The following is a 57,671-nucleotide window of genomic DNA, read 5'->3' on the forward strand; positions in this document are numbered from 1 at the left end:
TTTCCGCATGTAATAACAGGCGCGAGGCCATAGCACGCGCCTCCGGGTGAGCATAAAAGTTATCGCCCAAAATTGGGTGTCCCAGCGCCAACATATGCACGCGTAGCTGATGTGAGCGGCCGGTAATCGGTTTGAGTCGCACGCGTGCGCTGTTATTCGGAAAATAGTCCAGCACTTCATATTCAGTTTGCGCCGGTTTGCCGGTTTCGAAACACACTTTCTGTTTAGGCCGATTAGGCCAATCACAAATCAGCGGCAAATCGACCAGCCCGGTCTCTTTCTCTGGGTGCCCCCAAATCTGCGCGACATAAGTTTTCGACGGCTCACGCTCACGAAATTGCCGCTTAAGTTCGCGTTCTGCCGCTTTGGTTAACGCCACCACCATCACGCCGCTGGTGGCCATATCTAACCGATGGACGGATTCCGCCGCCGGAAAACCACGCTGGATACGCGCCATAATACTGTCGTGGTGCTCTGGCAAACGACCGGGGACGGACAGCAAACCGCTCGGTTTATTGACCACGATAATGTGCTGGTCCTGGTAAAGCGTATGCAGCCAGGGATCGCGCGGCGGGTGGTAAGGTTCCATAGGGTTTCCGGTTAGGCTTGGGTTAAGCAGGGCGGGAAAGGGCGGAAAACCGCCCCTCACCACCGGACACATTACTGATGAGTGACCACGATCAGACGCAGCGCATCCAAACGCCATCCCGCCTCGTTGAGGCTCACCATAATCTGCTGCCGATTGCTTTCCAGCGCGTCGATTTCGTCCTGACGAATATTCGGGTTCACCATTTTCAGCGCTTCCATCCGCTCCAGCTCCGCCCCCAGTTTTTCACTGGCTTCCTGACGCGCGCTGTCGATAATCTTACGCGCTTCCGCCGCCGCCGGTTCTTCCGACAGTTTAAGGATCGCATGCACATCTTGTTGCAGGGCGTTCACCAGCTTACTGCCATTATGGCGATTAACCGCGTTAAGTTGGCGATTGAAACTCTCAAACTCCACTTTGGTCGCGAGGTTAGTGCCCTGACGATCAATCAGCATACGGATTGGCGTCGGCGGCAGGAAACGCGTCAACTGCAAATGCTTCGGCGCCTGCGCTTCTACCACGTAAATCAGCTCAACTAACAGTGTTCCAACCGGCAACGCCTTATTCTTCAACAAAGAAATGGCGCTGGTGCCGGTATCGCCGGATAACACCAGATCCAAACCGTTACGAATGATCGGATGTTCCCAGGTCACGTACTGCGCATCTTCGCGCGCCAACGCCTGGTTACGATCAAACGTAATGGTGCAACCCTCTTCCGGTAAACCGGGGAAATCCGGTACCAGCATATGATCGGATGGCGTAAGCACAATGAGATTATCGCTGCGATCTTCCTGGTTAATGCCAACAATATCGAACAGATTAAGCGCGAAGTTCACCAGTTCGATATTGTTATCCTGCGCGGCGATTTCATCCGCCAGCGCCTGGGCTTTTTCACCGCCGTTGGAATTGATCTCCAGCAGACGATCGCGCCCCTGTTCGAGCTGGGTTTTCAATGCATCATGCTGCTTGCGGCAATCGGCAATAAACGCATCCAGCCCGACGCTGCTTTCCGGCGCGGCAAGAAACGCAATCAGCGGGTTATAGACGCTGTCGTAAATCGCACGCCCGGTCGGGCAGGTATGCTCAAAGGCATCCAACCCTTCGTGATACCAACGTACCAATACCGATTGCGCGGTTTTTTCCAGGTAAGGCACCAGGATTTGAATATCATGCGCCTGTCCGATGCGGTCAAGACGACCGATTCGCTGTTCCAGCAAATCCGGATTGAACGGCAGATCGAACATCACTAAACGGCTGGCGAACTGGAAGTTGCGCCCCTCGGAGCCAATTTCGGAGCACAACAGCACCTGTGCGCCTTCCTCTTCAGAAGCAAAGTAAGCGGCGGCGCGGTCGCGCTCAATAATTGACAAGCCTTCGTGGAACACCGCGGCGCGGATGCCTTCACGCTCACGTAACACCTGCTCCAGTTGCAGCGCGGTGGCAGCTTTGGCGCAAATCACCAACACTTTTTCATCGCGGTTACTGGTGAGGTAACCCATCAGCCATTCGACACGGGGATCGAAGTTCCACCAGGTGCCACTTTCGCCTTCAAACTCTTGGTAAATCTGCTCCGGATACAACATATCGCGCGCGCGCTCGTCGGGAGATTTGCGGCTCCCCATAATGCCAGAGACTTTGATTGCGGTTTGGTATTGCGTGGGCAGCGGCAGGCGAATTTGGTGCAGTTCGCGCTTTGGAAACCCCTTCACGCCGCCACGTGTGTTGCGGAACAGCACCCGGCTGGTGCCATGGCGATCCAGCAACATGGTGATCAATTGCTGGCGTGCGTCCAGCTTGCTCTCATGTTGGCTATTGGCGACTTGTAGCAGCGGCTCAATATCCTGTTCACCGACCAAATCGTTCAGCAGATTCATCTCTTCGCGACTAATTGGCTTATCGGCCAGCAGCATCGCGACGGCATTCGCAACCGGGCGGAAGTGCTGCTGCTCCTCAACAAAACGGGCGAAATCATGAAAGCGGTTGGGATCGAGCAGGCGCAGGCGCGCAAAATGGCTCTCCATGCCCAGTTGTTCCGGCGTGGCGGTTAACAGCAGAACGCCTGGGATCTGCTCGGCAAGCTGTTCAATCACCTGATATTCACGGCTCGGCTCACCTTCGCTCCAGCCCAGATGATGCGCTTCGTCAACCACCAATAGATCCCACTCGGCTTCGGCCATGCGTTCCAGGCGCTGCTTATTGCGGCGCACAAAATCCAGCGAACAGATAACCAGTTGTTCGGTATCGAAGGGGTTATCACTGTCGTGTTGCGCTTCTGCGTAACGCTCGTCATCAAACAGTGCGAAACGCAGGTTAAACCGGCGCAGCATTTCAACCAGCCACTGATGCTGTAAGGTTTCCGGCACCACGATCAGTACGCGATCGGCGCGCCCAGCCAGCAGTTGTTGATGGATAATCATCCCGGCTTCGATAGTTTTCCCGAGCCCGACTTCATCGGCCAGTAAAACGCGCGGCGCGTGACGGCGCCCAACATCGTGCGCGATATGCAACTGATGCGGGATCAGATTGGTGCGCATTCCGCGCAGGCCGCTTACCGACAGCCGGTATTGTTCGCTGTGATATTTACGCGCCCGGAAACGTAAGGCGAAGCGATCCATCCGATCAAGCTGACCGGCAAACAGGCGATCCTGCGGTTTACTGAACACCAGTTTACTGTCGAGCATCACTTCGCGCAGGCTAACGTCCTGTTGGTCATCATTGCGTGTGCCCAGATAGGTGATAAGACCGTTTTCATCGTGGGTTTCAGTGACGGTCATCTGCCAGCCTTCATGGCTGGTAATAGTGTCGCCCGGATTAAAGATGACGCGAGTAATAGGAGAATCATTTCTGGCGTAGAGGCGGTTTTCGCCGGTCGCGGGGAACAGCAGGGTCACCATTCGCGCATCCACCGCGACGACGGTTCCTAATCCCAGTTCGCTTTCCGTATCGCTGATCCAGCGTTGACCAAGTGTAAAAGGCATAGATGTTTGGCTCGATTCTCGTGATTAATGACTTCAGCCGCTCACGGGCAATAGCATTGCGGCCAGGCGCAGGCGTCTGGCAACGGTGAAGAGCGGTAAAATTCAGGAAGGGCGCTATGGTACTGGAAGGTAACGCATTCGTCACCTGTCAAAAAAGCCCCAACTGGCCTGTTATCAGTGTAGCAAAGTCATCCTCAAGGAAAGGGAGAATTCCCTCCGCCACCGGCTGCAACTGGCGCGTAAGATAATGATCGTAATCCAACGGCGTCTGGCGCGCTTCCAACGGTTCCGGTCCGGAGGTGGCCATAACGTAGCGAATCGCGCCGCCATTTTGATACAGCAACGGGCGGCCCAGCTTTTGGTGATACTCATCGGCAATGCGCGCGGCGCGGACATGCGGCGGCACGTTACGCTCATACTCTTTGAGTGGACGACGCAGCCGCTTCTTGTAGACCAACTGATCATCCAGTTCGCCATCCAGCAACTGCCGCACCGTTTCAATAATATAGTCCTGATAAGGTTCCTGGCGGAAAACTCGGCGATACAGCTCCTGCTGAAAAACTTGCGCCAGCGGCGTCCAGTCAGTACGCACCGTTTCCAGCCCTTTAAACACCATGCGCTCTTTTTCACCTTCGCGGATCAACCCGGCATAACGCTTTTTACTGCCTTGCTCCGCGCCGCGTATGGTCGGCATCAGAAAACGACAGAAATGGGTTTCGAACTCCAGTTCTAATGCGCTGGTGAGATTCAGGGTGCGTGATAAATGCTCTTGCCACCAGTGGTTGACCTTTTCGACCAAGCGTTTGCCGATTGCTTGCGCCTGGGTTTCTTCGTGGGCGCCTTTCAGCCAGACGAACGTTGAATCGGTATCGCCATAGATCACGTCATACCCTTCCGCCTCAATTAACTCTCGTGTCTGGCGCATAATGTCATGCCCACGGAGCGTGATCGAGGAGGCGAGGCGCGGATCGAAAAAGCGACAGGCGCTGGTGCCTAACACGCCATAAAAGGCGTTCATAATAATCTTTAGCGCCTGCGAGAGAGGTTGGTTACCTTGCGCTTTCGCCGCTTCACGCCCATGCCAGATTTGACTCACAATCGCCGGCAGGCAATGGCGCGAACGGGAAAAGCGCGCGCCGCGAAAACCGCTTACCGACTCTTCATCTGCGGGATGGGCGATTCCCTCGACCAGACCGACCGGGTCAATGAGGAAGGTACGGATAATTGAGGGATAAAGGCTTTTATAATCCAGCACCAGCACTGAGTCATACAGGCCGGGCCGCGAATCCATCACGTAACCGCCGGGGCTGGCTTCCGGCGCCACTTCACCAAGATTTGGCGCGACAAAACCGGCGCGGTGCATGCGCGGGAAATAGAGGTGGCTGAAAGCTGCGACTGAGCCACCGTGACGATCGACCGCCAGCCCATTGACCGTTGCGCGCTCCAGCAGGAACGGCATCAGCTCGGTTTTTTCAAAAATACGCGTAACCAGTTCGCAATCTTTCAGGTTATAACGCGCCAGCGCCGGTTTATCATTGGCAAAGCGTTGGTTGATCTCTTCCATGCGCTGCCACGGGTTATCAATCGCTTTACCTTCGCCGAGTAACTCACGCGAAACCGCTTCCAGGCTAAATGAGGAAAAACTCCAGAACGCCGATTTCAGCGCTTCAATTCCGTCAATAATTAAGCGCCCCGTCGCCTGAGCGAAATAGACGCCGGGCTTAAAACCGTGCTCCCGCCATTCCAGCGCCTCATTATTACGCCCCAGGCGTAACGGGATGCCGTAGCGCTCGGCATGTTTCTGCAACACACGTAGATCAAACTGCACCACATTCCAGCCGATAATGACATCAGGGTCGTGTTCGGCGAACCAGGCGTTCAGTTTTTCCATCAGCTTTGGGCGGCTATCGACATATTCCAGAGTAAAATCCAGCCCATCTGCCGCGCCGTTCTCCGGCCCCAGCATATACACCTGGCGTTGGCCGCAGCCTTCCAGCCCGATGCAATACAACTCGCCATGCTGGCTGGTTTCAATATCCAGCGAGACCCATTTCAGCGTTGGGCGGTAATCCGGATGCGGTTTTAATTTGGCGTTGATTACGCCGTTGCCAACCGGCTGGCCGCTAAACCACACCGGCGCGGTAATAAAACGCTCCATCAAAAAACGTTCAGGCGGACGGATATCCGCCTCATATACCGAAATGCCGTGTTCCCGTAACTGTTTCTCCAGCCGCTGAAGCTGGCGGTACTGGCGGCAATACAATCCGCAAACCGGGCGCTGACGAAAATCTTTCAGTTCCAGCGGCGTCAGCCGATAGTGGCGTTCATTGGCTAACAACTGCTCGGCTTTCTGCCGCGCCTCGGCAGGGATAAATGCCACTGACTCTTGAACCGGCAAGGTGACGCGCAACGGCCCGCTCCCGGTTGCTAACCAGAGCGTCACTTCGGTGCCGGTTGGCGTATCTCGCCAGTGACGAGTGAGCAGGAACCCTGCGCGCGGACTATTCACCTTGAACCCTTCGTGTACCTATTTTAGGCAATAATAGCATGTTTATTTATACAGTGTCCGTGTAAACCAATTTGTAGAATATGCAACCATGTGAGGCTGTTTAGGAATAGTCTTAAGTGTGAGCGGGGTGCTGGTATCACCCGGCTTGGTATGTTAGATGTATGAACGTTTGCTGCAAAATATTTCAACCTCGCTGCGCCATGAGATCGTTAAATAACAAGGACGATCAACGACATGGTGCAGCGGTAGCTATTTATCCGGTTTAAATACCCGCTGCCATCAGGGAGTTTTATTAATGGATCGTCTTATTGTTGCGCACGTCCCGGCCAGCCCGGAAGAACTGCTGTTTAAGTCGCTTTCCGGTGAGGAACACCTCTCCCGCGTGTACGCCTTTGAGGTGGAGCTGCTCTGCCCGGCCAATAATCTCGACCTGAAGGCGCTGCTGGGGCAGCCGCTGACGGTGGAAATCCGCAGCAACCCGCTGACGCCGCGCTACCTGAGCGGCTTTATCACCCGCATGACGCTGGCGGGGCGCGAGCCGCACGGCGACCGTTACTACATCTACCGCGCCACCATCAACCCCGCCCTGTGGTACCTGGAGCAGAACCGCGACTTCCGCATCTGGCAGGAGAAGACGGTTCCCGACATCGTCAGCACCCTGCTGAACGACTATCAGATCCCGTTTGAAAACCGGCTGACCGGCTCATACCGGCAGTGGGGCTACTGCGTGCAGTACAACGAGAGCGACCTGGATTTTATCAGCCGCCTGATGGAGCACGAGGGCATTTATTACTACTTCCGCCACGAACAGGGCGAACAGACGCTGGTGCTGGCCGACGCGCCGGACGCGCACAAGGCGCTGCCGGGGTATGAGGCTATTCCGTACAACCAGCCGGAAGGTGAGATGCGGGTGAAGGCGGAGGGGATTCAGGGCTGGAGCGTAACCGGGGCCATCACGCCGGGGCTGTACAGCCACGACGATTATGACTTCCGCAAGCCGCGCGCGCGGCTGTTCGAGGCGCGGCAGAACCCGGGGCCGCAGGCGGCGAAGCAGACCGAAGTGTACGACTGGCCGGGGCGCTTTACCGACCATCAGCACGGGCAGTTTTACGTGCGGGTGCGCCAGCAGGAGCTGGCGGCGCAGCACCAACAGATGGGCGGGAAGGCGACGTCAACCGGCCTGGCGCCGGGGTTCGTGTTTAACTTTATCCGCGCGCCGCGGCGTGAGGACGAGGGCGAGTACCTGACGGTGGGGGCGAGCTACCTGTTTACCGAAAACCACTATGCCAGCGGCGGCGACCAGCAGGGCGAGCACCGGACCACCTTTACGGTGGTGCCGGCGGAGCTGAACTGGCGGCCGGAGCGCGGGACGGCGTGGCCGCGCACCTACGGGCCGCAGACCGCCGAGGTGGTGGGGCCACAGGGGGAGCCTATCTGGACCGATAAGTACGGGCGGGTGAAGGTGAAGTTCCGCTGGGACCGCTACGCCAGCGGGGACGACACCAGTTCGTGCTGGGTGCGGGTGTCGAGCGCGTGGGCGGGCTGGAAGTACGGTGGCGTGCAGGTGCCGCGGGTTGGCGAAGAGGTGGTGGTGGACTTTATCAACGGCGACCCGGACCGGCCGATAATTACCGGGCGGGTGTACAACGAGGACAGCCTGCCGCCGTGGGACCTGCCGAACGACGCGACGAAGATGGGGTTTATGTCGCGCAGCAAGAACGGGACGAAGGACAACGCCAGCTTCCTGTTTTTCGAGGACCGTCTGGGCAGCGAGTCGTTTGACATGCACGCCGAGCGGGACATGAATATCTCGGTGGAGAATAACAAAAAGGTGACGGTGGACGGGACGCATACCGAAGTGGTTCAGAAGGCGACCAGCTACCATCATAAGGACACCCGTGAGACCACGGTGGATCAGCACGATACCCAGACGTTTAATAATGGCAGGACGCTGAGTGTAACGGCGGGCGGGCGTAAAGAGAGCATTACCGATGGCGAAGAAAAAAGCGTCACCGGTTGTTCAGATAACAGCTATACCGATAACGTCACTGTCGTCACCGACAAAACCATCAGCACCAAAGCGGCAGACCGTATTATGTTTGATGCCGCGAACCAGATTGTTTACGGGCAGACTATTGATGCAAAAGGCGTGGCGTCGGAAGTAAACCATGCACCATTCAATAAAGATGCTAAAGCTCAGCTTATAAGCGCGCCTGGGACACAACATGTCCCTAATGATTATATGAAGGCCGCTTCAGGGGCTTCTATCGCGGGCGCAACAAAAGTTGTTTATAAAAAAGGTGTAGTAACAGATATTAATGGGGTTGATCAACTGACTGTAGATGAAAATCAGATAGTTGATATTAAAGGTAATGTATCAAGGAATATTAACGGTACTTGGTTTGAGAATGTTGATGGCGATATTACTATTAATGCAAAAAGTATTACTTTTAATGCGAAAACATCTATAACAAGTAATGCTAAATCTGTAAATGATAATGGTGATATCGAATTAGTTAAATGGACTCCTTATTCAGGCGAAATAAAAGGATTTTCTGCAGGACTTACTATGCTTGAGTCAAATTATACGGCGATGAATTTTAACCGAGCTGAGTTTGAAATGGGAACGGCAAACGGAAGAGCAAAGTTTACCAATGCAGTAAATGTAGTTGTTGATGGTATTAAAAGTAATTTTGCAAAACTAACTACATTTTTTTAAAATGAGGAAAAAAATGTCATATACGACAATTATTGGGATTATTGCAGTTATTATCCTTTTTTCACTAGCAATAAAAAAGGGATTTAAAGAAAGAGCTTTACTTGATAATGGAGTATCAACTACAGCAGAAGTTTTATCTGTGAAACAGCTAGCTTCAGTTGGTAACGGGGGATACAAAATATCGATGAAGTTGAAGTATAAAACTCAAACTGGAGATGATTTTTTGATCGATTATAAAAATGGATATAGTGCGGTAACCCTACCCTATTTAAAAAAAGGGAGTTTTATACCTATTAAATATGACAGGAAAGATCCTGGAAAAATTGTTGTTGATTTGCCGTCGTTGATGGAAGGTAGTAATTAGTTTATTAAGAACCGATTTATCTTTATTAAGAATGCTGATGTAATGATGAGAAGGAAATATGTCAGTATCAAGTGTTGTAAATGTTATTTTGACCATAATAATATTTGCTATTGCTTTATATATAGCAAATAGAGTAATAAAAGGATCTCAACGCCGAGAGGAAATATTGACTGCAAGTGGTAGGCCTGCCAAAGCAACGATATTATCCATGAAGCAAAATGGATTATTTTTAAATAATAATCCTGTATTGGATCTTAAATTAAAAATTGAGTTATTAAACGAACCACATTCATGGTTGGTAGAAAAACATCAGGAAACGGCAATGCTGATCGCAGTAGCCTCCTATGAAGTTGGTGGGGTATATGAAGCACGTGTAGGAAAAAATGATAATGATATTCTGTTAGTCAAAGATGCTAGCGGAAAATCCATTCGGATAGAGTAAGTAATATCGTTAATTAATATGATTTAATTATCTAAACCTGAGTTGTCGGTAAAAACGGCAACTCAGAATGCGGAACCAAGATCAGCGTTATGGATATGCTGGCTGGGGCTAGTTTTTGTAAAAAACGTTGTCTATTTCCGTATTATTTTTAGAGGCTATATGGATATTGTGAAAAATATATTTTATTTTTTTCTTGCTGTTGTCGCTATAGTTGGTTTTTTTAAGGTCGTTATTACTATGGGGATTATTCCCATTAGGGAAGGAATAGTAGAAGCTAATATTCTAAAAAAAGGTATTGCGGTAAATGCAGATATTATATCAGTCAATCAAACTGAATATTGGGGGGGGAATAAACCAATATGTGCAGTGACTGTGCGTTACAAAACGAAAGAAGGGATTGAATATACCTCAACGGTCAAGAAAGCACTTGATGTGAACGAAGTAAAACATTTTGTTGCTGGGAACGGTACGACGATTAAATACCATCCTGAAAAACCTAAGAATATTGCGATTTATGATCGTCCTTTAATTTTAGACTGATACATAAGCAGATATAGGATACCCAGACATTTAATAACGGCAACAGCATTACTATCGAGCAGGATGATAAATTGACAATTGGAGTCGATGGCCGTCAAGAGTATATGGTATGAGTGGAAAAGTTTAGAGATGTGCTTTCATGGCTAGCGTACTTATGCAAGCACAATGAGGTTTACTATGTTTTTTATTAAGTTCCTTAAAGATAATGCGAGCGACCCATTTTTTTATATCGTTCTGATTGTTGTTGGGGTGTTTATATATGCTTTTATTAGTATTTATATAAATAATAGAAGAAAGAATAATATTAAAAGAAATAGCATTGAAACTATTGCCACTATAATTAGTATTCGAAGCATGCCGGGTGAAAACTCAGCTTATGTAAATGTTGAATTTAAAGTGGCTTACCAGGATAACGAGGGGAAAAGGCACCTTTCAATCGGTAATTCAGTCATTGATGTAACAGACCTTCAGAAATATCAGCCAGGTAATGAATTGCCAATAAAATATATTAAAGGTCAATTTGATAAATTTTATATTAACATAGTTAATCCAATGCAAAGTAGAACTTTAAAGATTAATAATTAATTTTTTGATCGCGATTGATAATTATAAACCCGGAATGAATATTTTTATCATATACGCTAAGGATAGTAATAAGGTGTTCCTTGATAAGCATAACCCATTAATGAAGCGATATAAGTACACTGAAACAAGGAAAAGTAAATAAAGATAATTTATTAATATTTCTGATGGTGAACTATATGTTTGTATAACAATATGAAATAAACATAGAGTAAATGATGTTATTTATTAACTTGAATTATTCATCTGTGATGTTTTAAAAGTTTTAGGACAGATCTTTTTTCGCTTTATATATTCTTTTAAAGGATGCTTGATTATGTCGATTTTTGGTGTGGTTAATGTAGTTGGCACATTATTAATTATTGCCGTATGCTTTTATATTGCCAATCGGATTGTAAAAAACTCACAAAAAAGAGAATGGGAATTGACGAATAATGGTGTGGTTGTTTCGGCTACTATCCTTTCGATGAAACAAACCGGGCTTTTTCTTAACAACAACCCAGTCCTGGAGCTTAATTTAAGAGTCAAGTCAGAAAAAGAGCAACGTACCTGGTTGGTAGAAAAGCATCAGGAAACGGCAATGCTGATCGCCGTAGCCTCCTATGAAGTTGGTGGAGTATATGAGGCTCGCGTAGGCAAAAATGATAATGATATTCTGTTAGTCAAAGATGCTAGCGGAAAGCCCATTCGGATAGAGTAAATAAAACTATTGGTATAAAGATATTTAATCCGCAGACATAATTACATCAAAGTTGGATATGAATCTGACAAGAATCGTAATTAATGAATCTCCTCATTCTTATAAATGAAAGTGAGTATGAAAATAGCAGATATTGCAATGTATACGGTTTTTGTTATAGCCGCAGTTTTGATTGTTTTTTGTTGTGTCGCCATTATAAATTCTATTCGTGACACGAAGAAAAATAATTTCATAAGAGAAAATGGAATTATTAGTGACGCTATAATTGTTAAAGTTCATCAGGAGGACGTACAAAATATCGAAGGATGGTTGCAATTAATAGTAACGGTAAAATATAAGGATATTCAAAATAAAGAAATACAAGCTATAAAAGATATTGGAGTGAAAAATATATTATCTAATCAATTTCAGGTTGGAAGCCATCTACAAATAAAATATGTTCCTGAACGCTCTGGTGATATTATCGTGCTTCACGAAGGAGCGAAGAATTAATTTATAATGAATTTTTTATAAGTTTTAAATGGAAAAAGAGTTGGATATTTTTATAAACTAAAGTAACCCAATAAAAAATGGATGATATTGGGTGAAAAGTTGAAGATGTTCAATTTATTATGAATGTATATAATGCGATTGTGTAGGTTTAGTTAACAGAAACAATAATACTTACGTAAGGAGATGGAATGGATTTTGATTTTATTGCACAACATTCATTGTGGCTAGGAATTATTATCTCTGTGGTGTTTTATTAGGTTTCCATTTTGCATTTAGAGACCAAAATAAACAGCTTTCCGATGTTAAAGTCTGGTTGAAAAAAGATAAATGGGCGGGAGATATACTATCAACGCAACTGGATTCATGGCAGCAAACTAATACGAGGTACGGTAACGATTTTTTCTATGATTTTTGTTTTTATGCTGATTTAGAAGGCGTTAACAAGCTTTACTCTGCAAAAGCTTTGGTCAGGCTGAGTGAGGTGCATTTATCAAGGCCTGGGTTAATAATCTATGTTAAACATGGAGCAAAAGGTAAGATGGCTGTTATAAGTATCAATTATAGCCCTTGAGTAAGCCAGTTAAGCTGGTACATTAACTACTCAACCAGAGTCAATAATATTTTTTTTGCTATTTTTAAGTTGTCAATAAAGAAAAGCTCTGGCAACTCATCGTGCTGAACGTAAAGTAACATCATGTATATGCCGGATGGGACTAATATTTATAAGCGATTTTTATGATTAATATTATCATTTGGTTTGTTGGGGCAAGTGTTTTAGCAATAGTTCTCGCTATATCATTTAGTCTTTGGACAGGAAGTGTTTACAATGATTTCAAAAAAAATGGGATAAAGACTGAAGCGGAAATTATTGATATAAAGCAAGTGGCTACATCGAGCGCAGGCTCGCCAGATTGTGTCTTCACGTTAGCGTTTTCTACTGAATCTCACGAAAGAATTCAGGTGAAGAAAAAACAAGTTGTGCTGACACTTAGCCTGGCAAAACTTGAAAGAGAAAGAAAAGTGGATATTTTTTATAAACCAGACGATCCCAATAAAATATGGATGATATTGGGCGGGGAAGAATCAGACAATTAAATAGACATAAAAGTAGAGATCAACTGGTAAGTGTGGCCCTACTATTTTATGACAGGGGAAACAGTGTTCCACAAAGCTATGGCTTTTTGTCGAGCGGCGGTTAATATAACCAAAGTCGAGGCTGCAAAATCGGATAGTAGTAATTTGAGGACAGATATTTTTTCGCATTATATGTTATTTTATGCTTGATTATGTCGATTTTTGGCGTGGTTAATGTAGTTGGTAGGTTATTAATTACTGCTATGGCAACATTTATTAATGGATCGTAAAAATGGCAAATATCGGATTAGCGTTTGCGATTATAGTTATTTCTTGCATGTTTGTTTTTTTCTTTATCGTCACAAAAAATACTATATCCATGAACAGAGATAATGAAAGGATAAAGAATGAAGGGTTTAAAACTGAAGCTGTGATAAAAAAAACGTATCCTGATAAAGTTCAAAATATTGAAGGACGAACTCATATCCATTTAGACGTGATGTTTAAAAGGAGTGATGGAACGCCTGTTGAAACAAAAAAAGACATATCGATATTAACTTTTAATAGCAATAGTTATCGGGTAGGAGAGAAAATAAATATTATTGTCTCTCCTGATGATAGTAATGCAATAATAGTCAATGAAGATAATGTGAAAAATTAGAATGTGGTTTTGTTATTTTCCGAAACACATAGGTGTCTAAAAGGAATAAAATGGATAGTACCAGGACGAAGATCATTTTAGGCATTGCTTTACTACTGGACATTTACGTCGTGGTGTATTGCCATAAAAACGCCGTTCCAATGGCGATTTAATAACCTAAGTCTACGTTGTCGATAAAGAAAAAACGCCGTTATCTCAGAGTGCTGAATGATGAACAACGATATGCGTAGGTTGGTCTGGACTATTTTTTGTAAGTGGTTTTTATGATTACTATTATTATTGGGTTCCTCGGGGTTAGTGTTGTCGCAGCAGGTATTGCTATTGCACTTTGTTTTTGGACCGGGAATGTTTATGATGAATTTAAAAAGAATGGTATAAAAACGTTAGCAAAGGTCATCGATATTCGAGAGCTATCTACGTCAGGAAGTATTAAGTGCGAATTTTTACTCGAGTTTCAAACAGTATCAGGTGAAATTAAAAGAATAAAGAAAACAAAATACGTGAGCATGTTAGTTTTAGCGCGTATTGATAGAGATAAGCAGGTCGAAATCTATTATAAACCTAATAACTTTAAAAAAATTTGGATCATAACCGGTAATGAAGAAAAGCAATCCAGTCGCTAATAGTACATGTATGTGATGAAATTTATCTGATAGCTGCTAACCGCTTAGGGAATTTACTATGCTCAGTGTGATATTATGTTTTTTGGGTGCCAGTGCTATGGCGATGGTCTTTCTTATTTTGTTTATATTTTTACGCGGTAGCTACTACGATAAATTTAAGCAGGAAGGTGTGCGTACTAAAGCAGAGATAATAAATATTCAGCAGGTTGCCAGTTCGGGGAGTGGTTCTCCCGTCTGTATTTTTACGCTCTCTTTTAGCACCACCTCTCACGAAAAAATTAATACAACCGTTAAGCAAACGGTATCTCTCTTGCCGCTAATGCAGATGGAGAGGGTAAAAAAAACGTATATTTATTATTTGCCAAATAGACCTGATAAAGTTTTAATTGACTCAACCACAGAAGAGTGAAGTCTATAGTTGATGCTAATAAAATATCGGTAATGGGTTAAGCTTTGTGGTCGGAGGGAGATATACAACCATGAAGAGATTTGTTCAGTTTATACTCATTATTCCTTTGCTGCCATTGTTAGGCATTTTTGGGCTACTCAGGTTTTTCTTTGTCGACTTTTTAGGATATATAAGAACTATCAACAGAAATTTTTCAACCCTCAAGCATGGCATTTCTGCGAGCGGAAGGATCATTTTTATTTCTCAAACCGGAGAGAAGGATGCTAATAATCTGGTTTATCGAGTTCAGATAAGCTATGAAACGGTTGAAGGTGAAACGGTTATTGCAGATGCAGTTAATGCAATTAATCCCATTGATATTTCCCATTTTCAACCGGGAAATACAGTGCCAATAAAATACAATCCTAAAGAAAAAGATCAAATTGCAATTAATTATCATTAGCCTGGTTTTTTTGCGTGACTAAAGAATAATAAACCTACTACTCGTAAGAAAGAGGTGATGGCGCTTTAAATTAGCGAGACGTGTTACAAATACACGCTTTTCAGCATAAATCGATTGCAATGACCTTGCTTAATAAATCACAATTAAACGCAGTAACTAAACCTACCCGGCAAGACTTCGTTCAGGGATTCAAAGAATGAAAATAATAAAACCGCTACGGCTTAGCGTATTAAATCGTCCCTTTCGCTGGCAGGGCAAAAATCATCTTGGCGTCTCGGTACTGGCATTGGCCGATATGGGGCCACAACCGCAGCTACGTCCGGAAGCGGAGTTATGGCAGTTAGCGGCGAACGAGCTGCAAACTAGCGGCGGCGTCATTGATTTAGCCATTCCTAAAGCCCGCGCGGAGTTCCTCGCCACCGGCAACGTCTATACCCATCACCAGCAGGATAAAACCGCCTGCGCGGCGCGTATCGAAATTGAACAACTGAGTAAAACGCTGGTCGCGTTCGGCGATCGGTACTGGATGAATGGTAAACCCTCCGCGCCGCAGCCGTTTGAACAAATGCGGCTGGATTGGAGCCGCGCTTATGGCGGGGTAGGCTATGAGGATAATCCGCATGGCATCGGGTTTAATCATGATGAAATCGACGGGCACAAATATACCCGTTTACCAAACATTGAACCGCTGAATAATCGTATGACCTCGGCACGGCAAAAACCGGAGCCTGCCAGCTTTGGGCCGCTGGATTTAATGTGGCCGCGCCGCTTTAGCCGGGTAGGCAAAAAATACGATGCGCAGTGGCTGCAAAATGAATTTCCCGGCTTTGCCCGCGATATTGACTGGCGGTTATTCAACGCCGCCAGCCGCGATCAATGGTGGGAACAGCGTGATACTTTGCCGCCAGAAGCCGAATGGCGCATCTGGAATATGCATGCGGAAAAACCGTTGCAGCAGGGCAAGCTTCCGCCGTGGCAGGCACGCTGCTTTATTAACCGCCTGCGCGGCGAGGAAACCTTATTTGAGGAGGTCCCGCTGCGAGCAACCACCGTGTGGTTCTTCCCACATCTGGAACAAATGCTGCTTATCTGGCAGGGCAATGCGCGCATTAATGAAGATGACGCCGCTGATGTGTTGCAACTGATCCCGGCGCTGGAAAAAAGCGGCGGTAGCCGGTCGGTGAATCACTACCGCAAGGTGATGCAGCAGCGGATGGATAAAGAGAAGGGCGCGTTGTTCGCTTTCCGCGAAAAAGATCTGATACCAGAGGAAGCGATCGGCCCCTGGCTGGATACCAACCTGCCGGAGATGGAAAGCCCAATGCGCGATAATCTGCGCACGCGGGAACGCCAGTTGCGTGAGCAGCACCGCTTACGGTTAGCGGAACAGGGCGAGGATATTAGCAACACGATTGCGCCCTTCGAAGAACCGGAAATGCCGAAGCTTGATGAGCTGCCTGAGTTTATTGAAAAGCTGGAGCAACAGGCTGAGCAAATGCGCGCCGATGCCGAGGCGCGGATGGCAGAGTTAAAAGCGCAGCAAACGGATGAGGATGACGCCAACAAGCCGCGCGGGCCAGAAACCCTGCACCGGATGCAGGAGATGCTGCATCAAAACGCTATCGGGATGAGTGAGAAAAAGCGGGCGCAAAGCGTCGATGCGCTGCACCAAATGTATCGGATGTCGGTGCAAACTCAGCCGCCGGCGGTGCGTCTAACCGGCGACCTGGCGCAGATCATTCGTAACCGGGTGATGAAAACACAGCAGCTTGGCGGTGATTTTCGCGGTATGGATCTGACTGGCGCGGATCTCTCCGGGCTCGATCTACGCGGCGCCAACTTTTCGCGCGCGCTACTGGAGTGCGCCGATTTCAGTCACAGCCAACTGGACGGTGCCTGTTTTCGTGAAGCGATGCTGGCGCGTGCCGAGCTGCATCATAGTTCGCTAACCGGCGCGGATTTTAGCGAAGCGACGCTGGCGCTGGCGCAGTGCCGCCACAGCGATTTTTCCCGCACGCATTTTGATAATACCCAGCTTCAGGATGCCTTTATTGAGCACTGCCGTTTTGATGGCGCAGTGCTAAACCAACTGCTGTTTTATAAGGTGTTTATCAGCGAATCGCGCTTTCATCAGGCCACGCTGGATGGCTGCGTATTTATGGAGTTGACGCTGCCAGGGCTGGATTTCACTGGTGCCGCGCTGAATAAAGTCAGCTTTCTGAAATCCACCCTCGAACAGGCGGTTTTCCGCCGGGCGCGGCTGGAGAACTGTTCACTGGTGGAAACCCGTGCCACAGGGGCTGATTTTACCGACGCGACGCTGATTACTTGTGCCCTGGTCGCCGACAGCGAACTGAACGGCGCCGCTTTCTCAGGCGCGACGTTGGTACAAAGTAATTTACGGCAGTTGCCCTTAAAAGGAGCGAACTTCAGGCTGGCGAAGCTGGAAAATAGTGACCTTAGTGAAGCGGATTGCCGCCAGGCCGATTTTAGCCAGGCGAATCTGATGGGCAGTTTGTGTGTACGGACCGATTTTCGTCATGCGTTGCTGACCAATAGCAATCTCATGGGGGCGTTGATGCAAAAGAGCCTGCTGGCGGGGGCCGATTTAAGCGGAGCAAACCTGTTCCGTACCGACCTTTCACAATCGGTTATTGATGAAGGAACACAGCTTAGCGAGGCTTACACGAAGCGTACTAAAACGCTACCGAAGCGTGATGGAGATTTAGTATGAATACGCTTAATGCCGAGACGTTACAGCAGAAGGTCAAACAAGGTGAGTTGATCGACGGCGGCGTGCTGCGTGGTTGCGATTTGCGCGGGTTGGATCTTTCCGGCGGGATCTTGCAAGAGGTGGATTTTACCGGCGCCGATCTGCGCGGCGCCAGGCTTCATGAAACGGTGTTTACGGAATGCCTGCTGACCGATGTCCGGTTAGATGGCGCGCAGCTTACGCAAACGGTGTTTAATCAGTGCGAAATGGTCAATATTTCGATTATTGATACCACCTTGACGGAGTCGATATTTAATACCTGTTCCCTGACCAACGCACGCTTTACGCGCAGCGTGCTGGATAAAACCCAACTGATGAAATGCCCGCTACAGGGTAGCCACTTCAGCGCCGCCCGCCTCGATAAGGCGACTTTTTTTGAATCACCGCTGGATAATGCGCGCTTCGATAACCAGCATTGCTTGCTGACAACCTTTTTCGGTATCGACCTGCGTACCACGGATTTCCGTGCCACGACGTTTGAGCGCGTGGTGTTCTTTGCCTGCGACGGTCGCGGTAAGTCTTATGCACAGCAAAAGTTTACCGGCTGTCAGTTTACCGATAATCAGCTAGATGGCGCCGATTTTACCGGCGCGCAGCTAACGCAATGCAACTTTAAGGGCGCTTCGCTGAAAGGCGCGCAACTGCGCCAGGTTAATGCCAGCCAGGCGCTATTTATGCAGGCTGATTTGAGTCAGGCACAGTGCCAGGGGAGCCTGTTCGACCAGGCTATTTTTGCCGGTGCTACCTTGCTACAGGCGGATTTTAGCCATAGCCGTTTTTTCCAGAGTATTTTATCGCAGGTTAATGCGCGCGGCGCGCAGTTTGCCCTGTGTGACCTGACGTATGCCGATCTCACCTATGCCGATTTGAGCGAGGCAGAGTTTCGTAGCGCCACATTTTCCCGTACCCGCTTTCACCGTGCCCGCCAGGACAACGCGAACTTTTCCGATCGTAAAGGGATCCTTGAATACGATGAGGAGTTGCTGACCGCCGAAGCCTGGAGCGTGCAACGACAAAGCCGCAGTTAATTGAGACGACCAACATGATGAAACCCGACAATATTCAAGCCTTACCCGGTACGTTCCCGCTGCAATCCGCCGGGCTGGTGACCCATCTGTTCCCCGATGGGAGCTTAACCGTAGAGTGCGAAGGGCGCGGCTGGCACTGCCGCCGGGCGGCCAGTTGCCTGATTGCGCCGGAAGTGGGCGATAACGTACTGATTGCTAACAGCGGCGATCGGCTGTGGCTGCTGGCAGTGCTGGAGCGTGCAGCGGCACACAGCGCGGCGGAATTAAGCGTGGATGGCGATTTGCGTATTCAAAGCGCTGGCGAACTGAGCCTGAGCGGTCACACGCTACGTGTCACCGCCGAACAGGGCGATTGCCACGTAGGTGAAATGAAATACAGCGGCGAGTCGCTGTCCGCGTGGGTGAGCCTGACACGCATTGTCGGTAAACGTGCCGAGTCGGTGTGGCACACCGTAACGCAGATCAGCCAACATTTACTGCGTAAAACCACGCAAACCGAGCAGGTGCGCGCCGGGCAACTCGATATGAAAGCCGAAGACTATGCGCGCCTGCATGCGCAAAATACGCTGATTACCTCAGAAGCCATCACCAAAGTCGATTCAGAACAGATCCATATGGGCTAAGGAGACAACATGTTTGCCAACTGTCAGTTAATGGGCGTGGATTTAGCGTTTCCGGATGTCTGCCTGACGCCGATGCCTGCGCCAACGCCGATTCCGTATCCGGATATCGCCCTTGGCCCTACCGCGATCCCTAACGCGTTAAATATCTTGTTTATGGGTATGCCTGCACACAATATGGCGACCGTTACGCCGTTAACCAATGGCGATAATCCTGGCGTCGCAACCGGCGTCGCATCGGGAACGGTGATGGGTCCCTCACGCCATTTGACCGGCGCGTTTACCGTGCTGTTAAAAGGGACGCCAGCCACGCGTTTGACCAGTATGAGCTTGCAAAACTCTACCAACACGGTGGGAATGCGCATTGTGCCGAGCCAGTTTAAGGTGCTGATGTTAGCGCCCTGAGCTGAGTGAGGCCCGCAACGTCAATCTTCCCATACAAAACAGGCCTTGACGCTGTTGCAAGAGGTCAGGACAATCCATCATCCTGAAGAGTAAGGAACGTTATGGAAGCCTGGCTGGAACATTTAATTACGCAGTCGCTGGCGTGGTCGCTGGTGGCGGTGATGCTGGTGGCTTTTTTTGAGTCGCTGGCGTTGGTAGGTCTTTTATTGCCGGGAACGGTATTGATGGCGACGCTGGGCGCATTGATTGGTAGCGGAAAAATGAGCCTTTACCCTGCCTGGGGCGTCGGGATTATTGGCTGCCTGCTGGGGGATTGGGTCTCTTATTACATCGGTTGGAAATTTAAAGGGCCGCTGCATCGTTGGCGCTTCCTGAAAAAATACCAAGCGATGTTGGATAAAACGGAACACGCACTATATCAGCACAGCATGTTCACCATCTTAATTGGTCGCTTTATTGGGCCGACGCGTCCGCTGGTGCCGATGGTAGCCGGGATGCTGGAGTTGCCGGTCAGTAAATTTATTCCTCCTAACCTGATTGGTTGCCTGCTGTGGCCGCCGCTCTACTTTTTGCCCGGTATTTTAGCCGGCGTGGCGATTGATGTGCCGAAAGGGGAAAGTAGCAACCATTTTACCTGGCTGCTGCTATTGGTGGCGTTATTGGCGTGGCTTGGCGTCTGGTTATGCTGGCGCTGGATCCGTTCCGGTAAGCAAGACGACTGGGCGACGCCGTTACTGACGCCGGCCCGTTTACGTTGGGTGGCGCCAGTCGGGTTGGTTGTGGGGCTTGGCAGTTTCATTGCCATTCAGTTTCATCCGATGATGCCACTGTTCCGCCACCTGTTATGGCGGGTGTTTATCGGTTAATGCTCTGCCTTGTCGTCAGCGCACGGCAAGGCCTAATACCTCCGCCTCACGGGCGCTGCCGCTCAGAAGTAACGCGGTGTCGCCCTGCCAATATACTCGCCCATCCACAATCAATACGCTGCGTGTGGCAATACGCTGCGCATCTTCAATACTGTGCGACACCATTAAAAGCGTAATGTTATGTTCGCGGCATACCTCATCAACCAACGCCAGCATCTCCGTACGGAGCGCCGGATCGAGTGCGGAAAAAGGCTCATCGAGCAGGAGAATGGGACGTTGACGAATCAAACAACGGGCCAGTGCCACACGCTGCCGCTGACCGCCCGAAAGCTCGGCAGGTAATCGTTCCAGATAAGTATCAAGCCCGACGCGGCGCGCAATCTCTTGCACTTTCTGCTGCTGCGCCGCGTTTAACCGCAAACCGGGATGGAGACCCAATCCGATATTCTGCGCCACCGTCAGGTGCGGGAACAGATTGTTTTCCTGAAACAGCATTGATACCGGTCGTTGTGCCGGTACGCTGTGGGTATGGTCAGCGCCATCCAGCCAAAGCTGCCCGCCGTGCGCCGGAAGAAAACCGGCAATCAAATTCAGCAAGGTACTTTTTCCCGCGCCGCTTGGGCCGAGGATCGCTAACCGTTCGCCCATCTGCATCTCTAGCGAAAAGCGCATCGGTAAATGATGGTAGATCCAGGTTAAATTACTCAGAGTTAGCATGGCGCCCCGGGAGTTTTTCGATCAAGGTAAACAGCATAAAACAGAGTAGCAGTAACAGCAGTGCGGTAACCGCGCCATCCTGGCTACGGTAGGCGCCGATTTGCTGATAGAGCCAAAAGGGTAGCGTGCGAAAATCGTCATTGCCGAACAGCGCCACCACGCCAAAGTCACCAATTGAGAGCACGCAGGCAAAAGCCAGCGCTTGTGAGATCGGGCGTTTTAAGGCGCCGAACTCAATCAGTTTCAGGCGGTTCCAGCCATGAATATCCAGCGACAGGCACAACCGGTTATAGCGTTCCGCGATGTCGCACATCGGGTTTTCCAGCACTTTCATCGCATAAGGGATTGCCATTAAGGCATTGGTAAAAATCACGATGCCATCCGCCGAGTCAGGCAATCCGATCGTGTTGTTCAGTAACAGAAAGCAGCCGCTAGCCAGTACAATGCCGGGCATGGCTAAAATAAGCATGCCGCTTAATTCCATGGCCTGCCCGGCAAATGGGCGTTGACGCAAACGTAATTCGCGGCTGCTCCATAACAACATCAGGGTGAGGATCACACAGACGACGCCAGCGCCAGCCGCAATACGTAGCGAGGTCCAGGCCGCTTGCCACAACGCGGGCTGCTGTAGCACCGTCAGCGTGCTGCGATTCAGCCCTTCGGTAATGACCGCGATTAACGGCGGCAGCAGTAACAGCAATGCCAGCAGGATCAGTAGCGTATCCATCAGGCGCGAAAACCACCCGTCTTCCGGGTTACGCCACCCTTTAATGCTGGCGCTCCCGGCGGGAATGGCCTTACTAAACCGCTGGCCCAGCATGACTAAACCTAAACAGCAGGCCATTTGCAACAGCGCCAATAACGCTGCGCGGCCCGGATCGTAGTCGTAACTTAACGCCTGGAAAATTGCCAACTCTACGGTGGTCGCTTTTGGGCCGCCGCCTAACGCTAACACGGTGGCGAAGCTGGCAAAACAGAGCATAAAGATCAATGCGGCGGCGGGCAGTAACTGGCGCCGCAGCCACGGCCACTCAACCAGACGGAAAAAGTTAGCGCCGCGTAAGCCAAGCTGAGCGGCAAGCTGGCGTTGTTCACCGGGGAGGCTTTCCAGCGTCTGCAACAGCAGCCGGGTAGCCAGTGGCAGATTGAAAAAGACGTGCGCCAGTAAAATACCGGCGATGCCGTACGGCGAAAAGCGATAATTCAGCCCCAGCCATAGACATAGCTGCGCCAGCCAGCCTTCGCGCCCATAGACGCTGAGAATGCCAAACACGGCGACCAGGACCGGTAACACCAGTGTCATTGCGCACAACCGCAGCAAAATTTGTCGGCCGGGGAATCGCCGCCGATACAGCGCCCGCGCCAGTGGGATGGCGGGTAACACGGAAAGCAGCGCTGAGAGCGCGGCCTGCCAGAATGAAAACGCCACCACATGCCGTAAATAGCCATCCTGCAACAGTGCCTGCCAATCGCTGGCAGGCGCGTTAAGCCACAAGGCGCTAAAGGTTAGAACCGCGACGGCGACTAACAAAAGGGTCGCCGTTAGGCCGGGTATCAGCCAGCCGATACTTACTGGCTGACGGCGCGTTGCCATTCGCCAATCCATTGCGTGCGTTTATCGGCCACTTGTTGTGGGCTAAATTGCAGCGTGGTGTGTGGGCGGGTAAGGGTGTCAAAACCCGGCGGTAAGGTTATTTTCGTCACCGGGTACATCCAGTTGCCGGTAGGGATGGTCTGCTGAAATGGCTGGCTGATGATAAATTTCATAAAGCGCTGCGCCAGTTCAGGTTGCTTACTACTTGCTAGCCGGGCGGCGACTTCGACTTGAAGGTAATGTCCCTCGGCAAAATCCGCCGCGGCATAGTGAGCGTTTTTCTCTTCAATCAGATGATAGGCGGGCGAGGTGGTATAGCTCAGGACTAAATCGCCTTCACCTTTCAAGAACAAGCCATAGGCTTCGCTCCAGCCTTTGGTGACGGTGACGGTTTTCTCTGCCAGCTTTTGCCAGGCGGCGGGCGCCTGGTCACCATAGACCTTTTTCATCCACAACAATAAACCCAGGCCTGGCGTACTGGTGCGGGGATCCTCGTAAATGACTTTCCATTTCTGTGGGCTGTCGACCAACTCTTTCAGGCTCTTGGGCGGATTTTTCAGCTTGGTTTTGTCATAAACAAAAGCGAACCAACCGTAGTCATAGGGCACGAAGGTGTCATTTTTCCAGCCGCCCGGCAGGTTTACGCTCGCCGTGTCTACGCCGCTTTGCGTAAACAATCCGGTTTTTTCGGCGGCCTGTATCAGGTTGTTATCAAGCCCGAGTACCACGTCGGCTTTACTGTGTTTGCCTTCCATCCGTAGGCGGTTGAGGAGCGAAACGCCATCCTCCAGCGCGACAAATTTCACGGTACAGCCACAGTTGGCCTCAAAGGCTTTTTTGACCGCCGGGCCGGGGCCCCAGTCAGCGGAAAAAGAGTCATAAGTGTAAACGGTAAGCGTGGGTTTTGCGGCTAATACCGGGGCGGATAGCAGCAACAAAGCGGGCAGGATCTTGTTTAACACGTCGCGCTCCTTGAGGAGAAAGGTGTATTCTAGTGGCTTCATTCGGCTAACGAAAGCCTCATGACTCCGGCGGCGCAAACCAGGCGGATTTAAAATCAAACCAACCGAGTGTGTTCATTCGAACACCGCGCATACTGCGTTGCCCTTGTAGTAGTAGCCAATGGTGGAAGAGCGGATGCAGATGATAGCCATCCACCAATTGCTTACTCCAGTCGGCCAGCGAGAGCGTTTGTTGACGCCAGCGCTGCGCGTCATGTTCCCAGTCAATATCAATACAGTGATGAACCAGCGGGATCTCATACAGCAAGGCGAAGAGAGAAAAATCGACCGGCAGGGTGAAGTTGGCGCTGCCAAGCCAAATATCGCTTTGTGCCTCGCCGCGATACCAGCTTTCATAATCTACCTGTTGCGTCACCAGCCTGACGCCGTGCGCCGCCAGTACGGGCGCAAGCGCGTTAGCGATTTCCTGATGTTCAATATGGTCGCTATACCAGGTCAGCGTCAGGGTTTCTAACCCTTCCGTTTTGGTTGCCGGCGTCATATCACGACGATGGTGCCAGCGCGGCAAGAGGCCATAGGCCGGGAACCAGTAACGTTGATAGCCAGGGTTGGCATTATTTAGCAGCGCAATCGGGGTAAAAATACTCCCGAGCCAGCGACGCACCTGCTCACTGCGTCCTTGCGGCGACCGTTGGTCGAATAAGAGAAAGTAGCAACCCTCTTCCAAACGGCTCTCTTCCGCTTTTTCATCTTGATTGTTTCCCTGTAATTTTACCCCGGAGTACACCAACTCATCGCTGATCTCCGGCAGAACCCAAATCGCCACTTCATCGATCAGAGCGCGATAGCCAAAGTAATCATCGAATGCCTGAATTTTAAGTTGCGATTGTTGATTACGGGCGATTGCGTAAGGGCCGGTACCGACCGGTTGGCGGGCGAAATCCGGTAACGAGGGCCACTCTTTGGGTAAAATCATGGCGCTGGTGCTGCCCAGTAGCCAGGGAAGCCAGTTGTCGGGCTGGTTGAGATGAATATCCAGCGTCCATGGCGTAGAGGAGGTGATCTCGATCAGATGGTTAAATAACGGTTGCACGGTAAGCCGTTGTAGTGATGCCACAACATCCGCCATATCCAGCTCACGCCCGTGATGAAAATGAATTGCCGGACGTAAAAAAAAGCGCCAGTGAAGCGGCGAGAGTGATTGCCAGTGATGCGCAATATCCGGTTCCAGTTCCCCATTTTCCTCATTTATGCGTGTCAAACCGCTAAAGATTTGGCGGGCGAGATGGGTTTCGGAACGGCGCAGGGGAGAGCCGGGCAGGAGATTCAGCAGTGGGCGGTAATACAGCACGCGCAATATATGTTTCCCCTGGCGAAAGCTACGGCCCAGATGGGAAGCGATCATCTGGCGAACGCGGTTTTTATCGCCAACTAACTGTACCAGTTGATCGATACGATCCTGTTCCAGTAGGTCTTCCGCCCGCTGCTGTTGCAGCGCCAGGCCAGTATAAAGAAAGCGGAGCCGGGAACGTCTGCCACGCCCGGCCTCTGCTTGCCACTCCAGCCAGCCCTGCTCTTGCATCGCATTGAGCAGGTTGCGCATATGGCGACGAGAGCAGTTTAGCTGCAACGCTAATTCACTGAGCGTGGTTTCCTGCGATTGCCCGCTACAGCTTTGCCATAGGCGGATGAATTGTTGCTGTAAACGGGGTGAGGACATAAAAGGGGAACTCCGCTGTAAAAGGCATCAGTTTTTCCTACCCCTTATTATGGTGATAATAACCGCAGATGAAAGAGCGGGAGGCATCATTATTTATATCCTAAATAATTCGAATTGCAGGAAGGTAGCAAGAGAGTGAATCCCGATGAGCTTACTGCGGTAAGTGGTTCGGGTGAGCGAACGACGCTAACGCGCCTGCAACTTGAAGCATGGCGGATAACGTGATGGCGCTCTGACATTTCTTCTGAGTATGGTGCAATTACACCAGCCAGCGAACAGCATGTTTGCTGGCTTTTTTCTTGTTGGTATGTTTTCTTCTCTGTTCCTAAAGTGCCTTAGTTTTCGCTTTTCCCACGAAGGAATCCCTATGAAGTTGCTGTTAACGCGTGGTCGCCGCCTGAATCCGGTGTATGTCGCTTTTATGGCGATCTCCTTTATGGTTGGCGTGGCTGGCGCGCTACAGGCTCCGACATTGAGCCTATTTCTTACGCGAGACGTGGCGGTGCGTCCGTTCCAGGTCGGCCTGTTTTATACCGTGAACGCGGTAGCAGGGATTGTGGTCAGTTTGCTGCTAGCGAAACGGTCTGATACGCACGGCGATCGGCGTATGTTGATTTTGTTCTGTTGTCTAATGGCGTTGGCGAACGCATTTTTGTTTGCGTTTAACCGCCACTATCTGACGTTGATTACGCTCGGGGTGCTGCTCTCTTCATTGGCGAATGTCGCAATGCCGCAACTGTTCGCGCTGGCGCGCGAGTATGCCGATAATTCGGCGCGTGAAGTGGTGATGTTCAGCTCTATTATGCGCGCGCAGCTTTCGTTGGCGTGGGTTATTGGGCCGCCGCTGGCGTTTATGCTGGCATTAAATTACGGTTTTGCGGTTATGTTTATGGTGGCCGCCGCGCTGTTTGCGCTCTGTCTGGTGCTGGTGTGGCTTGCGCTACCGTCGGTGGCGCGTCACGAACTGTCGCCGGAGGTGTTGCTGACCCATACCCGCCTATGGAAGGACGCCGATGTACGTATGCTGTTCCTCGCTTCGATGCTGATGTGGACCTGTAATACCATGTATATCATTGATATGCCGCTATACATTAGCAGTACGCTGGGGCTACCGGATAAACTGGCGGGATTATTAATGGGGACGGCGGCGGGGCTGGAAGTGCCGGCGATGCTGTTGGCGGGTTACTACGTTAAACGCTTTGGCAAGCGGCGAATGATGCTGTTCGCCGTGGGGGCTGGCGTGCTGTTTTATCTTGGTTTAGTGCTGTTTCAACAACGTAATGCATTAATGTTGCTGCAAGTTTTTAATGCGATTTTTATTGGCATTGTGGCAGGGCTTGGCATGTTGTGGTTTCAGGATTTAATGCCCGGACGGCCCGGCGCGGCGACGACGCTGTTTAGCAACAGTATTTCAACCGGCGTGATTCTTGCCGGGGTATTACAAGGCACTTTGGTCGAAACCTTTGGTCACTATTCGGTGTACTGGTTGGCGTTATTGATGGCGGTGGTTTCGTTGGGCTTAACCGCGCGGGTGCGAGATGTGTAGCGAGAGCGTGACGCGTTCCTGACGCGGCACGCCCTTGCGGCGGGTTACTGTAAAAACGCCGGTTGATTCTGCTCGTAGCTGGCAATTGCCGCATCATGCTGTAGGGTCAAACCAATACTGTCTAAACCGTTAAGCATGCAATGACGACGGAAGCTGTCGATTTCGAACGTATAAGTCTTATCACCGGCTATTACCGTCTGGGTTTCTAAATCAACGGTAAAGGTGACTCCCGGCTGGGCCTGCACCAGGCGGAACATCTCGTCCACTTCCTCTTCACTCAACCGCACCGGCAACAACTGGTTATTGAATGAATTACCGTAAAAGATATCCGCAAAGCTTGGCGCAATGACGACGTGAAAACCGAAATCGGTCAGCGCCCAAGGCGCATGTTCGCGTGATGAGCCACAGCCAAAGTTTTCACGCGCCAGTAAAATGCTGGCGCCTTTAAATACCGGCTTATTCAGCACGAAATCCGGATTGGGTTGTTGACCCGCATCGTCAAGAAAACGCCAGTCATTAAACAGATGTTGACCGAAACCGGTACGCGTGACTTTCTGCAAAAACTGTTTCGGGATAATCGCATCGGTATCGACATTCGCCGCATCCAGCGGCGCAACAATGCCGGTATGTTGAGTAAATTTATTCGCCATGATGGAGTTCCTTAATTCAGTTCGCGAATGTCAGCGAAACGGCCGGTAACCGCCGCCGCTGCCGCCATTGCCGGGCTAACCAAATGCGTGCGGCCGCCACGGCCCTGACGCCCTTCAAAATTACGGTTGCTGGTGGAAGCGCAACGCTCGCCGGGATTCAGACGGTCATTGTTCATTGCCAGACACATTGAGCAACCCGGTAAGCGCCACTCAAAACCGGCTTCAATAAAGATTTTATCTAAACCTTCGGCTTCCGCCTGGGCTTTAACCGGACCAGAGCCCGGCACCACCATCGCTACCACGCCTGGCGCGACTTTACGCCCTTTGGCGATTTCTGCCGCGGCGCGTAAATCTTCAATGCGCGAGTTGGTGCAAGAACCGATAAAGACTTTATCAATACTGACATCGGTCAGCTTAATGCCTGGCTGCAAGTTCATATACGCCAGCGCTTTCTCCGCCGATGCGCGTTCCACCGGATCGCTGAACGAAGCTGGGTTAGGAATGTTTTGGTTCACCGCAATCACCTGACCGGGGTTAGTTCCCCAGGTTACTTGTGGCGCAATCTCTGCCGCATCCAAGGTGACGACTTTATCAAACGTCGCATCAGCATCGGATTTCAGGGTACGCCAGTACGCGACTGCGCTCTCCCAGTTTTGGTCTTTTGGCGCGAACTGACGCCCTTTCAGATAGGCGAACGTGGTGTCGTCCGGCGCAACCAGACCCGCTTTAGCGCCCATCTCAATCGCCATATTACACAGCGTCATACGGCCTTCCATGCTCAGCGCTTCGATTGCCGGGCCGCAGAACTCCACGACATGCCCGGTACCGCCCGCGCTGCCCGTCTTACCGATGACCGCCAACACAATATCTTTCGCGGTGATGCCTGGCGCCGCTTTGCCGACCACTTCAATTTTCATGGTCTTGGCACGGCCCTGTTTCAGGGTTTGCGTTGCCAGCACATGTTCCACTTCTGAGGTACCAATACCAAACGCCAGCGCGCCAAATGCGCCGTGCGTCGCGGTATGAGAATCACCGCAAACGATGGTCATACCGGGCAACGTCATGCCTTGCTCAGGACCAATAACGTGGACGATCCCCTGAAACGGGTGGTTCAGGTCATATAACTGCACGCCAAACTCAGCACAGTTTTTGATCAGCTCTTGCATCTGGATCCGCGCCATTTCGCCCGATGCATTGATGTCTTTGGTCTGCGTGGAAACGTTGTGATCCATAGTGGCGAACGTTTTCGCTGGCTGACGCACCGGACGACCGTGTGCGCGCAGGCCATCAAACGCTTGCGGCGAGGTGACTTCATGCACCAGATGACGGTCGATATACAGCAGTGGCGTTTCGTTCGGCGCTTGGTGGACGACATGTGCATCAAATAACTTCTGGTATAAAGTTTTGCTCATTTTTATTTTTCTCCGGAGATAAAGCGGGCGATGATCGAGCCCATTTCATCGGTGCTAACGGCCTGACCGTCACCGGCCAAATCACTGGTGCGATAGCCTTCCTCCAGCGCGCGGTTAATCGCTTGCTCAATCGCATTTGCCGCTTCGTCAGCATCAAGGCTGTAACGCAGCAGCAGAGACAACGACAGAATTTGCGCAACCGGGTTGGCGATGTTTTTCCCGGCAATATCCGGCGCAGAGCCGCCCGCCGGTTCGTACAGGCCGAAGCTTTGTTCATTCAGGCTGGCGGAGGGCAGCATCCCCATGGAGCCGGTGATCATTGCGCACTCATCGGAGAGAATATCGCCGAACAGATTGGAGCACAGCAGCACGTCAAACTGCGACGGCTCTTTAATCAACTGCATAGTGGCGTTATCGATATACATATGATTTAACTGTACATCCGGATAATCTTTTGCCACTTGGTTCACAATCTCGCGCCACATCACTGAGGTTTGCAGCACATTGGCTTTATCGATTGAGGTCACTTTATTACGGCGTTTACGCGCCGATTCAAAGGCGATGCGCGCAATGCGCTCGATCTCAAAACGATGATACACCTCGGTATCGAAAGCGCGTTCGTGCATACCGCTACCTTCACGCCCTTTCGGCTGACCGAAATAGATGCCGCCGGTCAGTTCGCGCACGCACAGAATATCGAAACCCTGGTCGGCGATGTCGCGACGTAACGGACAGAATGCTTCCAGGCCTTTATACAGGCTGGCCGGGCGCAGATTACTGAATAATTTAAAATGTTTACGCAACGGCAACAGTGCGCCGCGTTCCGGTTGTTCGGCGGGCGGCAAATGCTCCCATTTCGGACCGCCGACTGAACCGAACAGAATAGCATCCGCCTGCTCGCAGCCCGCCACGGTAGCAGGTGGCAGCGGCTGGCCGTGGCGGTCAATCGCGATACCGCCAACATCATATTCGCTGGTAGTGATACGCATACCGAAACGGTTACGAATGGCATCCAATACTTTTATTGCCTGCGCCATTACTTCCGGCCCGATACCGTCACCCGGTAAGACGGCGATATGATAAGTTTTCGACATGTTCACACCGTTTCCTTTTGCTCTTTGCTCATCGATTTACGTTGTAATTCTTGCTCAACCTGCTTCGCGCGCCAGATGTTATTCAAGGCGTTGATCATGGCTTTCGCCGAGGATTCGACGATGTCAGTGGCTAATCCGACGCCGTGGAATTTACGATTATTGTAATTCACCACAATGTCTACCTGGCCCAGCGCATCTTTACCATGACCTTTAGCGGTTAATTGGTATTTCACCAGCTCAATATCAAAATCAGTAATACGGTTGATGGCTTGATAAACCGCATCCACCGGACCGTTACCGGTTGCTGCCTCAGACTTAATGGTTTCGCCGCAGCCCAGATTGACTGAGGCGGTCGCCGTAATGGTAGAACCGGACTGCACGTTAAAGTCTTTTAACTGGAAGTGTTCTGGCTCTTCATTCTGTTTATTAATAAACGCCAGCGCTTCCAGATCATAATCAAAAACCTGGCCTTTTTTATCCGCCAGTTTCAGGAAGGCGTCATACAGCGCATCCATACTGTAATCACTCTCTTTATAACCCATCTCTTCCATACGGTGTTTTACCGCAGCCCGGCCAGAGCGCGAGGTCAGGTTCAACTGTACCTGGTTCAGACCGATGGATTCCGGCGTCATGATTTCGTAGTTTTCACGATTTTTCAGCACGCCATCCTGATGGATACCCGATGAGTGCGCGAAGGCATTAGAACCGACCACCGCTTTGTTGGCCGGGATCGGCATATTGCAGATCTGACTTACGATTTGGCTGGTGCGATAAATTTCCTGATGATGAGTGTTGGTGTGTACATTCATCATTTGGCTGCGGGTTTTAATCGCCATAATCACTTCTTCCAGCGCACAGTTACCGGCACGCTCGCCCAAACCGTTCAAGGTTCCTTCAACCTGACGCGCGCCAGCCTGCACTGCCGCAACAGCATTGCCGACCGCCATACCCAAATCATCGTGGGTATGCACAGACAAAATCGCTTTATCGATATTCGGAACACGGTCAATCAGGCTGGAGATAATATTGCTGTATTCGTGGGGCAGGGTATAACCGACGGTATCAGGGATATTGATGGTGGTCGCGCCAGCATTAATTGCGGCTTCCACCACACGACACAGATCGTCGATTGGCGTACGACCGCCATCTTCACAAGAAAACTCGACATCATCGGTATAGTTGCGTGCGCGTTTGACCATGCGTACTGCGCGGTCAATAACTTCAGGCAGAGTGCTACGCAGTTTGGTGGCGATATGCATCGGCGACGTTGCCAGGAAGGTATGGATACGATAAGCATCAGCAACGCGCAGCGCTTCATACGCGGCGTCGATATCTTTTTCCACGCAACGCGCCAGGCCGCAGACCCGGCTGTTTTTAATGGTGCGGGCAATGGTTTGAACGGATTCGAAATCGCCAGGCGAGGAGACAGGGAAACCGACTTCCATCACGTCAATCCCCATGCGCTCCAGCGCCAGGGCGATTTGCAGTTTTTCTTTAACACTCAGGCTGGCCTGCAGGGCCTGTTCACCGTCGCGCAGAGTGGTATCGAAAATAATGACTTGTTGGCTCATCGTATTCTTCCTTCCGGTTTTTGGCTGTACGCTAATTTCATTTCGCCGTGCAACGAGCATAAAAAAACCCGCGCATTGGCGCGGGTTTTTAAGATTTGCAAGCTCGAATCAGTGATTGATTCCGCCCACACGTCTACCGCGCAAACAGGATGCGTTTAGTAGTAGACCTAGTAGGCGGTTAGAACGAATCATTGAATCAAACTCCGATAAATTCTTGTGTGGCTATTATTGGTACTTGATTCGATAAGGGATGTCAACCCCACGCGGCGCCACGAGGATAAGGGCGCTGGGTAAGCCTGCAGAGGCTTACGCCAGCTAAGTAATAATGGGCAGAATATATGCCTGAAAAATACCGAAGGTTTGAAATGCTGGTCTTTTGTTACAGGGATGAAAAAATAAATTAACGCTCATATCACACCATTATTATTTGAAGGCGTAGAATAAATCGCTGTCGTTTAGCTACCGTTTTAGTGTATTTACGCTTTCAGCGCCGATTCTTTTAGACGCTTTCATTAAGCATGGCGCGCTCCGATAAATTTTTGCGGTTTGCCTGCCAACTTTTCTGCGGTTATGGTAATCCATCAAATCCTATGAAAAAAATCACTAAGGGCTTTACGACCCTGTACCTGGGCGCGGAAGTTATTTCCCTAACCCGAGCATAAAACACGAAAGTGAGCGTCCGAGCGGTTGCCGCAGCGGTATGACGATCCTGTGCCAGGCGTCGCGCCGCTGACCCGTCATCGGAACAGAACAGCAAGCCTGGAGGCAAAAATGGAGATGTTGTCAGGAGCCGAGATGCTCGTCCGATCGTTGATCGATCAAGGTGTTAAACATGTATTTGGTTATCCGGGCGGAGCGGTACTGGATATTTACGACGCACTACAAACGGTAGGCGGTATTGACCATGTGCTAGTGCGCCATGAACAGGGCGCGGTGCATATGGCTGACGGCTATGCGCGCGCTACCGGCGAAACCGGTGTGGTACTGGTCACCTCAGGGCCGGGCGCGACCAATGCCATTACCGGCATTGCCACTGCCTATATGGACTCCATTCCGATGGTGGTACTCTCCGGGCAAGTCGCTTCATCGCTGATTGGCTACGATGCTTTCCAGGAGTGTGACATGGTGGGGATCTCCCGCCCGGTGGTAAAACACAGCTTCCTGGTTAAACAGACAGAAGATATTCCGGCGACGATTAAAAAGGCGTTCTGGCTCGCGTCTACCGGGCGTCCTGGCCCGGTCGTTATTGATTTACCGAAAGATATTCTTAACCCGGCCAACAAGCTACCGTACAGTTGGCCGGAATCGGTCAGTATGCGTTCTTATAATCCAACCACCCAGGGCCATAAGGGGCAGATTAAGCGTGCGTTGCAGACACTGCTGGCGGCGGAAAAACCGATTATTTATGCCGGTGGCGGGGTGATTAACGCCGAATGCCACGATGAGTTAAAGCAACTGGCCGAGAAGCTGAATGTGCCGGTGACAACCTCATTGATGGGATTGGGCGCCTTCCCAGGCACCCACCGCCAGTGTGTTGGCATGTTGGGTATGCATGGCACCTATGAAGCCAATATGGCGATGCATAATTCCGATGTGATTTTCGCCGTTGGGGTTCGTTTTGACGATCGCACTACCAACAATTTGGCGAAATATTGTCCGAATGCCACCGTGCTGCATATTGATATTGATCCGACCTCTATTTCGAAAACAGTGGCGGCAGATGTGCCGATCGTCGGCGATGCGAAGCACGTATTGCAGCAAATGCTGGAACTGTTGGGTGAGGGCGAAACCAAGCAAGACTTTGATGGCTTACGCGACTGGTGGCAGCGCATTGATGGCTGGCGCGCGCGTAAATGCCTGGAGTTCGATCGCAGCAGCGCGAAAATTAAACCGCAAGCGGTGGTAGAAACGATTTGGCGCTTAACCAAAGGCGAGGCGTATGTGGCGTCTGACGTTGGGCAGCATCAAATGTTTGCCGCGCTCTACTATTCATTTGATAAACCGCGTCGTTGGATTAACTCCGGCGGTCTCGGCACCATGGGCTTTGGCCTGCCTGCCGCGCTGGGCGTTAAGCTGGCGCTGCCGCAGGAAACCGTGGTGTGCGTGACCGGCGATGGCAGTATTCAAATGAATATTCAAGAGTTGTCTACCGCGTTGCAATACGGCTTACCGGTGTTAGTGCTCAACCTGAATAACCGTTACCTGGGCATGGTGAAGCAGTGGCAGGATATGATCTATTCCGGCCGTCATTCGCAGTCCTACATGGAATCACTGCCCGATTTTGTTCGGCTGGCAGAAGCTTATGGCCATGTGGGTATCGCGATTAACCATCCGGAAGAGCTGGAAGACAAGTTAACTCTCGCGCTGGAAGAGTTGGGCAAAGAGCGCCTGGTATTTGTCGACGTAACGGTGGATGGAACGGAGCACGTTTATCCGATGCAGATCCGTGGCGGCGGTATGGATGATATGTGGTTAAGCAAAACGGAGAGGACATAATTATGCGTCGTATTTTATCGGTCTTGCTGGAAAACGAATCCGGCGCATTGTCCCGTGTGGTTGGTTTGTTCTCACAGCGCGGCTATAACATCGAAAGCTTAACCGTCGCGCCAACCGATGATCCGACGCTATCGCGTATGACGATTCAAACCGTCGGTGATGAGAAAGTGTTGGAGCAGATTGAAAAGCAACTGCATAAGTTGGTGGATGTGTTACGCGTGAGCGAACTGGGGCAGGACTCGCACGTTGAGCGTGAAATTATGCTGGTGAAAGTGCAAGCCAGCGGCTATGGCCGGGAAGAGGTGAAGCGTAGCGCGGAAATTTTTCGCGGGCAGATCGTCGATGTGACGCCGACCCTGTACACGGTTCAGCTTGCGGGAACCAGCGATAAACTGGACGCGTTTTTGAACACCGTGCGCGAGGTCGCTGAAATTGTTGAAGTGGCGCGTTCCGGTATTGTCGGGGTGTCGCGCGGCGAGCGTATCATGCGGTAATAACGGTAACGTCTTCCTGCGTAAGTAAAAAACCCGGCGTTCCGCCGGGTTTTTTACTTTTGTCGGCCCGAAAGCGAGGCGGCGTAAAAGCGGTTGCCCGCCGCGCTTTTCTGCTGTTAGATGTAACAAATGTCTTATCCATGACTACCATGCGGCTATTTATTGTGCAGGTAGTCTCAGAAGTGTGGGGTTATTGTGAAACTGGATGAAATTGCGCGTCTTGCCGGCGTGTCGCGTACTACTGCCAGCTATGTAATTAACGGCAAAGCTAAGCAGTATCGTGTCAGCGACAAAACGGTTGAGAAGGTTATGTCCGTGGTACGTGAACATAATTACCATCCCAATGCGGTGGCGGCGGGGCTTCGGGCCGGACGTACGCGCTCTATTGGTCTGGTGATTCCCGACCTGGAAAACACCAGTTATACGCGCATCGCAAACTATCTCGAACGCCAGGCGCGGCAACGCGGTTATCAACTCTTGATCGCCTGCTCAGAGGATCAGCCGGACAACGAGATGCGTTGTATTGAACATCTTCTACAGCGCCAAGTGGATGCGATTATTGTCTCCACCTCGCTGCCGCCGGAGCATCCGTTTTATCAGCGTTGGATTAATGACCCGTTGCCGATTATCGCGCTCGACCGGGCGCTGGATCGCGAGCATTTTACCAGCGTGGTGGGCGCAGACCAGGATGATGCGCAAATGCTGGCTGCTGAACTGCGTCAACAATCGATAAAAAATGTGCTCTATCTCGGTGCGTTACCGGAGTTATCGGTGAGCTTTCTGCGTGAGATGGGGTTTCGTGAAGCCTGGAAAGGTGATGAACGCCCAATAGATTTTATTTACGCCAATAGCTTTGAACGTTCCGCCGCTGCCGCCTTATTCGAAACGTATCTGGAAGAACATCCCATGCCAGAGGCCTTGTTTACCACCTCGTTTGGGCTGTTGCAGGGCGTGATGGATGTGACATTGCGGCGCGAAGGTCGGTTGCCGTCGTCGTTGTCAATTGCCACCTTCGGCGACCATGAGTTACTCGATTTTCTGGAGTGCCCGGTACTGGCGGTCGCACAGCGTCACCGCGATGTGGCTGAACGCGTGTTGGAATTAGTGCTGGCCAGCCTGGATGAACCGCGTAAACCTAAACCGGGTTTAACTCGTATTCGTCGTAATTTGTATCGTCGCGGCAAATTAAGCCGCAATCAAGGCTAACCACCGGCGGCGTCAGCCGCCTTTTTTACATCTTTAAATATTTTTGCGTTGAAAATAACCACTCTAAAAAAGAGTGTTAGTTGTTTTCTTAAGATGCATTTTTACTACCAAATAAAAATGGTGAGTTAAATCCTTCGCTAACGTTTTCTATTCCATCATCATTTATTAATAGCGAGTTTTGTCAGCACGTAAAACAGGCTCCGCCCACGCCAGCCGGGCTGGGCAAGTACCAGGAAATACCTTAAAATGCAGCCCGCGTCGCAAAGTTGGCAGTGCAATTTATTGCCCTTTTTCAGGATATATTTGTTGCTGTGATACTGTTTACTCTGATTTTCTTGTCATTATTCATCGGCTTATTTTTTATTTATGTTTTAGGTGAGCTTTATTTTCTTCTCTTAGCTTCTTTCACTCCCCAAGAAATAATCTCTCTCAGCCCGCACTGCGGCTTGACAATGTTTTCCTCCGCTCCGTAAACTCTTTTGGTGGGAATTTGTGGTGGAAAGTGGTGAGAATGGGTAACTGAGGGGTGAGGCTGGCATGTTCCGTGGGGCAACATTAGTCAATCTCGACAGCAAAGGGCGGCTTGCCGTACCAACGCGTTACCGCGAAACGCTGGTTGAGGAGTCTCAAGGGCAAATGGTGTGTACCATTGACCTCCATCAGCCGTGCCTGCTGCTTTACACCTTGCCCGAGTGGGAAATCATCGAACAAAAGCTGTCTCGCTTGTCCAGCATGAACCCGGTTGAACGTCGCGTTCAGCGCCTGTTACTGGGGCATGCAAGCGAATGTCAGATGGATAATGCAGGCCGTCTGCTGCTGGCGAACACCTTGCGGCAGCATGCGAAACTAACAAAAGAAGTGATGCTGGTTGGGCAATTCAATAAGTTTGAGTTGTGGGATGAACAGACCTGGTATCAACAAGTTAAGGAAGATATTGACGCTGAACAGTCGGCTCGGGAACCGTTATCCGAGCGGTTGCAGGACTTGTCGCTATAGCTTATGCAGGAACATTTTAAACATACCACGGTGCTGTTGGATGAGGCGGTTAACGCGCTCAATATTCAAGAAGACGGCATCTATATTGATGGCACATTCGGGCGCGGCGGTCATTCGCGTTTGATCCTTTCGCAGCTGGGAGAACAAGGACGTCTGTATGCCATCGATCGCGATCCGCAAGCTATCGCCGCTGCCGCTGAGATTACCGATCCGCGTTTTACGATCATCCACGGCCCATTTTCCGAACTGGCTGGCTATATGGAAGAACGCGGTCTCACCGGCCAGGTTAACGGTATTTTGTTTGATCTTGGCGTCTCTTCGCCGCAGTTGGATGATGCCGAGCGCGGGTTTTCCTTTATGCGCGATGGCCCGCTGGATATGCGCATGGACCCCACGCGCGGTCTGTCCGCCGCCGCCTGGTTGCAACAGGCTGAAGAGAGCGATATCGCCTTTGTGTTAAAGACCTTTGGCGAGGAGCGGTTTGCTAAGCGTATCGCCCGCGCCATTGTTGAGCGGAACCGTGAACAGCCGATGACGCGTACCAAAGAACTGGCGGAGGTGATTTATGCCGCCACGCCGGTGAAGGACAAATTTAAGCATCCGGCAACGCGCAGCTTTCAGGCAATTCGCATCTGGGTGAATAGCGAGTTGGAAGAGATTGAACAGGCGCTGAAAGGCGCGTTAGCAGCACTGGCGCCGGCAGGGCGTTTATCGGTAATTAGCTTCCATTCGCTGGAAGATCGCATTGTGAAACGGTTTATGCGTGAGCAAAGCAGAGGGCCGCAGGTGCCTGCCGGTATTCCGATGACGGAAGCGCAGTTGAGCAAACTCGGCGGTCGCCAATTAAAAGCATTGGGCAAAATGATGCCGGGTGAAGAAGAAGTTGCCGATAACCCACGCGCACGCAGTTCAGTGTTACGCATAGCAGAAAGGACCGCGACATGATTGGAAACGAGCGGCACAACTTACCTGGCGTTATCGGCGGCGATTTGCTGCGCCACGGCAAGCTGGGGTTGCTGCTGCTGGTGGCGGTATTGGTTTCTGCCGTATTGGTGGTCACTACGGCGCATAAAACCCGTTTATTGACCGCGCAGCGTGAACAATTGGTGTTAGAGCGTGATGCGCTGGATATCGAATGGCGCAATTTGATTTTGGAAGAAAATGCCCTCGGCGACCATAGCCGGGTGGAGCGCACGGCGACAGAGAAGCTGCAAATGCAGCATGTCGATCCGGCACAGGAAAACATAGTGGTACAGCAATAAGGAACCACGGACTCAATGAGAGCCGCGACAAAAACGCTTAAATTGAAAAGACAGGAAGATCAAGCCAGCTTTGTAAGCTGGCGTTTTGCGTTGCTATGCGGCTGTATTTTCCTCGCGTTGGCGGGCTTGCTACTGCGCGTAGCGTATTTGCAGGTCATCAATCCTGACAAGCTGGTGCGTGAGGGCGATATGCGCTCCTTGCGCGTCCAGTCTATTCCTACCGCCCGCGGCATGATCAGCGATCGTGCCGGTAGGCCGCTGGCGGTTAGCGTGCCGGTAAACGCCATCTGGGCCGATCCCAAAGAGCTGAATGATCGCGGCGGGATCACGCTGGATAGCCGTTGGAAAGCATTGTCCGATGCGCTCTCCATCCCACTTGATCAACTCTCTTCCCGGGTTAACGCTAACCCTAAAGGGCGCTTTGTTTATCTGGCCCGGCAGGTCAATCCGGCGATTGGCGACTACATCAAAAAACTGAAACTGCCCGGTATCCACCTACGCGAAGAATCACGCCGTTACTATCCCGCCGGACAAGTGACCTCCCATCTGATCGGCTTCACCAATATTGATGGTCAGGGCATTGAAGGGGTGGAAAAAAGCTTCGATAAATGGCTGACCGGACAGCCGGGTGAACGTACGGTACGGAAAGACCGCTATGGCCGGGTGATTGAGGATATCTCTTCAGTAGACAGCCAGGCGGCTCATAACCTCGCATTAAGTATTGATGAGCGGCTACAAGCGCTGGTTTATCGCGAATTGAATAACGCGGTCGCCTTCAACAAGGCAGAGTCTGGCACCGCAGTTTTGGTAGACGTAAACACCGGTGAAGTGTTGGCGATGGCAAATAGCCCAGCTTATAACCCGAATAACCTCAGCAACACGCCAAAAGAGGTGATGCGTAACCGGGCGATTACCGACATTTTCGAGCCAGGTTCCACGGTGAAGCCGATGGTGGTAATGACTGCGCTTCAGCGCGGCGTGGTGAGAGAAAACACCGTGTTGAATACCGTTCCGTACCGTGTCAATGGTCATGAGATCAAGGATGTGGGGCGCTACAACGAATTGACCCTTACCGGGGTGCTACAGAAGTCGAGTAACGTTGGTGTTTCAAAGCTAGCGTTAGCGATGCCATCCTCAGCGTTAGTAGATACTTACTCACGTTTTGGACTGGGAAAACCGACCAATTTGGGGCTGGTCGGGGAAAGCAGTGGCTTATACCCTCAAAAACAACGGTGGTCTGACATAGAGAGGGCCACCTTCTCTTTCGGCTATGGGCTAATGGTAACGCCGTTACAGTTAGCGCGAGTCTACGCAACCATTGGCAGCTATGGCATCTATCGTCCGCTGTCGATAACCAAAGTTGATCCGCCTGTTGCAGGCGAACGCGCTTTCCCGGAATCACTGGTAAAAACCGTGGTGCATATGATGGAAAGCGTGGCATTGCCCGGCGGCGGCGGGGTGAAAGCGGCGATTAAGGGATACCGAATCGCTATCAAAACCGGTACGGCGAAAAAAGTTGGCCCTGATGGGCGCTACGTAAATAAATATATCGCTTACACCGCCGGCGTTGCGCCTGCCAGCCATCCACGCTTTGCTTTGGTGGTGGTGATTAACGACCCGCAGGCAGGGAAGTATTACGGTGGCGCGGTGTCCGCACCGGTCTTCGGCGCCATTATGGGCGGCGTGCTGCGTACCATGAATATTGAACCGGATGCATTGCCAACCAGTGATAAGAACGAGATGGTAATTAACAGAAATGAGGAATCAAGTGACAGATCGTAATTTGCGCGACTTACTGGCCCCGTGGGTGCCTGGCGCGCCGGAGCGGGCGCTCCGTGAAATGATACTGGACAGCCGTTCGGCGGCGTCTGGCGATCTGTTTGTGGCGGTTGCGGGGCACCAGGTCGACGGGCGCCGTTTTATTCCTCAGGCTATTGCACAAGGGGTTGCCGCTGTGGTGGCGGAGGCCGAAGGCGTAGCGCGCGATGGCGATATTACTGAAATGCATGGTGTGCCGGTTATCTGGCTGGCGCAATTGCCGCAACGTTTATCTGCATTAGCCGGGCGTTTTTATCAGCAACCGGGTGAAAAGCTACGTTTGATTGGCGTTACCGGTACTAACGGTAAAACCACCACCACCCAACTGTTAGCGCAGTGGGCCAATTTACTGGGCGAGACCGGTGCGGTGATGGGGACGGTGGGCAATGGTTTATACGGCCATTTAGTGACTACCGAAAATACCACCGGTTCCGCTGTTGATGTGCAACATGTGTTAAGCGGTCTGGTTGAGCAGGGCGCTCAGCTTACGGCAATGGAAGTTTCCTCCCATGGGCTGGTGCAACATCGCGTGGCTGCACTGCCGTTTGCCGCGGCGGTGTTTACTAATTTAAGCCGTGACCATCTCGATTATCACGGCGATATGGCACGTTATGAGGCGGCGAAATGGCTGCTGTTTTCCGAGCATCAGGTCGGACAGGCGATCATTAACGCCGATGATGAGGTTGGGCGCCGTTGGCTGGAGAACCTGCCGGATGCGGTGGCGGTGACCATGGAAAATAATCTTCAGCCAGGTTGCCATGGTCGTTGGCTGAAAATGACCCATGTCGATTATCACGATAACGGCGCGACCCTGGCTTTTGAATCCAGTTGGGGTCATGGCGAAATTGATAGCCGCCTGATGGGCGCATTTAACGTCAGTAATCTATTGCTGGCGCTCGCTACGTTGCTGGCGTTGGGGTATCCGCTCGATAAATTGATGGCTACCGCTCATCAACTCCAGCCGGTTTGCGGGCGAATGGAAGTGTTTAGCGCGGCGAATAAGCCGACGGTGGTGGTGGATTATGCCCACACGCCGGATGCGCTGGAGAAAGCGTTGGAAGCGGCGCGTCTTCATTGTAAGGGCCAGTTATGGTGCGTGTTTGGCTGCGGCGGTGACCGTGATAAAGGCAAACGTCCGTTAATGGGCGCCATTGCTGAACAATTCTCCGATGTGGTGATGGTGACCGATGATAATCCGCGCAGCGAAGATCCGGCGGCGATTGTTGCCGATATTTTGAGTGGGCTGCTGGATCCCGGTCGGGCGCGCGTTGTCGCCGGGCGTGCGCAAGCGGTCACTAACGCCATTATGCAGGCGAAACCTGACGATATTGTGCTGGTAGCCGGTAAAGGCCATGAAGATTATCAAATTGTAGGTAACCGTCGCCTTGATTATTCCGACCGTGTGACGGTCGCGCGGTTATTGGGGGTGATGGCATGATCGCTTTCTCCTTACGCACGCTGGCGGAGATTACCGGCGGTAAGCTGGTTGGCAGCGATCTGACGATTGCTGATGTGGCCACGGATACACGCAAGGTTAGCGCGGGCGGTCTATTTATTGCCTTGATCGGCGAACGCTTCGACGCGCACGACTTTGTGGGTGATGCAATTGCGGCGGGAGCCTCCGCACTATTAGTGAGTAAGCACTTGCAAGTCGCAGTTCCGCAAGTGGTAGTAAAAGATACGCGTATCGCGTTGGGCAAGTTGGGAGCTTGGGTGCGTCAGCAAGTACCCACTCGCGTAGTGGCGCTAACGGGCTCATCCGGTAAAACCTCGGTCAAAGAGATGACCGCCGCCATCTTACGCCAGTGTGGTGAAACGCTGTATACCGCCGGAAACCTGAATAACGATATCGGGGTGCCGCTTACCCTGTTGCGGTTAACGCGTGAGCATCAATACGCGGTGATTGAGCTGGGCGCTAATCATCAAGGTGAAATCGCCTGGACGACGGATTTAACCCGCCCGGAAAGCGCGCTGGTCAATAATCTGGCGGCGGCGCATTTGGAAGGTTTCGGTTCGCTGGCAGGCGTAGCGAAAGCGAAAGGTGAGATTTTTGAAGGGTTACCGGTGCACGGTACCGCCATTATTAACGCCGCCAGCAATGACTGGCCGCACTGGCAGCAGCATCTCCAGCATAAAACCGTATGGCGTTTTTCTGCGGAACCATCAACGGATAGCGATTTCTACGCCAGCGAGGTGCAGGTGAGCGCGGCAGGAACCCGCTTTACGCTTCACACGCCGAAAGGGCAGGTTGCCGTAACGTTGCCATTGCCTGGGCGTCATAACATTGCCAATGCGTTGGCCGCCGCAGCGCTGGCGCTCTCGGTTGAGGCGCCTTTAGAGGCGGTTAAGCAGGGTTTAGCGACGCTGAAAGCCGTTCCGGGGCGTCTATTTCCGATTCCGTTAGCACAAGACAAATTACTGCTGGATGACAGCTACAACGCCAACGTGGGGTCAATGACAGCCGCCGCACAGGTATTGGCCGATATGCCGGGCTACCGGGTAATGGTCGTCGGTGATATGGCTGAACTGGGCGATGAAGCGGAAGAGTGTCATCGGGAAGTCGGTGAGGCAGCGCGTTTGGCTGGTATCGATAAAGTCCTCAGCGTGGGTGAGCTGAGTAAAACCCTTAGCCACGCCAGCGGCGTTGGCGAACATTTCACCGATAAACCGGCGCTCGTGGAACGTTTGCGAGGGCTGTTGTCGGAACACACAGTCATCACGGTATTAGTTAAAGGTTCTCGTAGTGCCGCCATGGAGCAGGTAGTACAAACCTTACAGGAGAAAGGAACATGTTAGTCTGGCTGGCCGAACATTTGGTCGCTTTTTATTCTGGCTTTAACGTCTTTTCTTATTTGACGTTTCGCGCCATCGTCAGCCTGCTGACCGCCCTGTTTATCTCCTTGTGGATGGGGCCGCGCCTGATTGCGTGGCTACAAAAATTACAAATTGGTCAGGTAGTGCGTAACGACGGCCCGGAGTCGCATTTCAGTAAACGCGGCACGCCAACCATGGGGGGGATCATGATCCTGACCTCCATCACCATTTCGGTGCTGATGTGGGCTTATCCTTCGAACCCGTACGTATGGTGCGTTCTGGTGGTGTTGGTGGGCTTCGGCGTCATTGGTTTCGTCGATGATTATCGCAAGGTCGTCCGTAAGGATACCAAAGGGTTGATTGCCCGCTGGAAATACTTCTGGATGTCGGTGATTTCACTGGGCGTTGCGTTCGGCCTGTATGCCGCCGGGAAAGGGACACCTGCAACCCAGTTAGTGGTGCCTTTTTTCAAAGACGTTATGCCGCAACTCGGCCTGTTTTATGTGGTGCTGGCCTACTTTGTGATTGTCGGAACCGGGAACGCAGTGAATCTGACCGATGGTCTGGACGGTTTGGCGATTATGCCAACGGTCTTCGTTGCCGCCGGGTTTGCATTGGTCGCTTGGGCAACCGGTAACATGAACTTTGCCGGTTATCTGCATATTCCGTATTTGCGGCATGCCGGTGAACTGGTGATCGTTTGCACCGCCATCGTCGGCGCCGGATTAGGTTTTTTATGGTTTAACACCTATCCGGCTCAGGTGTTTATGGGCGATGTTGGTTCGCTGGCACTGGGGGGCGCATTAGGCACCATCGCGGTTCTGCTGCGTCAGGAATTTTTGCTGGTGATTATGGGCGGCGTATTTGTGGTTGAAACGCTGTCGGTCATTTTGCAGGTGGGGTCGTTTAAGTTACGCGGGCAACGTATTTTCCGCATGGCGCCTATCCATCACCACTACGAATTGAAGGGCTGGCCGGAACCCCGCGTTATTGTGCGGTTCTGGATTATTTCGCTGATGCTGGTGCTCATTGGCCTGGCGACGCTGAAGGTACGTTAATTATGGCTGACTATCAGGGTAGAAAAGTTGTCATCATCGGGTTGGGCCTGACCGGGCTCTCCTGTGTTGATTTCTTTTTAACGCAGGGCGTCTCGCCCCGCGTGATGGATACCCGACTGTCGCCGCCGGGTCTGGAACAGTTGCCGGAGAGCGTAGAACGCCATCTTGGCGGCCTGAATGACGCCTGGCTGATGGCGGCAGATTTGATTGTTGCCAGCCCGGGTATTGCTTTGGCGCATCCTGCGTTACTGGAGGCTTCCGCCGCCGGTATCGAAATTGTGGGTGATATCGAGTTGTTTTGCCGTGAGGCACAGGCGCCGATTATCGCCATCACCGGTTCTAACGGGAAAAGTACCGTCACGACGCTGGTGGGAGAGATGGCAAAGGCGGCAGGTTGGGCGGTCGGTATCGGCGGCAATATTGGTTTACCGGCGTTGACGTTGTTGAAACACCCCGCACAGATTTATGTGTTGGAGTTGTCCAGCTTCCAACTGGAAACTACTCACAGCCTGCAGGCGGTAGCCGCCACTATCCTCAACGTGACAGAGGATCATATGGATCGCTACCCGCTCGGGATGCAGCAGTATCGCGCGGCAAAATTGCGAATTTACGAAGCCGCGCAGGTGTGTGTGGTCAATGCGGACGATGCGTTAACCATGCCAATCCGTGGCGCGGATAAACGGTGTGTTAGTTTCGGCGTTGATGTGGGTGATTATCACCTCAATCGCCAGCAAGGTAGCGTGTGGTTGCGTGTTAACGGCGAGAAAGTCTTAAACACCGACGAGATGACGCTGGTTGGTCAACATAATTATACCAATGCGCTTGCCGCGTTGGCGCTGGCGGATGCGGCAGGGTTACCGCGCGCCAGTAGCCTGAAAGCGTTAACCACCTTCACCGGCCTGCCGCATCGCTTCCAGTTGGCGTGGGAGCATAACGGTGTGCGCTGGGTTAATGATTCGAAAGCCACTAACGTCGGCAGCACGGAAGCGGCATTAAAGGGTTTGCGGGTCAAAGGTACGCTGTGGCTGCTGTTGGGCGGCGATGGCAAATCCGCCGATTTCAGCCCGCTGGCGCAATATGTGCAAGGTGAGCAGATTCGTTTGTACTGCTTCGGGCGTGACGGCGCGGCATTGGCGGCGTTGCGCGATAATGCGGTGCAAACCGAAACCCTGCAACAGGCGATGGAGCAGATTGCGGCGCAGGTGCAGCCCGGTGACATGGTGTTATTGTCGCCCGCTTGTGCCAGCCTCGATCAGTTCCGTAATTTTGAACAGCGCGGAGATAGTTTTGCGCAACTGGCTAAGGAGCTCGGCTAATGCGATTTCCGGGTCTGAGCCTGGCAGGCGGCGCGACATCACGTCTACGAGACTGGGTGATGGGATCGCGGGAAAGTGACAGCACCAGTATGGTGCTGTATGACCGCACGTTGTTATGGCTGACCTTAGGGCTGGCGATCATCGGTTTCGTGATGGTGACCTCGGCCTCGATGCCGGTCGGGCAACGTCTATCTGACGACCCGTTTTATTTCGCCAAACGCGATGCGTTTTATCTGGCGTTAGCCTTAGGCATCGCATTGGTCACACTGCGCGTGCCAATGGATTTTTGGCAACGCTATAGCAACGTCATGCTGCTGGCGTCGGTAGTGATGTTGTTGATTGTGTTGGTGGTGGGGAGCTCGGTTAACGGTGCTTCGCGTTGGATTGCATTAGGGCCGTTGCGTATTCAGCCTGCGGAACTCTCAAAGCTCTCCCTGTTTTGCTATCTCGCCAGCTACCTGGTGCGCAAAGTGGAAGAAGTGCGAAATAACTTCTGGGGCTTCTGTAAACCAATGGGCGTGATGGTGGTATTGGCGGTGTTACTGCTGGCGCAGCCTGACCTCGGTACAGTGGTTGTGCTGTTTGTCACCACGCTGGCAATGCTATTTCTTGCCGGCGCCAAGCTCTGGCAGTTCTTGGCGATTATCGGTTCCGGCGTGTTCGCGGTGATCTTGCTGATTATCGCTGAACCTTACCGTATGCGGCGTGTGACCTCGTTCTGGGATCCCTGGGAAGATCCGTTTGGCAGTGGTTACCAGTTAACGCAATCGTTGATGGCGTTTGGTCGCGGCGAGTTTTGGGGGCAAGGGCTGGGTAACTCAGTACAAAAACTGGAGTATTTACCGGAAGCGCACACTGACTTCATTTTCTCGATTATCGGCGAGGAACTCGGGTTTATCGGTGTGGTTTTAGCCTTGTTAATGGTATTCTTCGTCGCTTTTCGTGCTATGTCCATCGGACGTCGCGCATTGGAGCTTGATCAACGCTTTTCGGGCTTTTTGGCCTGTTCAATTGGCGTTTGGTTCAGTTTCCAGGCATTGGTGAATGTTGGCGCGGCGGCGGGGATGTTGCCAACCAAAGGGTTAACGCTGCCATTAATCAGTTACGGTGGTTCCAGTTTGATCATTATGTCGACGGCCATCGTGTTTTTGTTACGTATAGATTATGAAACACGTTTAGCGAAGGCGCAGGCGTTTACCCGAGGTGCCCGATGAGTGGAAAGCGGCTGATGGTGATGGCAGGCGGAACCGGCGGACATGTGTTCCCTGGGTTAGCCGTGGCGCACCATCTGATGGAGCAAGGCTGGCAAGTTCGCTGGCTGGGCACCGCCGATCGTATGGAAGCGGATTTAGTGCCGAAACATGGCATTGAGATCGATTTTATTCGCATTAGCGGCCTACGTGGCAAGGGGCTGAAGGCGATGCTGGCGGCGCCAGCGCGTATCTTTACGGCTTGGCGCCAGGCGCGCGCCATCATCAAGGCGTATCGACCTGATGTGGTGCTGGGGATGGGCGGCTATGTTTCCGGTCCCGGTGGCCTCGCCGCATGGAGCTGTGGGGTGCCGGTGGTTCTGCACGAACAAAATGGCATTGCCGGTCTGACGAATAAATGGCTGGCGAAAATCGCCACCAAGGTGCTACAGGCCTTTCCGGGCGCTTTTCCTCATGCTGAGGTGGTTGGCAACCCGGTGCGTAATGATGTCTTAGCCCTGCCGTTGCCGGCGCAACGTTTGGCCGGGCGTGAAGGGCCGGTTCGCGTATTAGTGATTGGCGGTAGCCAGGGCGCACGGGTATTGAACCAGACGTTGCCGCAGGTCGCGGCGCAGTTAGGCGGCACTATTACGCTGTGGCATCAGGTAGGGAAGGGCGCGTTGGACAGCGTGCTACAGGCTTATCGGGATGTTGGGCAAACGCAACATAACATTGTTGAATTTATTGATGATATGGCAGCAGCGTACGCGTGGGCTGATGTGGTGGTGTGCCGTTCAGGCGCATTAACCGTGAGCGAAGTGGCTGCCGCAGGATTACCGGCGATTTTTGTGCCGTTCCAGCATAAAGATCGTCAACAGTATTGGAATGCGCTGCCGTTGGAAAAAGCCGGTGCGGCGAAGATTTTCGAACAACCGCAATTTACCGCTCAGTCGGTAGTGGAGACGCTGACACGTTGGGATCGACCAACGTTGTTGGCGATGGCGGAAAAAGCGCGCGCGGTAGCGATTCCTGATGCAACGCAGCGCGTAGCGGCAGTGGTAGAGGCTAGCGCGCTAACAGAATTAAAGAACCGGTACTGATGTACCAACAGGCATAAAGAAACAGATGAATACACAACAATTGGCAAAACTGCGTTTAATCGTGCCCGAGATGCGTCGCGTCCGGCACATTCACTTTGTTGGCATCGGTGGTGCTGGCATGGGCGGTATTGCCGAAGTGTTGGCGAATGAAGGCTATCAGATTAGCGGCTCCGACTTGGCGCCGAACGCGGTAACGCAACATTTAACGGCGCTTGGCGCGACGATTTACTTCAATCATCGTCCGGAAAACGTCAGCGACGCTAGCGTGGTAGTGGTTTCGACGGCGATTTCCCAGGATAACCCGGAAATCGTTGCCGCACGGGAAGCGCGCATTCCGGTGATTCGCCGGGCGGAGATGTTGGCAGAACTGATGCGTTTTCGTCATGGCATTGCCATCGCCGGTACGCACGGGAAAACCACCACAACGGCGATGGTGTCGAGTATCTATGCCGAAGGCGGGCTCGATCCGACCTTTGTTAATGGCGGCCTGGTGAAAGCGGCGGGAACCCATGCACGGTTAGGCAGCAGCCGTTATTTGATTGCAGAAGCGGATGAAAGCGATGCGTCTTTCCTGCATCTGCAACCGATGGTGGCGGTGGTGACCAATATCGAAGCCGACCATATGGATACTTATCAGGGTGATTTTGAGAACCTGAAGCAGACGTTTATCAACTTCCTGCACAACCTGCCGTTCTACGGGCGTGCGGTGATGTGTATTGATGATGCGGTAATCCGCAATCTGATCCCGCGCGTTGGGCGCCATATTACGACGTATGGCTTCAGCGATGATGCCGATGTACGGATCGAGAATTATGAGCAGCATGGCGCGCAAGGGCATTTCACGCTGGTGCGTCACGACAAACCGCTGATGCGGGTCACGCTAAACGCGCCTGGTCGTCATAACGCGTTGAATGCGGCGGCGGCGGTCGCGGTCGCGACTGAAGAGGGTATTGATGATGAAGATATTCTCGGCGCGTTAGAAAGTTTTCAGGGTACCGGGCGGCGGTTTGATTTCCTTGGCGAATTTCCGTTGCAGGCAGTGAATGGGAGCGCGGGAACGGCGATGCTGGTGGACGATTACGGGCATCACCCCACCGAAGTGGACGCGACAATTAAAGCCGCACGCGCCGGATGGCCGGAGAAAAAGCTGGTGATGATTTTCCAGCCGCACCGTTATACCCGCACGCGGGATTTGTATGACGACTTCGCCAATGTTCTTTCCCAGGTTGACGTGTTGTTAATGTTGGATGTGTACGCGGCGGGGGAGACGCCAATTCCGGGCGCGGACAGCCGCTCGCTGTGTCGTACCATTCGCGGGCGCGGCAAGGTGGATCCGATTCTGGTTTCCGACCATGACGCCATCGCCGATATGCTGGCGCCGACCTTATCAGGTAACGATTTGATTCTGGTGCAGGGGGCAGGCAACGTGGGCAGAATCGCCCGCAAACTGGCGGAACAAAAATTACAGCCGCAAACCAATGAAGAAGAGGAACATCATGGCTGAGAAAGTAGCAGTATTGCTGGGTGGAACCTCTGCAGAGCGTGAGGTGTCGCTCATGTCAGGCAACGCGGTGCTGGCGGGATTGAAAGAAGCCGGTATTGACGCGCATGCGGTAGATACCCGTGACTTCCCGGTAACGCGTCTGAAAGAAGAAGGGTTTGATAAAGCCTTTATTGCGCTGCACGGTCGCGGTGGTGAAGATGGCACCCTGCAAGGCGTACTGGAGTTCCTCAAGGTTCCGTACACCGGCAGCGGTGTGATGGCCTCGGCTATCACCATGGATAAATTACGTAGCAAGCTGTTATGGCAGGGCTGTGGGTTACCGGTTTCGCCTTATGTGATGTTAAACCGCCAGCAGATGGATGCGGGCATTGACGGGGCGTTAAGCGAGCGTATTGCGGCTTTAGGCCTGCCGGTGTTTGTGAAGCCCAGCAGTGAAGGCTCAAGCGTCGGTATTTCGCGCGTTAATCATGCTTCTGAACTGCAGGCAGCGCTGGTTGAAGCCTTCCGCCATGACGATGAGGTGCTGGTTGAAGCCTTCCTTAGCGGCCCTGAGTATACCGTCGCGATTTTGGGCGATGAAATTTTACCGTCGATTCGTATTCAGCCAGCGAGTGATTTTTATGATTACGAGGCGAAATATCTCTCTGATGATACGCAGTATTTCTGCCCAAGCGGGTTAACCGCCGAGCGTGAAGCTGAATTAAGCGAAATCGTCATGGCGGCATGGCGGGCGCTGGGGTGCAGCGGCTGGGGGCGCGTTGATGTGATGATGGATGGCGAAGGGCGTTTCTGGCTGCTGGAAATCAACACTTCACCGGGAATGACCAGCCACAGCTTGGTCCCGATGGCGGCGAAGCAGGCGGGGATGAGTTTTTCCCGTTTAGTTGCGCGCATTCTGGAGCTGGCCGACTGATATGTCTCAGGCGGCTTTGAATGTACGCAACCGCGACGCGCAGGAAAAAGCGCGTTCCGGACGCAGTAACGGCACGCGTCTGGCAGGGATTATTTTCCTGCTGATGGTGGTTGGGATCATGTTGTTTGGCGGTTTAGTGGTTCTGAAGTGGATGAATGATGCTTCACGTTTACCACTATCGAAATTGGTGGTGACCGGGCAAATGCACTACACCACCGACGATGATATCCGTCAGGCAATTTTGTCGCTTGGCGCGCCAGGCACCTTTATGTCGCAGAATGTGGATGTCATTCAGCAACAGATTGAACGCCTGCCGTGGATTAAGCAGGTGAGCGTTCGTAAGCAGTGGCCGGACGAATTAAAGATTCATCTGGTTGAGTATGTGCCGGTGGCGCGGTGGAATGATCTGCACATGGTTGATGATGAAGGAAAATCGTTTAGCGTTCCTGCTAACCATGCCGGAAAACAAACCCTGCCGATGCTTTATGGCCCTGAAGGAAGCGAGCAGGAAGTGCTGGCAGGGTACCGTGATATGAGTCAGGTGTTGGCAGTCAGCAAGTTTACGCTTAAGGCCGCATCAATGACGGCGCGTCGTTCATGGCAATTGGTGACCAGCGACGATGTGCGCCTGGAGTTGGGGCGCAATGACAATATGAAGCGCCTGAAACGGTTTATTGAGCTTTATCCGGTTCTGCAACAGCAGGCCATGGCGGAAAAAAAGCGCATCAATTATGTCGATTTGCGTTATGACTCTGGCGCAGCAGTAGGTTGGGCACCGGCATTTATTGAGCCACAGGATAGTAAACAGCAACAGAATCAGGCACAGGCTAAACAACAATGATCAAGTCGACGGACAGAAAACTGGTAGTTGGACTCGAGATTGGCACCGCGAAGGTTGCCGCTTTAGTAGGGGAGGTTCTGCCCGATGGCATGGTCAATATTATCGGGGTCGGCAGTTGCCCATCCCGTGGAATGGATAAAGGCGGCGTAAACGATCTGGAATCGGTAGTAAAGTGCGTTCAGCGTGCGATCGACCAGGCTGAGTTAATGGCGGATTGTCAGATCTCATCGGTTTACCTTGCATTATCGGGCAAACATATCAGTTGTCAGAACGAAATCGGGATGGTTCCGATTTCTGAAGAGGAAGTCACCCAGGAAGATGTAGAGAACGTAGTGCATACCGCAAAGTCGGTACGCGTACGTGATGAACACCGGATCCTGCATGTGATTCCGCAAGAGTATGCGATTGACTATCAGGAAGGGATCAAGAACCCGGTTGGGTTATCCGGCGTGCGTATGCAGGCCAAGGTACATTTGATCACCTGCCACAACGATATGGCGAAAAACATTGTAAAAGCCGTTGAACGTTGTGGCCTGAAAGTTGACCAACTGATTTTCGCCGGCCTGGCATCCAGTTTTGCCGTGCTGACTGAAGATGAGCGTGAACTCGGCGTTTGTGTGGTTGATGTAGGCGGCGGCACGATGGATATCGCGGTATATACCGGCGGCGCGCTGCGTCATACCAAAGTGATTCCGTATGCCGGGAACGTGGTAACCAGCGATATTGCGTATGCCTTTGGTACGCCGCCGACCGATGCGGAAGCGATCAAAGTGCGGCACGGTTGCGCGCTGGGTTCGATTGTCGGTAAAGATGAAAACGTTGAGGTGCCGAGCGTGGGCGGACGTCCGCCACGTAGCCTGCAACGTCAGACGCTGGCTGAGGTGATTGAACCGCGTTATACCGAACTGTTGAATCTGGTCAATGACGAGATTCTGCAATTACAAGAGCAATTACGCCAACAGGGCGTTAAGCACCACCTGGCGGCCGGTATCGTGTTAACCGGCGGGGCGGCACAAATTGAGGGGCTGGCGGCCTGTGCGCAACGCGTGTTCCACACGCAGGTGCGTATTGGGCAGCCGCTGAACATTACAGGATTAACGGATTACGCGCAGGAGCCTTACTACTCAACGGCAGTAGGCTTATTGCACTACGGAAAAGAGTCTCATCTGAACGGTGAGGCGGATGTTGAAAAAAGAGCGTCAGTCGGCAATTGGTTTAAACGTATTAATAGCTGGCTGAAAAAAGAGTTTTAATTTTAGAAAAAGGGGATCATGCTAGCAGTATTTAGTGATCTCCAGGCGACAGGCACATAACGGAGAGAAATTATGTTTGAACCTATGGAATTAACCAATGACGCGGTGATTAAAGTCATCGGCGTCGGCGGTGGCGGCGGTAACGCCGTAGAGCATATGGTACGCGAGCGTATCGAAGGCGTAGAGTTCTTCGCGGTGAATACCGACGCGCAAGCGTTGCGTAAAACGGCGGTTGGCCAGACTATCCAAATTGGTAATAACATCACCAAAGGTCTGGGCGCAGGCGCAAACCCGGAAGTGGGTCGTACTTCTGCCGAGGAAGATCGTGAAGCACTGCGTTCCGCGCTTGATGGCGCGGATATGGTGTTCATTGCAGCCGGTATGGGCGGCGGCACCGGGACCGGCGCGGCGCCGGTCGTGGCCGAAGTGGCTAAAGATTTGGGTATTCTGACCGTTGCGGTGGTGACCAAGCCTTTCAACTTTGAAGGCAAGAAACGCATGGCGTTTGCCGAGCAGGGGATCGCTGAGCTGTCTAAGCATGTGGATTCTCTGATCACTATCCCTAACGACAAGCTGTTAAAAGTTCTGGGCCGCGGTATTTCGCTGCTGGATGCTTTTGGCGCAGCGAATGACGTGCTGAAAGGCGCGGTGCAGGGGATTGCGGAGCTGATCACGCGTCCAGGGCTGATGAACGTCGACTTTGCCGACGTGCGCACCGTGATGTCTGAAATGGGCTACGCGATGATGGGGTCCGGCGTGGCTTGTGGTGAAGACCGTGCGGAAGAAGCCGCTGAAATGGCGATTTCGAGCCCGCTGTTGGAAGATATCGATCTGTCTGGTGCGCGCGGCGTGCTGGTCAACATCACCGCTGGTTTCGACCTGCGTCTGGATGAGTTTGAAACGGTAGGTAACACCATCCGTGCATTCGCGTCCGACAACGCTACGGTGGTGATCGGTACTTCTCTTGATCCGGAAATGAACGATGAACTGCGCGTGACCGTGGTTGCTACCGGTATCGGCATGGACAAACGTCCGGAAATTACGCTGGTTACTAACAAGCAATCCAGCCAGCCGGTTATGGATCATCGCTACCAGCAGCACGGTATGTCTCCACTGCCTCAGGAGCAAAAACCGGCGGCGAAAGTGGTGAATGACCAGTCTGCGCAGTCGAACAAAGAGCCTGATTATCTTGATATTCCAGCCTTCCTGCGTAAGCAGGCGGATTAAGAATATCCTGAGAATTGGGATTCTCCGCTCTTTGTGCTAAAATGTTCGCCCGCTGGTATAATACACTGGCGGTCGGATGAGTAATTTTGCGAGATAATACGATGATCAAACAACGGACATTAAAACGTATTGTTCAGGCGACTGGTGTCGGTTTGCATACCGGCAAAAAAGTCACCCTGACGTTACGCCCTGCGCCGGCTAATACCGGGGTCATCTATCGTCGCACTGACTTGAATCCACCGGTTGATTTCCCGGCTGATGCAAAATACGTGCGCGACACCATGCTAAGTACTTGCCTGGTGAATGATGAAGGCGTGCGTATTTCAACCGTAGAACACTTGAACGCGGCGCTTGCTGGCCTCGGCATTGATAACATTATTGTGGAAGTTGACGCGCCTGAAATTCCAATTATGGACGGTAGCGCAGCGCCATTTGTGTATCTGTTGCTGGACGCAGGCGTGGAAGAATTGAGCAGTGCGAAGAAGTTCGTACGCGTCAAACAGGCCGTGCGGGTTGAAGATGGTGATAAATGGGCCGAGATTAAGCCTTATAACGGCTTCTCTCTGGATTTCACTATTGATTTTCAGCACCCGGCGATTGATGCCAGCTCACAGCGTTATCAATTGAACTTCTCTGCGGAAGCGTTTATGCGCCAGATCAGCCGCGCACGTACTTTCGGCTTTATGCGTGAAATCGAATACCTGCAATCTAAAGGCCTGTGCCTGGGTGGTAGTTTGGATTGCGCTATTGGTCTTGATGATTTCCGCGTACTGAACGAAGACGGTTTACGTTTCGAAGATGAGTTTGTTCGTCATAAAATGCTGGATGCAATTGGTGACCTGTTTATGTGTGGTCACAATATTATTGGTGCATTTACTGCCTTTAAATCAGGCCATGCGCTGAATAATAAATTGCTGCAAGCGGTGTTGGCGAAACAGGAAGCCTGGGAATGGGCGACCTTCGAAGACGAAGCTGAACTGCCGTTGGCATTCAAGGCACCTAATCTGGTTCTGGCATAAGCCTGAACCTGCTCTAACGACTGGTTAAGTTGGCACTCTCTCCGGCCAGCAAGACCAGTCGTTTTATTTTCTGTTTCCTTCCCTGATAGCGGCTGCAACTTCCCTGGTTATTTGTCGATCAATCGCCTGGTTCCTGAGCAAAGTGCGCGTTTTCCGCCAGCTTTATCGATCTCCTGATGTCGAAGACGAGCAATGATGGTAATATTTGCCCTCGTTACAGAGTTGCTGTGTTGAACGCAGCCTCCTCATTCAGATTTTATTACGGCGGCGATGCAGAGTAGCGCGCCCGGTGGGACCAGAGTGATCGGTATTTTTAATCGTTGGCGACAATTTGGCAGGCGCTATTTCTGGCCGCATCTCCTGTTGGGGATGGTCGCGGCGAGCTTAGGGTTGCCTGGCGCCCACGCGCAAAACACCGAGAAAAATAGTTTCTCAGAGTCCTCGTCCAACAGTTTATCGATTGGAAAGGTCGCCCGGTTTGACAGTTTGGCGCTGTTGCAGGAAAGCGCGCGTCGCCCCACGTTTAACGTCGACTACTGGCATCAGCACGCCATTCGCACCGTTATTCGTCATCTCTCCTTCACGCTGGCCCCACAAGGGATGCCAGACGCGGAACAGGCTCTGCCCCTTGCGGTTCAAAAGCTGGCGTTGATTGACACGCTTAACGCGCTGTTAACCCGCGAAGTACGTCCGCCGGTCATCATTCGTCGTACGCAGAACCTGCGTACGCCAATCATCTCTGAGTACCACACCGGCCTATGGCTGGCACAGGTACGCGGCATTCGCGCCGGGCCTTACATTCTCAGTTGATCGAACCCACCGTGGGTTCTTTGCTTTGTTTTAGCCATAACTAATGATAAAAACCGCCGTATGCGGTTGAAATGAGAATGTATTTACCATGTTAATCAAACTATTAACCAAAGTATTTGGTAGCCGTAACGATCGTACCCTGCGCCGCATGCGTAAAGTGGTCGAGGTCATCAACAAGATGGAGCCGGATTTTGTCAAGCTCTCTGATGATGAACTAAAAGCAAAAACCAATGAATTCCGCGCCCGCCTGGAAAAAGGCGAAGTGTTAGAGAATTTGATCCCGGAAGCGTTCGCCACCGTGCGTGAAGCCAGTAAACGTGTGTTTGGCATGCGCCACTTTGATGTGCAGTTACTGGGCGGTATGGTGCTCAACGATCGTTGCATTGCTGAGATGCGTACCGGTGAAGGTAAAACTCTGACCGCAACGCTGCCGGCTTACCTGAACGCTTTGAGCGGTAAAGGTGTGCACGTGGTTACGGTGAACGACTATTTGGCACAACGCGATGCGGAAAATAACCGCCCGCTGTTTGAATTTCTGGGATTAACCGTCGGTATCAACTTGCCGGGCATGCCGGCACCGGCAAAACGTGAAGCTTATGCTGCGGATATCACCTACGGCACCAACAACGAATATGGCTTCGATTATTTGCGCGACAATATGGCGTTTAGTCCGGAAGAGCGCGTGCAGCGCAAGCTGAATTATGCGTTGGTGGATGAGGTTGACTCGATTCTGATTGATGAAGCGCGTACGCCGCTGATTATCTCCGGCCCGGCGGAAGACAGTTCTGAACTGTACATCAAAGTTAATAAAATTATCCCGCGTCTGATCCGCCAGGAAAAAGAAGATTCCGACACTTTCCAGGGGGAAGGCCACTTTTCGGTGGATGAGAAAGGGCGTCAGGTACACCTGACCGAGCGCGGCTTGGTTTCTATCGAAGAGTTACTGGTTAGCGAAGGCATTATGGAGGAGGGAGAATCCCTCTATTCGCCTACCAACATTATGTTGATGCACCATGTTACCGCGGCTTTACGTGCGCACGCGTTGTTCACCCGCGATGTGGATTACATCGTCAAGGATGGTGAAGTTATCATCGTTGACGAGCACACCGGTCGTACGATGCAGGGCCGCCGTTGGTCAGATGGCTTACATCAGGCGGTTGAAGCAAAAGAAGGCGTTGAAATTCAAAATGAAAACCAAACGCTGGCCTCAATCACTTTCCAGAACTATTTCCGTTTGTACGAAAAGCTGGCCGGGATGACCGGTACGGCGGATACCGAAGCGTTCGAATTTAGCTCGATTTATAAGTTGGACACCATCGTCGTGCCAACCAACCGCCCAATGGTACGTAAGGATCTGGCCGATCTGGTTTATATGACCGAAAAAGAGAAGATCGACGCCATTATCGAAGATATCCGCGAGCGTACCGCAAACGGTCAGCCAGTGTTGGTTGGGACCATCTCGATTGAAAAATCAGAAGTTGTGTCAAATGAACTGGCGCGCGCCGGTATTCAACATGCGGTGCTGAATGCCAAGTTCCACGCCCGTGAAGCAGATATTGTTGCGCAAGCCGGTCAGCCGGGAGCGGTTACTATCGCCACCAACATGGCGGGTCGTGGTACGGATATTGTGCTCGGTGGTAGCTGGCAGGCAGAAATTGCGGAGCTGGAAGCGCCGACCGAAGAGCAGATTGAAGCGATTAAAGCCGCCTGGACATTACGCCATGACGCGGTTCTGGCGTCCGGTGGTTTACATATTATTGGTACCGAGCGCCATGAGTCTCGCCGTATTGATAACCAGCTGCGCGGCCGTGCCGGTCGTCAGGGCGATCCGGGCTCATCACGTTTCTATCTGTCAATGGAAGATGCCTTGATGCGTATCTTCGCCTCCGATCGTGTTTCCGGCATGATGCGTAAGCTGGGTATGAAACCCGGTGAAGCGATTGAGCACCCGTGGGTGACCAAAGCCATTGCTAATGCCCAACGTAAAGTGGAAAGCCGCAACTTCGATATTCGTAAGCAACTGCTGGAATACGATGACGTGGCGAACGACCAACGCCGCGCTATTTATAGCCAGCGTAACGAACTGCTGGATGTGTCGGACGTAAGCGAGACCATCAACAGTATTCGTGAAGATGTTTTCAAGGCGACAATCGATAGCTATATCCCACCACAATCCCTGGAAGAGATGTGGGATGTGCCGGGTCTGGAAGAACGCCTGAAAAATGATTTCGAACTGGAGCTGCCGATCGCGGAGTGGCTGGATAAAGAGCCAGAG

At 51.7% G+C, this 57,671-nt stretch carries 52 protein-coding genes (2 of these 52 cut by a window edge); 40 read left to right on the top strand and 12 right to left on the bottom strand.

Annotation, left to right across the window (positions count from 1 at the left end; genetic code table 11):
* The 3 genes from rluA to polB form a co-directional block, all read right to left on the bottom strand.
* Positions 1-589: the 5' portion of a bifunctional tRNA pseudouridine(32) synthase/23S rRNA pseudouridine(746) synthase RluA gene (gene rluA, locus PMPD1_RS04190; RefSeq protein ID WP_173632857.1), read on the bottom strand. Its footprint begins 65 nt before the window's first position; only the first 589 of its 654 coding nucleotides appear in the window; it begins with the start codon at positions 587-589; its stop codon lies beyond the left edge, outside the window.
* A 71-nt stretch (positions 590-660) separates the two neighbouring features.
* Positions 661-3,564: an RNA polymerase-associated protein RapA gene (gene rapA, locus PMPD1_RS04195; RefSeq protein ID WP_173632858.1), complete on the bottom strand. Its 2,904-nt coding sequence runs from the start codon at positions 3,562-3,564 to the stop codon at positions 661-663.
* Positions 3,565-3,712: 148 nt separating this feature from the next.
* Positions 3,713-6,073, bottom strand: coding sequence for a DNA polymerase II (gene polB / locus PMPD1_RS04200; RefSeq protein WP_173632859.1), 2,361 nt, complete (start codon positions 6,071-6,073; stop codon positions 3,713-3,715).
* Positions 6,074-6,368: 295 nt separating this feature from the next.
* Between polB and PMPD1_RS04205 the strand changes: the two genes are divergently transcribed.
* The 18 genes from PMPD1_RS04205 (at position 6,369) to PMPD1_RS04290 (ending at position 20,813) form a co-directional block, all read left to right on the top strand.
* Positions 6,369-8,792: a type VI secretion system Vgr family protein gene (locus PMPD1_RS04205; RefSeq protein WP_173632860.1), complete on the top strand. Its 2,424-nt coding sequence runs from the start codon at positions 6,369-6,371 to the stop codon at positions 8,790-8,792.
* 13 nt (positions 8,793-8,805) lie between these two features.
* Positions 8,806-9,156 carry a DUF3592 domain-containing protein gene (locus PMPD1_RS04210; RefSeq protein WP_173632861.1) on the top strand — a complete coding sequence of 117 codons (351 nt, stop codon included), beginning with the start codon at positions 8,806-8,808 and terminating at the stop codon, positions 9,154-9,156.
* A 58-nt stretch (positions 9,157-9,214) separates the two neighbouring features.
* Complete coding sequence (locus PMPD1_RS04215; protein WP_173632862.1) at positions 9,215-9,598, top strand: hypothetical protein; 384 nt, start codon at positions 9,215-9,217, stop codon at positions 9,596-9,598.
* 159 nt (positions 9,599-9,757) lie between these two features.
* Positions 9,758-10,138 (top strand): DUF3592 domain-containing protein, encoded by a 381-nt coding sequence (locus PMPD1_RS04220; protein WP_173632863.1) that lies wholly within the window; start codon positions 9,758-9,760, stop codon positions 10,136-10,138.
* 177 nt (positions 10,139-10,315) lie between these two features.
* Positions 10,316-10,723, top strand: coding sequence for a hypothetical protein (locus PMPD1_RS04225; RefSeq protein WP_173632864.1), 408 nt, complete (start codon positions 10,316-10,318; stop codon positions 10,721-10,723).
* 313 nt (positions 10,724-11,036) lie between these two features.
* The gene (locus tag PMPD1_RS04230) at positions 11,037-11,420 is read left to right on the top strand and encodes a hypothetical protein (protein ID WP_173632865.1); all 384 of its coding nucleotides are present in this window, start codon (positions 11,037-11,039) and stop codon (positions 11,418-11,420) included.
* Between the two features lie 117 nt (positions 11,421-11,537).
* Entirely contained in the window at positions 11,538-11,912 is a 375-nt protein-coding gene (locus PMPD1_RS04235; protein ID WP_173632866.1) for a hypothetical protein, read from the top strand.
* A gap of 220 nt (positions 11,913-12,132) precedes the next feature.
* Complete coding sequence (locus PMPD1_RS04240; protein WP_173632867.1) at positions 12,133-12,483, top strand: hypothetical protein; 351 nt, start codon at positions 12,133-12,135, stop codon at positions 12,481-12,483.
* Positions 12,484-12,647: 164 nt separating this feature from the next.
* Complete coding sequence (locus PMPD1_RS04245) at positions 12,648-13,007, top strand: hypothetical protein (protein WP_173632868.1); 360 nt, start codon at positions 12,648-12,650, stop codon at positions 13,005-13,007.
* A 271-nt stretch (positions 13,008-13,278) separates the two neighbouring features.
* Positions 13,279-13,647 (top strand): hypothetical protein, encoded by a 369-nt coding sequence (locus PMPD1_RS04250; protein WP_173632869.1) that lies wholly within the window; start codon positions 13,279-13,281, stop codon positions 13,645-13,647.
* A gap of 263 nt (positions 13,648-13,910) precedes the next feature.
* Positions 13,911-14,270, top strand: coding sequence for a hypothetical protein (locus PMPD1_RS04255; protein ID WP_173632870.1), 360 nt, complete (start codon positions 13,911-13,913; stop codon positions 14,268-14,270).
* Positions 14,271-14,328: 58 nt separating this feature from the next.
* Positions 14,329-14,679 (top strand): DUF3592 domain-containing protein, encoded by a 351-nt coding sequence (locus PMPD1_RS04260; RefSeq protein ID WP_173632871.1) that lies wholly within the window; start codon positions 14,329-14,331, stop codon positions 14,677-14,679.
* Positions 14,680-14,749: 70 nt separating this feature from the next.
* Positions 14,750-15,121, top strand: coding sequence for a DUF3592 domain-containing protein (locus PMPD1_RS04265; protein WP_173632872.1), 372 nt, complete (start codon positions 14,750-14,752; stop codon positions 15,119-15,121).
* A gap of 196 nt (positions 15,122-15,317) precedes the next feature.
* Positions 15,318-17,855, top strand: coding sequence for a DUF2169 family type VI secretion system accessory protein (locus tag PMPD1_RS04270; RefSeq protein WP_173632873.1), 2,538 nt, complete (start codon positions 15,318-15,320; stop codon positions 17,853-17,855).
* Positions 17,852-18,922 (top strand): pentapeptide repeat-containing protein, encoded by a 1,071-nt coding sequence (locus PMPD1_RS04275; RefSeq protein WP_173632874.1) that lies wholly within the window; start codon positions 17,852-17,854, stop codon positions 18,920-18,922. The genes PMPD1_RS04270 and PMPD1_RS04275 overlap by 4 nt, the downstream gene beginning before the upstream one ends.
* Before the next feature lie 14 nt (positions 18,923-18,936).
* Positions 18,937-19,545, top strand: a complete 609-nt coding sequence (locus PMPD1_RS04280) for a DUF3540 domain-containing protein (RefSeq protein ID WP_173632875.1) — start codon at positions 18,937-18,939, stop codon at positions 19,543-19,545.
* Between the two features lie 9 nt (positions 19,546-19,554).
* The gene (locus tag PMPD1_RS04285) at positions 19,555-19,947 is read left to right on the top strand and encodes a DUF4150 domain-containing protein (protein ID WP_173632876.1); all 393 of its coding nucleotides are present in this window, start codon (positions 19,555-19,557) and stop codon (positions 19,945-19,947) included.
* Positions 19,948-20,048: 101 nt separating this feature from the next.
* Positions 20,049-20,813, top strand: coding sequence for a DedA family protein (locus PMPD1_RS04290; protein ID WP_173632877.1), 765 nt, complete (start codon positions 20,049-20,051; stop codon positions 20,811-20,813).
* A 15-nt stretch (positions 20,814-20,828) separates the two neighbouring features.
* Here PMPD1_RS04290 and thiQ read toward each other — a convergent pair whose 3' ends face one another.
* The 4 genes from thiQ to sgrR are packed head-to-tail and all read right to left on the bottom strand — an operon-like array spanning position 20,829 to position 25,806.
* Positions 20,829-21,530: a thiamine ABC transporter ATP-binding protein ThiQ gene (gene thiQ, locus PMPD1_RS04295; protein WP_173632878.1), complete on the bottom strand. Its 702-nt coding sequence runs from the start codon at positions 21,528-21,530 to the stop codon at positions 20,829-20,831.
* Entirely contained in the window at positions 21,514-23,124 is a 1,611-nt protein-coding gene (gene thiP, locus PMPD1_RS04300) for a thiamine/thiamine pyrophosphate ABC transporter permease ThiP (RefSeq protein ID WP_173632879.1), read from the bottom strand. Before thiP ends, thiQ begins: the two co-directional genes overlap by 17 nt.
* Positions 23,100-24,086, bottom strand: a complete 987-nt coding sequence (thiB, locus tag PMPD1_RS04305; protein ID WP_173632880.1) for a thiamine ABC transporter substrate binding subunit — start codon at positions 24,084-24,086, stop codon at positions 23,100-23,102. The genes thiP and thiB overlap by 25 nt, the downstream gene beginning before the upstream one ends.
* Before the next feature lie 58 nt (positions 24,087-24,144).
* Positions 24,145-25,806, bottom strand: a complete 1,662-nt coding sequence (sgrR, locus tag PMPD1_RS04310; RefSeq protein WP_173632881.1) for an HTH-type transcriptional regulator SgrR — start codon at positions 25,804-25,806, stop codon at positions 24,145-24,147.
* A gap of 367 nt (positions 25,807-26,173) precedes the next feature.
* Between sgrR and PMPD1_RS04315 the strand changes: the two genes are divergently transcribed.
* Complete coding sequence (locus PMPD1_RS04315) at positions 26,174-27,352, top strand: sugar efflux transporter (RefSeq protein WP_173632882.1); 1,179 nt, start codon at positions 26,174-26,176, stop codon at positions 27,350-27,352.
* 44 nt (positions 27,353-27,396) lie between these two features.
* Here PMPD1_RS04315 and leuD read toward each other — a convergent pair whose 3' ends face one another.
* From leuD to leuL, 5 genes are all read right to left on the bottom strand, one after another.
* The gene (leuD, locus tag PMPD1_RS04320; protein ID WP_173632883.1) at positions 27,397-28,002 is read right to left on the bottom strand and encodes a 3-isopropylmalate dehydratase small subunit; all 606 of its coding nucleotides are present in this window, start codon (positions 28,000-28,002) and stop codon (positions 27,397-27,399) included.
* Positions 28,003-28,013: 11 nt separating this feature from the next.
* The gene (gene leuC / locus PMPD1_RS04325) at positions 28,014-29,414 is read right to left on the bottom strand and encodes a 3-isopropylmalate dehydratase large subunit (protein WP_173632884.1); all 1,401 of its coding nucleotides are present in this window, start codon (positions 29,412-29,414) and stop codon (positions 28,014-28,016) included.
* A gap of 2 nt (positions 29,415-29,416) precedes the next feature.
* Entirely contained in the window at positions 29,417-30,508 is a 1,092-nt protein-coding gene (gene leuB, locus PMPD1_RS04330) for a 3-isopropylmalate dehydrogenase (RefSeq protein WP_173632885.1), read from the bottom strand.
* A gap of 2 nt (positions 30,509-30,510) precedes the next feature.
* Positions 30,511-32,079 (bottom strand): 2-isopropylmalate synthase, encoded by a 1,569-nt coding sequence (gene leuA / locus PMPD1_RS04335; protein ID WP_173632886.1) that lies wholly within the window; start codon positions 32,077-32,079, stop codon positions 30,511-30,513.
* Between the two features lie 108 nt (positions 32,080-32,187).
* Positions 32,188-32,271: a leu operon leader peptide gene (gene leuL, locus PMPD1_RS04340; protein WP_173636111.1), complete on the bottom strand. Its 84-nt coding sequence runs from the start codon at positions 32,269-32,271 to the stop codon at positions 32,188-32,190.
* A 579-nt stretch (positions 32,272-32,850) separates the two neighbouring features.
* On the opposite strand from leuL, the gene ilvI reads away from it, so the two are divergent.
* From ilvI to secA, 21 genes are all read left to right on the top strand, one after another.
* Positions 32,851-34,575, top strand: a complete 1,725-nt coding sequence (gene ilvI, locus PMPD1_RS04345) for an acetolactate synthase 3 large subunit (RefSeq protein ID WP_173632887.1) — start codon at positions 32,851-32,853, stop codon at positions 34,573-34,575.
* A 2-nt stretch (positions 34,576-34,577) separates the two neighbouring features.
* On the top strand, positions 34,578-35,069 hold the full coding sequence (gene ilvN / locus PMPD1_RS04350) for an acetolactate synthase small subunit (protein ID WP_173632888.1): 492 nt from the start codon (positions 34,578-34,580) through the stop codon (positions 35,067-35,069).
* Positions 35,070-35,264: 195 nt separating this feature from the next.
* Positions 35,265-36,275 (top strand): catabolite repressor/activator, encoded by a 1,011-nt coding sequence (gene cra, locus PMPD1_RS04355; RefSeq protein WP_173632889.1) that lies wholly within the window; start codon positions 35,265-35,267, stop codon positions 36,273-36,275.
* A 537-nt stretch (positions 36,276-36,812) separates the two neighbouring features.
* Positions 36,813-37,271: a division/cell wall cluster transcriptional repressor MraZ gene (mraZ, locus tag PMPD1_RS04360; protein ID WP_173632890.1), complete on the top strand. Its 459-nt coding sequence runs from the start codon at positions 36,813-36,815 to the stop codon at positions 37,269-37,271.
* A gap of 3 nt (positions 37,272-37,274) precedes the next feature.
* Positions 37,275-38,216 (top strand): 16S rRNA (cytosine(1402)-N(4))-methyltransferase RsmH, encoded by a 942-nt coding sequence (gene rsmH / locus PMPD1_RS04365; protein ID WP_173632891.1) that lies wholly within the window; start codon positions 37,275-37,277, stop codon positions 38,214-38,216.
* The gene (ftsL, locus tag PMPD1_RS04370) at positions 38,213-38,533 is read left to right on the top strand and encodes a cell division protein FtsL (RefSeq protein WP_173632892.1); all 321 of its coding nucleotides are present in this window, start codon (positions 38,213-38,215) and stop codon (positions 38,531-38,533) included. Before rsmH ends, ftsL begins: the two co-directional genes overlap by 4 nt.
* Before the next feature lie 15 nt (positions 38,534-38,548).
* Positions 38,549-40,315 carry a peptidoglycan glycosyltransferase FtsI gene (locus tag PMPD1_RS04375; RefSeq protein WP_173632893.1) on the top strand — a complete coding sequence of 589 codons (1,767 nt, stop codon included), beginning with the start codon at positions 38,549-38,551 and terminating at the stop codon, positions 40,313-40,315.
* On the top strand, positions 40,302-41,789 hold the full coding sequence (gene murE, locus PMPD1_RS04380) for a UDP-N-acetylmuramoyl-L-alanyl-D-glutamate--2,6-diaminopimelate ligase (protein ID WP_173632894.1): 1,488 nt from the start codon (positions 40,302-40,304) through the stop codon (positions 41,787-41,789). The genes PMPD1_RS04375 and murE overlap by 14 nt, the downstream gene beginning before the upstream one ends.
* Positions 41,786-43,147, top strand: coding sequence for a UDP-N-acetylmuramoyl-tripeptide--D-alanyl-D-alanine ligase (gene murF, locus PMPD1_RS04385; RefSeq protein WP_173632895.1), 1,362 nt, complete (start codon positions 41,786-41,788; stop codon positions 43,145-43,147). The genes murE and murF overlap by 4 nt, the downstream gene beginning before the upstream one ends.
* Positions 43,141-44,223: a phospho-N-acetylmuramoyl-pentapeptide-transferase gene (gene mraY / locus PMPD1_RS04390; protein WP_173632896.1), complete on the top strand. Its 1,083-nt coding sequence runs from the start codon at positions 43,141-43,143 to the stop codon at positions 44,221-44,223. Before murF ends, mraY begins: the two co-directional genes overlap by 7 nt.
* A 2-nt stretch (positions 44,224-44,225) precedes the next feature.
* Positions 44,226-45,539: a UDP-N-acetylmuramoyl-L-alanine--D-glutamate ligase gene (gene murD / locus PMPD1_RS04395; protein WP_173632897.1), complete on the top strand. Its 1,314-nt coding sequence runs from the start codon at positions 44,226-44,228 to the stop codon at positions 45,537-45,539.
* Positions 45,539-46,753: a cell division protein FtsW gene (gene ftsW, locus PMPD1_RS04400; protein ID WP_173632898.1), complete on the top strand. Its 1,215-nt coding sequence runs from the start codon at positions 45,539-45,541 to the stop codon at positions 46,751-46,753. The genes murD and ftsW overlap by 1 nt, the downstream gene beginning before the upstream one ends.
* Complete coding sequence (gene murG, locus PMPD1_RS04405; RefSeq protein WP_173632899.1) at positions 46,750-47,829, top strand: undecaprenyldiphospho-muramoylpentapeptide beta-N-acetylglucosaminyltransferase; 1,080 nt, start codon at positions 46,750-46,752, stop codon at positions 47,827-47,829. Before ftsW ends, murG begins: the two co-directional genes overlap by 4 nt.
* A gap of 25 nt (positions 47,830-47,854) precedes the next feature.
* Positions 47,855-49,333: a UDP-N-acetylmuramate--L-alanine ligase gene (murC, locus tag PMPD1_RS04410; RefSeq protein ID WP_173632900.1), complete on the top strand. Its 1,479-nt coding sequence runs from the start codon at positions 47,855-47,857 to the stop codon at positions 49,331-49,333.
* Positions 49,326-50,246: a D-alanine--D-alanine ligase gene (locus PMPD1_RS04415; protein WP_173632901.1), complete on the top strand. Its 921-nt coding sequence runs from the start codon at positions 49,326-49,328 to the stop codon at positions 50,244-50,246. Before murC ends, PMPD1_RS04415 begins: the two co-directional genes overlap by 8 nt.
* Before the next feature lies 1 nt (position 50,247).
* Complete coding sequence (gene ftsQ, locus PMPD1_RS04420; protein WP_173632902.1) at positions 50,248-51,087, top strand: cell division protein FtsQ; 840 nt, start codon at positions 50,248-50,250, stop codon at positions 51,085-51,087.
* The gene (gene ftsA, locus PMPD1_RS04425; RefSeq protein WP_173632903.1) at positions 51,084-52,340 is read left to right on the top strand and encodes a cell division protein FtsA; all 1,257 of its coding nucleotides are present in this window, start codon (positions 51,084-51,086) and stop codon (positions 52,338-52,340) included. The genes ftsQ and ftsA overlap by 4 nt, the downstream gene beginning before the upstream one ends.
* Positions 52,341-52,412: 72 nt before the next feature.
* Positions 52,413-53,567 carry a cell division protein FtsZ gene (ftsZ, locus tag PMPD1_RS04430; RefSeq protein ID WP_173632904.1) on the top strand — a complete coding sequence of 385 codons (1,155 nt, stop codon included), beginning with the start codon at positions 52,413-52,415 and terminating at the stop codon, positions 53,565-53,567.
* A 101-nt stretch (positions 53,568-53,668) separates the two neighbouring features.
* On the top strand, positions 53,669-54,586 hold the full coding sequence (gene lpxC / locus PMPD1_RS04435) for a UDP-3-O-acyl-N-acetylglucosamine deacetylase (protein WP_173632905.1): 918 nt from the start codon (positions 53,669-53,671) through the stop codon (positions 54,584-54,586).
* A 300-nt stretch (positions 54,587-54,886) separates the two neighbouring features.
* Complete coding sequence (secM, locus tag PMPD1_RS04440) at positions 54,887-55,396, top strand: secA translation cis-regulator SecM (protein ID WP_173632906.1); 510 nt, start codon at positions 54,887-54,889, stop codon at positions 55,394-55,396.
* Between the two features lie 88 nt (positions 55,397-55,484).
* Positions 55,485-57,671, top strand: the 5' portion of a protein-coding gene (gene secA, locus PMPD1_RS04445; protein ID WP_173632907.1) for a preprotein translocase subunit SecA. The gene runs 519 nt beyond the window's last position; the window shows 2,187 of its 2,706 coding nt (coding positions 1-2,187); it begins with the start codon at positions 55,485-55,487; its stop codon lies off the right edge, out of view.

The sequence above is a fragment of the Paramixta manurensis genome (genome assembly GCF_013285385.1).
Classification (GTDB): Bacteria; Pseudomonadota; Gammaproteobacteria; order Enterobacterales; family Enterobacteriaceae; genus Paramixta; species Paramixta manurensis.

Excerpts from the sequence above, each read along its gene's own strand:
- leuA (WP_173632886.1), bottom strand. The coding sequence starts at position 32,079 with ATGAGCCAACAAGTCATTATTTTCGATACCACTCTGCGCGACGGTGAA.
- leuL (WP_173636111.1), bottom strand. The coding sequence starts at position 32,271 with ATGATTCGTTCTAACCGCCTACTAGGTCTACTACTAAACGCATCCTGT.
- PMPD1_RS04245 (WP_173632868.1), top strand. The coding sequence starts at position 12,648 with ATGATTAATATTATCATTTGGTTTGTTGGGGCAAGTGTTTTAGCAATA.
- thiP (WP_173632879.1), bottom strand. The coding sequence starts at position 23,124 with ATGGCAACGCGCCGTCAGCCAGTAAGTATCGGCTGGCTGATACCCGGC.
- PMPD1_RS04260 (WP_173632871.1), top strand. The coding sequence starts at position 14,329 with ATGCTCAGTGTGATATTATGTTTTTTGGGTGCCAGTGCTATGGCGATG.
- PMPD1_RS04220 (WP_173632863.1), top strand. The coding sequence starts at position 9,758 with ATGGATATTGTGAAAAATATATTTTATTTTTTTCTTGCTGTTGTCGCT.
- PMPD1_RS04285 (WP_173632876.1), top strand. The coding sequence starts at position 19,555 with ATGTTTGCCAACTGTCAGTTAATGGGCGTGGATTTAGCGTTTCCGGAT.
- PMPD1_RS04290 (WP_173632877.1), top strand. The coding sequence starts at position 20,049 with ATGGAAGCCTGGCTGGAACATTTAATTACGCAGTCGCTGGCGTGGTCG.
- mraZ (WP_173632890.1), top strand. The coding sequence starts at position 36,813 with ATGTTCCGTGGGGCAACATTAGTCAATCTCGACAGCAAAGGGCGGCTT.
- sgrR (WP_173632881.1), bottom strand. The coding sequence starts at position 25,806 with ATGTCCTCACCCCGTTTACAGCAACAATTCATCCGCCTATGGCAAAGC.
- murF (WP_173632895.1), top strand. The coding sequence starts at position 41,786 with ATGATCGCTTTCTCCTTACGCACGCTGGCGGAGATTACCGGCGGTAAG.
- rapA (WP_173632858.1), bottom strand. The coding sequence starts at position 3,564 with ATGCCTTTTACACTTGGTCAACGCTGGATCAGCGATACGGAAAGCGAA.
- PMPD1_RS04275 (WP_173632874.1), top strand. The coding sequence starts at position 17,852 with ATGAATACGCTTAATGCCGAGACGTTACAGCAGAAGGTCAAACAAGGT.
- ftsL (WP_173632892.1), top strand. The coding sequence starts at position 38,213 with ATGATTGGAAACGAGCGGCACAACTTACCTGGCGTTATCGGCGGCGAT.
- PMPD1_RS04315 (WP_173632882.1), top strand. The coding sequence starts at position 26,174 with ATGAAGTTGCTGTTAACGCGTGGTCGCCGCCTGAATCCGGTGTATGTC.
- ilvI (WP_173632887.1), top strand. The coding sequence starts at position 32,851 with ATGGAGATGTTGTCAGGAGCCGAGATGCTCGTCCGATCGTTGATCGAT.
- murD (WP_173632897.1), top strand. The coding sequence starts at position 44,226 with ATGGCTGACTATCAGGGTAGAAAAGTTGTCATCATCGGGTTGGGCCTG.
- ftsZ (WP_173632904.1), top strand. The coding sequence starts at position 52,413 with ATGTTTGAACCTATGGAATTAACCAATGACGCGGTGATTAAAGTCATC.
- PMPD1_RS04255 (WP_173632870.1), top strand. The coding sequence starts at position 13,911 with ATGATTACTATTATTATTGGGTTCCTCGGGGTTAGTGTTGTCGCAGCA.
- PMPD1_RS04265 (WP_173632872.1), top strand. The coding sequence starts at position 14,750 with ATGAAGAGATTTGTTCAGTTTATACTCATTATTCCTTTGCTGCCATTG.
- PMPD1_RS04250 (WP_173632869.1), top strand. The coding sequence starts at position 13,279 with ATGGCAAATATCGGATTAGCGTTTGCGATTATAGTTATTTCTTGCATG.
- ftsA (WP_173632903.1), top strand. The coding sequence starts at position 51,084 with ATGATCAAGTCGACGGACAGAAAACTGGTAGTTGGACTCGAGATTGGC.
- murG (WP_173632899.1), top strand. The coding sequence starts at position 46,750 with ATGAGTGGAAAGCGGCTGATGGTGATGGCAGGCGGAACCGGCGGACAT.
- lpxC (WP_173632905.1), top strand. The coding sequence starts at position 53,669 with ATGATCAAACAACGGACATTAAAACGTATTGTTCAGGCGACTGGTGTC.
- PMPD1_RS04235 (WP_173632866.1), top strand. The coding sequence starts at position 11,538 with ATGAAAATAGCAGATATTGCAATGTATACGGTTTTTGTTATAGCCGCA.
- ftsW (WP_173632898.1), top strand. The coding sequence starts at position 45,539 with ATGCGATTTCCGGGTCTGAGCCTGGCAGGCGGCGCGACATCACGTCTA.
- PMPD1_RS04225 (WP_173632864.1), top strand. The coding sequence starts at position 10,316 with ATGTTTTTTATTAAGTTCCTTAAAGATAATGCGAGCGACCCATTTTTT.
- murC (WP_173632900.1), top strand. The coding sequence starts at position 47,855 with ATGAATACACAACAATTGGCAAAACTGCGTTTAATCGTGCCCGAGATG.
- PMPD1_RS04230 (WP_173632865.1), top strand. The coding sequence starts at position 11,037 with ATGTCGATTTTTGGTGTGGTTAATGTAGTTGGCACATTATTAATTATT.
- PMPD1_RS04375 (WP_173632893.1), top strand. The coding sequence starts at position 38,549 with ATGAGAGCCGCGACAAAAACGCTTAAATTGAAAAGACAGGAAGATCAA.
- leuC (WP_173632884.1), bottom strand. The coding sequence starts at position 29,414 with ATGAGCAAAACTTTATACCAGAAGTTATTTGATGCACATGTCGTCCAC.
- PMPD1_RS04215 (WP_173632862.1), top strand. The coding sequence starts at position 9,215 with ATGTCAGTATCAAGTGTTGTAAATGTTATTTTGACCATAATAATATTT.
- PMPD1_RS04270 (WP_173632873.1), top strand. The coding sequence starts at position 15,318 with ATGAAAATAATAAAACCGCTACGGCTTAGCGTATTAAATCGTCCCTTT.
- PMPD1_RS04415 (WP_173632901.1), top strand. The coding sequence starts at position 49,326 with ATGGCTGAGAAAGTAGCAGTATTGCTGGGTGGAACCTCTGCAGAGCGT.
- PMPD1_RS04280 (WP_173632875.1), top strand. The coding sequence starts at position 18,937 with ATGATGAAACCCGACAATATTCAAGCCTTACCCGGTACGTTCCCGCTG.
- thiQ (WP_173632878.1), bottom strand. The coding sequence starts at position 21,530 with ATGCTAACTCTGAGTAATTTAACCTGGATCTACCATCATTTACCGATG.
- PMPD1_RS04205 (WP_173632860.1), top strand. The coding sequence starts at position 6,369 with ATGGATCGTCTTATTGTTGCGCACGTCCCGGCCAGCCCGGAAGAACTG.
- PMPD1_RS04210 (WP_173632861.1), top strand. The coding sequence starts at position 8,806 with ATGTCATATACGACAATTATTGGGATTATTGCAGTTATTATCCTTTTT.
- ftsQ (WP_173632902.1), top strand. The coding sequence starts at position 50,248 with ATGTCTCAGGCGGCTTTGAATGTACGCAACCGCGACGCGCAGGAAAAA.
- rsmH (WP_173632891.1), top strand. The coding sequence starts at position 37,275 with ATGCAGGAACATTTTAAACATACCACGGTGCTGTTGGATGAGGCGGTT.
- leuD (WP_173632883.1), bottom strand. The coding sequence starts at position 28,002 with ATGGCGAATAAATTTACTCAACATACCGGCATTGTTGCGCCGCTGGAT.
- leuB (WP_173632885.1), bottom strand. The coding sequence starts at position 30,508 with ATGTCGAAAACTTATCATATCGCCGTCTTACCGGGTGACGGTATCGGG.
- mraY (WP_173632896.1), top strand. The coding sequence starts at position 43,141 with ATGTTAGTCTGGCTGGCCGAACATTTGGTCGCTTTTTATTCTGGCTTT.
- ilvN (WP_173632888.1), top strand. The coding sequence starts at position 34,578 with ATGCGTCGTATTTTATCGGTCTTGCTGGAAAACGAATCCGGCGCATTG.